At 70.0% G+C, this 55,796-nt stretch carries 52 protein-coding genes and 2 pseudogenes (1 of these 54 running past the window's edge); 27 read left to right on the forward strand and 27 right to left on the reverse strand.

Annotated features, from left to right (window positions below; all coding sequences use genetic code 11):
- Positions 1 to 329 (reverse strand): annotated as a pseudogene (locus AC5L3X_RS18145) (RNA-guided endonuclease TnpB family protein); the annotation flags it as partial.
- 82 nt (positions 330 to 411) lie between these two features.
- Here AC5L3X_RS18145 and tnpA point away from each other — a divergent pair.
- The 5 genes and pseudogenes from tnpA to tsaD all read left to right on the forward strand — a co-directional run.
- Positions 412 to 780, forward strand: a pseudogene (gene tnpA / locus AC5L3X_RS18150) (IS200/IS605 family transposase); the annotation flags it as partial.
- A gap of 142 nt (positions 781 to 922) precedes the next feature.
- The gene (locus tag AC5L3X_RS18155; protein ID WP_494858214.1) at positions 923 to 1,852 is read left to right on the forward strand and encodes an aminoglycoside phosphotransferase family protein; all 930 of its coding nucleotides are present in this window, start codon (positions 923 to 925) and stop codon (positions 1,850 to 1,852) included.
- Positions 1,853 to 1,879: 27 nt separating this feature from the next.
- Positions 1,880 to 2,524: a tRNA (adenosine(37)-N6)-threonylcarbamoyltransferase complex dimerization subunit type 1 TsaB gene (gene tsaB, locus AC5L3X_RS18160; RefSeq protein WP_494858216.1), complete on the forward strand. Its 645-nt coding sequence runs from the start codon at positions 1,880 to 1,882 to the stop codon at positions 2,522 to 2,524.
- An 11-nt stretch (positions 2,525 to 2,535) separates the two neighbouring features.
- Complete coding sequence (gene rimI, locus AC5L3X_RS18165) at positions 2,536 to 2,967, forward strand: ribosomal protein S18-alanine N-acetyltransferase (protein ID WP_229697658.1); 432 nt, start codon at positions 2,536 to 2,538, stop codon at positions 2,965 to 2,967.
- Complete coding sequence (gene tsaD, locus AC5L3X_RS18170; RefSeq protein WP_494858218.1) at positions 2,960 to 3,991, forward strand: tRNA (adenosine(37)-N6)-threonylcarbamoyltransferase complex transferase subunit TsaD; 1,032 nt, start codon at positions 2,960 to 2,962, stop codon at positions 3,989 to 3,991. The genes rimI and tsaD overlap by 8 nt, the downstream gene beginning before the upstream one ends.
- 52 nt (positions 3,992 to 4,043) lie before the next feature.
- On the opposite strand, the gene AC5L3X_RS18175 is transcribed toward tsaD, so the two are convergent.
- Together AC5L3X_RS18175 and AC5L3X_RS18180 are read right to left on the reverse strand one after the other, a co-directional pair.
- A complete protein-coding gene (locus AC5L3X_RS18175) occupies positions 4,044 to 6,077 on the reverse strand; it encodes an apolipoprotein A-IV repeat region-like domain-containing protein (protein WP_494858220.1) in 2,034 nt (677 codons plus the stop codon).
- A gap of 255 nt (positions 6,078 to 6,332) precedes the next feature.
- Complete coding sequence (locus tag AC5L3X_RS18180; RefSeq protein ID WP_494858222.1) at positions 6,333 to 7,586, reverse strand: class I SAM-dependent methyltransferase; 1,254 nt, start codon at positions 7,584 to 7,586, stop codon at positions 6,333 to 6,335.
- Between the two features lie 270 nt (positions 7,587 to 7,856).
- Here AC5L3X_RS18180 and groES point away from each other — a divergent pair, with 270 nt between their 5' ends.
- From groES to AC5L3X_RS18200, 4 genes are all read left to right on the forward strand, one after another.
- Positions 7,857 to 8,168: a co-chaperone GroES gene (groES, locus tag AC5L3X_RS18185; protein WP_043623565.1), complete on the forward strand. Its 312-nt coding sequence runs from the start codon at positions 7,857 to 7,859 to the stop codon at positions 8,166 to 8,168.
- Positions 8,169 to 8,255: 87 nt separating this feature from the next.
- A complete protein-coding gene (gene groL, locus AC5L3X_RS18190; RefSeq protein ID WP_494858225.1) occupies positions 8,256 to 9,875 on the forward strand; it encodes a chaperonin GroEL in 1,620 nt (539 codons plus the stop codon).
- 368 nt (positions 9,876 to 10,243) lie between these two features.
- Complete coding sequence (locus tag AC5L3X_RS18195; protein WP_189126343.1) at positions 10,244 to 10,879, forward strand: sigma-70 family RNA polymerase sigma factor; 636 nt, start codon at positions 10,244 to 10,246, stop codon at positions 10,877 to 10,879.
- Positions 10,876 to 11,064, forward strand: a complete 189-nt coding sequence (locus AC5L3X_RS18200) for a hypothetical protein (protein WP_189126342.1) — start codon at positions 10,876 to 10,878, stop codon at positions 11,062 to 11,064. The genes AC5L3X_RS18195 and AC5L3X_RS18200 overlap by 4 nt, the downstream gene beginning before the upstream one ends.
- Here the strand turns inward: AC5L3X_RS18200 and AC5L3X_RS18205 are convergent.
- Positions 11,025 to 11,402 carry a DUF5319 domain-containing protein gene (locus AC5L3X_RS18205; protein ID WP_189126341.1) on the reverse strand — a complete coding sequence of 126 codons (378 nt, stop codon included), beginning with the start codon at positions 11,400 to 11,402 and terminating at the stop codon, positions 11,025 to 11,027. The two genes, AC5L3X_RS18200 and AC5L3X_RS18205, sit on opposite strands and share 40 nt — an antisense overlap.
- A gap of 36 nt (positions 11,403 to 11,438) precedes the next feature.
- A complete protein-coding gene (locus AC5L3X_RS18210; protein ID WP_494858228.1) occupies positions 11,439 to 12,452 on the reverse strand; it encodes a helix-turn-helix transcriptional regulator in 1,014 nt (337 codons plus the stop codon).
- A 427-nt stretch (positions 12,453 to 12,879) separates the two neighbouring features.
- Here AC5L3X_RS18210 and guaB point away from each other — a divergent pair, with 427 nt between their 5' ends.
- On the forward strand, positions 12,880 to 14,361 hold the full coding sequence (guaB, locus tag AC5L3X_RS18215; RefSeq protein WP_494858230.1) for an IMP dehydrogenase: 1,482 nt from the start codon (positions 12,880 to 12,882) through the stop codon (positions 14,359 to 14,361).
- Positions 14,362 to 14,364: 3 nt separating this feature from the next.
- Positions 14,365 to 15,483 carry a GuaB3 family IMP dehydrogenase-related protein gene (locus tag AC5L3X_RS18220; protein ID WP_494858232.1) on the forward strand — a complete coding sequence of 373 codons (1,119 nt, stop codon included), beginning with the start codon at positions 14,365 to 14,367 and terminating at the stop codon, positions 15,481 to 15,483.
- Between the two features lie 141 nt (positions 15,484 to 15,624).
- Here AC5L3X_RS18220 and AC5L3X_RS18225 read toward each other — a convergent pair whose 3' ends face one another.
- Positions 15,625 to 16,194 carry a dihydrofolate reductase family protein gene (locus AC5L3X_RS18225; RefSeq protein WP_494858234.1) on the reverse strand — a complete coding sequence of 190 codons (570 nt, stop codon included), beginning with the start codon at positions 16,192 to 16,194 and terminating at the stop codon, positions 15,625 to 15,627.
- Positions 16,195 to 16,268: 74 nt separating this feature from the next.
- Here AC5L3X_RS18225 and AC5L3X_RS18230 point away from each other — a divergent pair, with 74 nt between their 5' ends.
- Positions 16,269 to 16,841 (forward strand): TetR/AcrR family transcriptional regulator, encoded by a 573-nt coding sequence (locus AC5L3X_RS18230; RefSeq protein WP_494858235.1) that lies wholly within the window; start codon positions 16,269 to 16,271, stop codon positions 16,839 to 16,841.
- Between the two features lie 77 nt (positions 16,842 to 16,918).
- The gene (locus tag AC5L3X_RS18235) at positions 16,919 to 17,353 is read left to right on the forward strand and encodes a GNAT family N-acetyltransferase (RefSeq protein ID WP_494858237.1); all 435 of its coding nucleotides are present in this window, start codon (positions 16,919 to 16,921) and stop codon (positions 17,351 to 17,353) included.
- Between the two features lie 94 nt (positions 17,354 to 17,447).
- Here AC5L3X_RS18235 and AC5L3X_RS18240 read toward each other — a convergent pair whose 3' ends face one another.
- The 4 genes from AC5L3X_RS18240 to AC5L3X_RS18255 are packed head-to-tail and all read right to left on the reverse strand — an operon-like array spanning position 17,448 to position 21,215.
- A complete protein-coding gene (locus AC5L3X_RS18240; protein WP_494858239.1) occupies positions 17,448 to 18,272 on the reverse strand; it encodes a class II fructose-bisphosphate aldolase in 825 nt (274 codons plus the stop codon).
- Positions 18,273 to 18,283: 11 nt separating this feature from the next.
- Positions 18,284 to 19,204: a 1-phosphofructokinase family hexose kinase gene (locus AC5L3X_RS18245; protein ID WP_494858241.1), complete on the reverse strand. Its 921-nt coding sequence runs from the start codon at positions 19,202 to 19,204 to the stop codon at positions 18,284 to 18,286.
- The gene (gene nagA, locus AC5L3X_RS18250; RefSeq protein ID WP_494858243.1) at positions 19,201 to 20,343 is read right to left on the reverse strand and encodes an N-acetylglucosamine-6-phosphate deacetylase; all 1,143 of its coding nucleotides are present in this window, start codon (positions 20,341 to 20,343) and stop codon (positions 19,201 to 19,203) included. Before nagA ends, AC5L3X_RS18245 begins: the two co-directional genes overlap by 4 nt.
- Positions 20,340 to 21,215 carry an SIS domain-containing protein gene (locus tag AC5L3X_RS18255; protein ID WP_494858245.1) on the reverse strand — a complete coding sequence of 292 codons (876 nt, stop codon included), beginning with the start codon at positions 21,213 to 21,215 and terminating at the stop codon, positions 20,340 to 20,342. The genes nagA and AC5L3X_RS18255 overlap by 4 nt, the downstream gene beginning before the upstream one ends.
- 122 nt (positions 21,216 to 21,337) lie before the next feature.
- Between AC5L3X_RS18255 and AC5L3X_RS18260 the strand changes: the two genes are divergently transcribed.
- From AC5L3X_RS18260 to AC5L3X_RS18270, 3 genes are all read left to right on the forward strand, one after another.
- On the forward strand, positions 21,338 to 22,108 hold the full coding sequence (locus AC5L3X_RS18260) for a DeoR/GlpR family DNA-binding transcription regulator (RefSeq protein ID WP_189126332.1): 771 nt from the start codon (positions 21,338 to 21,340) through the stop codon (positions 22,106 to 22,108).
- Between the two features lie 106 nt (positions 22,109 to 22,214).
- Positions 22,215 to 23,951 (forward strand): glycerol-3-phosphate dehydrogenase/oxidase, encoded by a 1,737-nt coding sequence (locus AC5L3X_RS18265; protein WP_494858247.1) that lies wholly within the window; start codon positions 22,215 to 22,217, stop codon positions 23,949 to 23,951.
- 68 nt (positions 23,952 to 24,019) lie between these two features.
- A complete protein-coding gene (locus AC5L3X_RS18270) occupies positions 24,020 to 24,742 on the forward strand; it encodes a hypothetical protein (RefSeq protein ID WP_494858249.1) in 723 nt (240 codons plus the stop codon).
- 254 nt (positions 24,743 to 24,996) lie between these two features.
- Here the strand turns inward: AC5L3X_RS18270 and AC5L3X_RS18275 are convergent, their stop codons facing one another.
- From AC5L3X_RS18275 to AC5L3X_RS18290, 4 genes are all read right to left on the reverse strand, one after another.
- Entirely contained in the window at positions 24,997 to 26,787 is a 1,791-nt protein-coding gene (locus AC5L3X_RS18275; protein WP_494858251.1) for a S8 family serine peptidase, read from the reverse strand.
- Between the two features lie 95 nt (positions 26,788 to 26,882).
- Positions 26,883 to 28,064 (reverse strand): helix-turn-helix transcriptional regulator, encoded by a 1,182-nt coding sequence (locus AC5L3X_RS18280; protein ID WP_494858252.1) that lies wholly within the window; start codon positions 28,062 to 28,064, stop codon positions 26,883 to 26,885.
- A 119-nt stretch (positions 28,065 to 28,183) separates the two neighbouring features.
- Positions 28,184 to 30,226: a beta-propeller domain-containing protein gene (locus tag AC5L3X_RS18285; protein WP_494858254.1), complete on the reverse strand. Its 2,043-nt coding sequence runs from the start codon at positions 30,224 to 30,226 to the stop codon at positions 28,184 to 28,186.
- Positions 30,227 to 30,258: 32 nt separating this feature from the next.
- Positions 30,259 to 32,415, reverse strand: a complete 2,157-nt coding sequence (locus AC5L3X_RS18290; protein WP_494858256.1) for a protein kinase domain-containing protein — start codon at positions 32,413 to 32,415, stop codon at positions 30,259 to 30,261.
- Positions 32,416 to 32,488: 73 nt separating this feature from the next.
- Here AC5L3X_RS18290 and AC5L3X_RS18295 point away from each other — a divergent pair, with 73 nt between their 5' ends.
- Entirely contained in the window at positions 32,489 to 33,994 is a 1,506-nt protein-coding gene (locus AC5L3X_RS18295; RefSeq protein ID WP_494858258.1) for a succinic semialdehyde dehydrogenase, read from the forward strand.
- Positions 33,991 to 35,670 (forward strand): FAD-dependent oxidoreductase, encoded by a 1,680-nt coding sequence (locus tag AC5L3X_RS18300; RefSeq protein ID WP_494858259.1) that lies wholly within the window; start codon positions 33,991 to 33,993, stop codon positions 35,668 to 35,670. Before AC5L3X_RS18295 ends, AC5L3X_RS18300 begins: the two co-directional genes overlap by 4 nt.
- A 102-nt stretch (positions 35,671 to 35,772) precedes the next feature.
- Here the strand turns inward: AC5L3X_RS18300 and tgmC are convergent, their stop codons facing one another.
- The 3 genes from tgmC to AC5L3X_RS18315 all read right to left on the reverse strand — a co-directional run bounded on the left by tgmC (position 35,773) and on the right by AC5L3X_RS18315 (position 38,132).
- Positions 35,773 to 36,918: an ATP-grasp peptide maturase system methyltransferase gene (tgmC, locus tag AC5L3X_RS18305; RefSeq protein WP_494858260.1), complete on the reverse strand. Its 1,146-nt coding sequence runs from the start codon at positions 36,916 to 36,918 to the stop codon at positions 35,773 to 35,775.
- A 68-nt stretch (positions 36,919 to 36,986) separates the two neighbouring features.
- Positions 36,987 to 37,370 (reverse strand): putative ATP-grasp-modified RiPP, encoded by a 384-nt coding sequence (gene tgmA / locus AC5L3X_RS18310; protein ID WP_494858261.1) that lies wholly within the window; start codon positions 37,368 to 37,370, stop codon positions 36,987 to 36,989.
- Between the two features lie 66 nt (positions 37,371 to 37,436).
- The gene (locus tag AC5L3X_RS18315; protein ID WP_494858263.1) at positions 37,437 to 38,132 is read right to left on the reverse strand and encodes a hypothetical protein; all 696 of its coding nucleotides are present in this window, start codon (positions 38,130 to 38,132) and stop codon (positions 37,437 to 37,439) included.
- Between the two features lie 88 nt (positions 38,133 to 38,220).
- Between AC5L3X_RS18315 and AC5L3X_RS18320 the strand changes: the two genes are divergently transcribed.
- Positions 38,221 to 39,258, forward strand: coding sequence for a PLP-dependent cysteine synthase family protein (locus tag AC5L3X_RS18320; RefSeq protein ID WP_494858265.1), 1,038 nt, complete (start codon positions 38,221 to 38,223; stop codon positions 39,256 to 39,258).
- A gap of 16 nt (positions 39,259 to 39,274) precedes the next feature.
- Here AC5L3X_RS18320 and AC5L3X_RS18325 read toward each other — a convergent pair whose 3' ends face one another.
- The 3 genes from AC5L3X_RS18325 to AC5L3X_RS18335 are packed head-to-tail and all read right to left on the reverse strand — an operon-like array spanning position 39,275 to position 41,420.
- Positions 39,275 to 40,138, reverse strand: a complete 864-nt coding sequence (locus AC5L3X_RS18325; protein WP_494858266.1) for an SDR family oxidoreductase — start codon at positions 40,136 to 40,138, stop codon at positions 39,275 to 39,277.
- Between the two features lie 50 nt (positions 40,139 to 40,188).
- Positions 40,189 to 40,932, reverse strand: coding sequence for an N-acetyltransferase (locus tag AC5L3X_RS18330; RefSeq protein ID WP_494858268.1), 744 nt, complete (start codon positions 40,930 to 40,932; stop codon positions 40,189 to 40,191).
- Between the two features lie 11 nt (positions 40,933 to 40,943).
- On the reverse strand, positions 40,944 to 41,420 hold the full coding sequence (locus tag AC5L3X_RS18335; protein WP_189126318.1) for an Lrp/AsnC family transcriptional regulator: 477 nt from the start codon (positions 41,418 to 41,420) through the stop codon (positions 40,944 to 40,946).
- A 61-nt stretch (positions 41,421 to 41,481) separates the two neighbouring features.
- Between AC5L3X_RS18335 and AC5L3X_RS18340 the strand changes: the two genes are divergently transcribed.
- From AC5L3X_RS18340 to guaA, 3 genes are all read left to right on the forward strand, one after another.
- On the forward strand, positions 41,482 to 42,840 hold the full coding sequence (locus AC5L3X_RS18340; protein WP_494858270.1) for a pyridoxal phosphate-dependent decarboxylase family protein: 1,359 nt from the start codon (positions 41,482 to 41,484) through the stop codon (positions 42,838 to 42,840).
- 75 nt (positions 42,841 to 42,915) lie between these two features.
- The gene (locus tag AC5L3X_RS18345) at positions 42,916 to 43,746 is read left to right on the forward strand and encodes an SDR family NAD(P)-dependent oxidoreductase (protein WP_189126316.1); all 831 of its coding nucleotides are present in this window, start codon (positions 42,916 to 42,918) and stop codon (positions 43,744 to 43,746) included.
- Positions 43,747 to 43,819: 73 nt separating this feature from the next.
- Positions 43,820 to 45,367 carry a glutamine-hydrolyzing GMP synthase gene (guaA, locus tag AC5L3X_RS18350; RefSeq protein WP_494858272.1) on the forward strand — a complete coding sequence of 516 codons (1,548 nt, stop codon included), beginning with the start codon at positions 43,820 to 43,822 and terminating at the stop codon, positions 45,365 to 45,367.
- A 140-nt stretch (positions 45,368 to 45,507) separates the two neighbouring features.
- Here guaA and AC5L3X_RS18355 read toward each other — a convergent pair whose 3' ends face one another.
- Both AC5L3X_RS18355 and AC5L3X_RS18360 read right to left on the reverse strand, forming a co-directional pair.
- A complete protein-coding gene (locus AC5L3X_RS18355; RefSeq protein ID WP_494858274.1) occupies positions 45,508 to 46,989 on the reverse strand; it encodes a serine/threonine-protein kinase in 1,482 nt (493 codons plus the stop codon).
- Between the two features lie 64 nt (positions 46,990 to 47,053).
- Complete coding sequence (locus AC5L3X_RS18360) at positions 47,054 to 48,229, reverse strand: DUF418 domain-containing protein (protein WP_494858275.1); 1,176 nt, start codon at positions 48,227 to 48,229, stop codon at positions 47,054 to 47,056.
- A 418-nt stretch (positions 48,230 to 48,647) separates the two neighbouring features.
- Between AC5L3X_RS18360 and AC5L3X_RS18365 the strand changes: the two genes are divergently transcribed.
- Positions 48,648 to 50,498, forward strand: coding sequence for a DNA/RNA helicase domain-containing protein (locus tag AC5L3X_RS18365; protein ID WP_494858276.1), 1,851 nt, complete (start codon positions 48,648 to 48,650; stop codon positions 50,496 to 50,498).
- A gap of 267 nt (positions 50,499 to 50,765) precedes the next feature.
- Here the strand turns inward: AC5L3X_RS18365 and AC5L3X_RS18370 are convergent, their stop codons facing one another.
- A complete protein-coding gene (locus AC5L3X_RS18370; protein ID WP_494858278.1) occupies positions 50,766 to 51,047 on the reverse strand; it encodes a DUF397 domain-containing protein in 282 nt (93 codons plus the stop codon).
- A complete protein-coding gene (locus AC5L3X_RS18375) occupies positions 51,044 to 51,901 on the reverse strand; it encodes a helix-turn-helix domain-containing protein (RefSeq protein ID WP_494858279.1) in 858 nt (285 codons plus the stop codon). The genes AC5L3X_RS18370 and AC5L3X_RS18375 overlap by 4 nt, the downstream gene beginning before the upstream one ends.
- A 258-nt stretch (positions 51,902 to 52,159) precedes the next feature.
- Between AC5L3X_RS18375 and AC5L3X_RS18380 the strand changes: the two genes are divergently transcribed.
- A complete protein-coding gene (locus AC5L3X_RS18380; RefSeq protein WP_494858281.1) occupies positions 52,160 to 52,465 on the forward strand; it encodes a hypothetical protein in 306 nt (101 codons plus the stop codon).
- 383 nt (positions 52,466 to 52,848) lie between these two features.
- Here AC5L3X_RS18380 and AC5L3X_RS18385 read toward each other — a convergent pair whose 3' ends face one another.
- Complete coding sequence (locus AC5L3X_RS18385) at positions 52,849 to 53,061, reverse strand: hypothetical protein (protein ID WP_494858282.1); 213 nt, start codon at positions 53,059 to 53,061, stop codon at positions 52,849 to 52,851.
- A gap of 631 nt (positions 53,062 to 53,692) precedes the next feature.
- Between AC5L3X_RS18385 and AC5L3X_RS18390 the strand changes: the two genes are divergently transcribed.
- Both AC5L3X_RS18390 and AC5L3X_RS18395 read left to right on the forward strand, forming a co-directional pair.
- Positions 53,693 to 53,911, forward strand: a complete 219-nt coding sequence (locus AC5L3X_RS18390) for a nucleotidyl transferase AbiEii/AbiGii toxin family protein (RefSeq protein ID WP_494858283.1) — start codon at positions 53,693 to 53,695, stop codon at positions 53,909 to 53,911.
- A 31-nt stretch (positions 53,912 to 53,942) separates the two neighbouring features.
- Positions 53,943 to 54,332 carry a nucleotidyl transferase AbiEii/AbiGii toxin family protein gene (locus tag AC5L3X_RS18395; RefSeq protein WP_494858285.1) on the forward strand — a complete coding sequence of 130 codons (390 nt, stop codon included), beginning with the start codon at positions 53,943 to 53,945 and terminating at the stop codon, positions 54,330 to 54,332.
- Here AC5L3X_RS18395 and AC5L3X_RS18400 read toward each other — a convergent pair.
- Positions 54,291 to 54,530, reverse strand: coding sequence for a hypothetical protein (locus tag AC5L3X_RS18400; RefSeq protein WP_494858287.1), 240 nt, complete (start codon positions 54,528 to 54,530; stop codon positions 54,291 to 54,293). The two genes, AC5L3X_RS18395 and AC5L3X_RS18400, sit on opposite strands and share 42 nt — an antisense overlap.
- A 185-nt stretch (positions 54,531 to 54,715) precedes the next feature.
- A complete protein-coding gene (locus AC5L3X_RS18405) occupies positions 54,716 to 55,189 on the reverse strand; it encodes a hypothetical protein (protein ID WP_494858289.1) in 474 nt (157 codons plus the stop codon).
- 278 nt (positions 55,190 to 55,467) lie between these two features.
- On the opposite strand from AC5L3X_RS18405, the gene AC5L3X_RS18410 reads away from it, so the two are divergent.
- On the forward strand, positions 55,468 to 55,796 hold the 5' portion of the coding sequence (locus AC5L3X_RS18410; protein ID WP_494858291.1) for a YybH family protein. Its footprint extends 112 nt past the window's final position; only the first 329 of its 441 coding nucleotides appear in the window; the start codon lies at positions 55,468 to 55,470; its stop codon lies off the right edge, out of view.

Genomic DNA, 55,796 nt, shown 5'->3' on the forward strand with positions numbered 1-55,796 from the left:
GGGCGAAAGACGATCGGCCGGGCCAGCACCCGCTCACGCCGGACGGAGCCGGGCCTGCCCAGATGGCCGTTGCGGACATGGGCGTGCAGGGTGGTGTAGGCGTCGGCGACCTTCTTGATGACGTGCTGCGCGGCCTGGGCCGCCAGCCCGTACCTGTCCTTGACCTGCCCGTAGACGTGCCTGCGCAGATCGTAGTTGCGAAACACCCGCCGGTCGTGGGCGAGCTGCGAGACCCAGGTGGCCGCGTCGTTGACCGCGCGCAACGTCGCCTCCAGCGCCGCCGCCTGCTCAGGCGTCGGCAGCAGCTTCACCCGCACCACCAGCTTCACCTCGAACACATTATCGCCAAGCCCACGCCACCGGGATGGAAACCGAACCCCGGCGTGAGAAGAGGGCGGACGCGTCGTCCGCGCGCTTCACGCGCATGTGATCTTCACCCCGAAGCATCGATCGGCGGAGGTGTTCACCGGCGAGATCCCGCGTCACCGCGAACATCATGATCGAGGTGTGCGACAGTCTCGGAAAGGGGGCCGACCCGAGTTCAACGGCGAGGAAGATCACCTGCACCCACTCGCGCACCACCTGCCCAAAGCCGCCCTCTCGACGCCGGTGAACAGCCGCAAAGGCGTGTCCGCCCGGCTCCTGCGCCATCCGGCACCTACCCGTAAGTACCTGCGCGGCGCGCATTTCTGCTCACGGTCGTCATTCGACACCTCCCGCGGCGGCGCACCCCCATCGATCGTCAACGAGTACATCAGCAACCAGAAATCCCCGGGCTGAGCCGCTCCACGGCCGACCGGTCACCGCACCGCTCGGGCCTTGGCGGCCCTCCCGCGCTGTCGTTTCCTCCCGGTCGTAAACGCCAGGGTTCCACGCCAGATCCCACTGAAATCCGGTTGCGGTCATCCGCAGGATGGTTGGCATGAGTGTCGACTCCCATCCACCCGCGTCCGGCGTGCGGGTGCCCTGGCAAGAGATCCATCCGGCCGTCCGCGAGGCGGTCGAGGAGTTCCTCGGCGGACCCGTGGCCGAGGCGGTCACCCAGACGGGCGGCTTCTCGCCCGCCGCGGCGGTGCGGGTGCGCACCGCCGGCGGGCGGCGCGCCTTCGTCAAGGCCGTCGGCCCCGAGCCCAACCCCGACAGCGTCCGCATCTACCGCTCCGAGGCCGAGATCGCCGCTGCCCTGCCGGCCTCCGTGCCGGCCCCGCGGCTGCTGACGAGCTTCGATCTCGACGGATGGGTGACCCTGGTCTTCGAGGACATCGACGGCCGCCACCCGGCCCTGCCGTGGCGGCGCGACGAGCTGGACCTGGTGCTCGGCGCCGTGGAGCGGATGTCCGCCGCGCTCACCCCGGCCCCGATCAGCGCGCCGACCATCGCGCGGCGCTACGCCGACGCCTTCCGCGGCTGGCGCGACCTGCTCACCGAGGACACCACCGGGCTCGACCCGTGGGCGCTGCGTCACCTCGCCGCCCTGGCCGACCTGGAGTCGGGCTGGCCGGAGGCGGCGACCGGCGACACCCTGGTCCACGCCGACCTGCGGGCCGACAACCTGCTGCTCACCGGCGACCGCGTCTACGTCGTCGACTGGCCGTGGGCGTGCGTGGGCGTGGCCTGGTTCGACCGGGTGGCCATGCTGCCGTCGGTCGGCATGCAGGGCGGCCCGCAGCCGCACGAGCTCATGCCCGACCCCGATCCCGCCGTCACCGCCGTGGTCGCCGCGATCGCGGGCTTCATGGTCCGCCACGGCCGCCTGCCCGATCCGCCGGGCCTGCCGACGGTCAGGGCGTTCCAGCGGGCTCAGGGCGTGGTGGCGCTCGAGTGGCTGAAACAGCGCACCGGCTGGGTGTGACCCGTCCGGCGGGTAGGCTAAACAGTCGTGCTGGTCCTGGCTTTTGATACCGCGACTCCCGCCGTCACCGCCGCGCTCCACGACGGCCGTCAGGTGCTCGCCGAGTCGACGACGATCGACGCTCGGCGCCACGGTGAGTTGCTCGCTCCCACCATCGAGATCGTCCTGCGCGAGGCCGGGGCCTCGCTCGGCGACGTCACGGCCATCGTCGCGGGCAGTGGCCCCGGTCCCTACACCGGCCTGCGCGTCGGGCTGATGACCGCCCAGGGGTTGGCCGTCACGGCGGGAGTCCCGGCCTACGGCGTCTGCACCCTCGACGCCGTCGCCTACGGCGGCGGGCTGACCGGGCCGTTCCTGGTCGCCACCGACGCGCGGCGCAAGGAGGTGTTCTGGGCCCGCTACTCCGACCTGCGCACGAGGGCCGACGGCCCGTTCGTCGACCGGCCCGCCGACGTCCCCGTGGCAGGCGCGCCGGTGGTGGGGGCCGGCGCCGACCTCTACCCGGACGTGCTGGGCGGGTCCAGCGGCCCGCCCTACCCCTACGCCGGTGCGCTGGCCGCGCTGGCGGCCGAACGCATCGAGGCGGGTGTCCCACTTGACCCGCCGCGCCCGATCTACCTGCGGCGGCCCGACGCGGTGGTGCCGGGCGCGCCCAAGCGGGTGACCGCGTGAGACTCCGGCAGATGACCGAGGCCGACCTGCCGACGGTCATGGCGATCGAGCGGGCCACGTTCCCGTTCGACGCGTGGAGCGAGGGCATGATGCGGGGCGAGCTGGGCGATCAGCCGCGCACCCGCCACTACGTGGTGGCCGTGGTCGACGACGTGATTGTCGGCTACGCGGGCCTGGCCGCCGCGGCCGACCAGGCCGACGTGCAGACCATCGCGGTGCTGGAGTCCCACCAGGGCACCGGCGTCGGCGGCGCCATGCTGGCCGAGCTGCTGGCCGAGGCCCGCAGGCGGGGAGCACGGGAGATCTTCCTGGAGGTCCGCTCCGACAACCCGCGGGCCCGCGGCGTGTACGAGCGCTTCGGGTTCGAGGAGATCGGCCTGCGCCGCCGCTACTACGACGACGGCACCGACGCGATCATGATGAGAAGGAAGCTGGATGGCTGACGCACCCCTGGTCCTCGGCATCGAGACCTCCTGCGACGAGACCGGCATCGGACTCGTCAGGGGCCACACCCTGCTGGCCGACACGATCGCGTCCAGCATGGACGAGCACGCCCGCTTCGGCGGCGTGGTGCCGGAGGTGGCCTCGCGGGCTCACCTGGAGGCGATGACGCCGACCGTCGAGGCGGCGCTGGCGAAGGCGGGAGTCGCCTTCTCCGACATCGACGCGATCGCCGTGACGGCAGGTCCGGGGCTCGCCGGGGCGCTGCTCGTCGGCGTGGCCGCGGCCAAGGCCTACGCGCTCGGGCTCGGGGTGCCGCTCTACGGCGTCAACCACCTGGCCGCCCACGTCGCCGTGGACCAGCTCGAACACGGCCCGCTGCCCAAGCCGTGCATCGCGATGCTGGTGTCCGGCGGCCACTCCTCGCTGCTGCTGGTGCCCGACGTGGCCCAGGACGTGATCTCCCTCGGCTCCACCGTCGACGACGCCGCCGGCGAGGCTTTCGACAAGGTCGCGCGGGTGCTCGGGCTGCCGTTCCCCGGCGGCCCGCACATCGACCGGGCCGCCACCTCGGGCTCCGGCACCGCCGTCGCCTTTCCCCGGGGCAAGCTCGACGACGGCACGCTCGACTTCTCCTTCTCCGGCCTCAAGACGGCCGTGGCCCGCTGGGTGGAGGCGCGTCAGGCGGCCGGCGAGACCATCCACGTGCCCGACGTGGCCGCGTCGTTCCAGGAGGCCGTGGTCGACGTCCTGACCCGCAAGGCGCTCCAGGCGTGCCGTAAGTACGACGTGCACGATTTGCTGATCGGCGGCGGCGTCGCGGCCAACTCGCGGCTGCGCGCCCTGGCCCGCGAACGATGTGACGCCGCGGGCGTGCGGCTGCGGGTGCCCCGGCCAGGGCTGTGCACCGACAACGGCGCCATGGTCGCCGCCCTGGGCTCCGACCTGGTGGCGGCCGGGGTCACACCGTCGACGCTGGGCATCCCGGCCGACTCCTCGATGCCCATCACGACCGTCCACGTGTGACCACCTGAAGGGGGGTGAGGTCCCGCTGTGCGGCGCGGGACCTCACGCGCGGTCACTCCTTGCGAGTCGGCCGGAGCAGAGCCTCGGCGAGCGCCAGCATGGTCTCCTCCAAGGCGCCGAGGCGCTTGGTGAGATCGGTGGTGGCCGGCTCGACGATGCCGGTGACGGTCTGAGCGAGCTCGTCACGGTCGGGACGGGTCTGGACGATCTCGGTGAGCGTCGCCGCCGCCACGGCGAGGCGCTCGACCTGGGCGGTCGCCTCGGTGGCGAGCAACTGGCTGATCCGGTCACCGATGTCGGACGTGCCGGGCAGCCGCTGCACCCGCTGGTTGATGGCCTCGACACGGTCGTCGACGGTCTCGAGCTGCTCTCCGGCCTGCTCGGCGCGGGCGGCGAGGTCGGTCAGGTGGACGTCGACGCCGTCGAAGCGCGCGTGCAGCCGGGTGTCGACGGCGTCGAGCCGGGTCGCGAGGTGGGTGTCGACCTTGTTGAGCCGGGCCGCCAGGTTGCCGTCGGCGGTGTCGAAACGGGCCGCCACGCTGTTGTCGACGGAGTCGATGCGGGTGGACAGGTGGGTGTCCACGGTGTCGAGGCGCGCGGCCACGTTGGTGTCGACCGTGTCGATGCGGGCCGCGAGGTCGGCGTCGACGCTGTCGAGGCGCGCGGTCAGCCTGGCGTCGACCGTGTCGAGCTGGGCGGTCACGGTGTCGATGCCGGCCGCCAGGTTGGTGTCGGCGGTGTCGAGCCGGGCCGCGACGTTGGTGTCGACCCTGTTGAGCCGGTTGGCCACGGTGTCGATGCGGGCGGCCAGGTCGGAGTCGACCGTGTCGAGCCGGGCGGCCAGCTTGGTGTCGACCATGTCGAGCCGGGCCGCGATGGTGGAGTCGACGGAGGCGATGCGGGCGGCCAGGCCGGTGTCGACGGCCTCGAAGCGGGCGGTCACCGTGCTGTCGACGCTCTCGAAACGACCGGCGACGCGCTCGAACCCGGCGGCCAGCTTGGCGTCGACCGTGTTGAAGCGGCCGGCGACGGCGCTGTCGACGCCGTCGAAGCGGGTCGTCACGTGCTCCTCGATCTCGTTGAGGCGCTCGTCGAGGGACTCGAGGTGGTTGTCGACGTGGTTGAAGCGGCCCTCGTTGCGCGTCGCGGTGTCGCTCAGGTGCTGGTCGACGGCGGCGACCCGGCCGTCGAGCGTGGTGACCAGGCCGGTGAGGGCGTCGAAGCGGCCGTCGTGCCGGCCCAGCCGGCCGTCGACCGCGGCCAGCCGCTCGCCGGTCGCGCCGAGCCGCCCCTCGACGCCGTCGAGGCGTACGGACAAGCGCTGCTCGCAGGCGTCGAGGTGGGTCGTGAGCTGTTGCCCGGTGTCTTCGAGGAGACCGGTGACGTGCTCCTCGACCGCCGCCAGGCGGCCGGACAGGTGCTGCTCGGAGGCGGCCAGCCGACCGGCGGCGACGTCGACCTGGGCGGCGAGAGGCTCGGCGACGGCGGCGAGCTTGTCGTCGAGGCCCTCGGACAGGCCGGTCACCGCGCCCTCGATGCGGTCGGTGCGCGCGGTCAACTCGGCGAGCGACTTGTCGAGCCGCGTGAAGCGGCTGGCGGCCATCTCCATGCTGGAGTTGAGCTGGCTCAGCTTGCCGGCGAAGTCGCCCATCCGGCTGACGATGCCATCGCCCCGGTCGAGCACCGACTGGAGCCGGTTGAGGGCCTCCTCGACCCCGATGCCGATGGTGCCGAGGTCGGCCCAGAGGCCGGGCAGGTCGCCCACCGGGGCGACGTGCCGGCTCACCGACTCGACCCGGGCGTCGACCGATCCCACCTGCTCGCCCACCGCGTCGACGTGGTCACGCACCGCCTCGACGTGCTGGGCGAGGCCCTCGGCCCACATCGGCGGCTTGGCGGTGATGTCGTCGAGCCGCCCGCTGACGGTCTCCAGGGTGCCGCTCAACCCGCCGAGCTCCCGCTCGCGCACCTCGCGCAGCAGCCATTCCATGCCTTCGAGCCGCTGGCGGATCTCGTCGAGCACCGCTCCCTGGGTGCGCTGTTCGTACACGTGATCCTGCGCGGCGCGGGCCAGAATGTCCCGCATTCTGTCGGGAATGGGGGTATGGCCGCCTGCCTGCAGAAGGGTGGTGTGGTTGGAATGATCCACCGAAAGCTCCTTCGCTCGCCGACGGTCTGCCGCGCAGCGGTGGGTAGGTCCGGTTTGCAGATGAAAGAAGGAGAACGCGGTAAACCGCTACAGGGGGAGAACTCCCGCCCGCCCACCTTAGTCTTTCGATCAAGGTCCGTCAGGAGCGAAGTGAAACGTCGTGGTTATCGGTTGAACGCCCTTGTTTGTCATTTACGCAGGTGGTGACGGGTGGCAAATCAGGACCGAAGGCTTATCCATGATTCGGGTCAGGATGATTACCGCTGACTTGTCTCCCGAAAGGCGCAAATCCGCCCGGAGGCGTTCGATATCGATGGCCGAAGCGCGCTTTTTGATCGTGACATTTCCGATCCGCCGCTCGCGAAAGGTGGAGCGGAGGCGTTTCAGGGAGAACGCCAGCACATCCTGGACCTCGTACCTCGCCGCCCATGGGGTGTCCATCGGCACGTCGCCCGTGATGTAGGCGATCATCGGGTCGGGCAGCCGCCCGGCGACCAGCTCCGCCACCTCGCCGACGAGGTGCGCGCGGATGGCCGCGCCGTCGGGCTCGTAGAGGTAGCGGCCGACGGGGCCGGTGAGGGCGCGCGCGCCGGTGGCGGTCAGGCTCTGCCCCCCGGGCAGCAGCGTGGCCCGCCGCACGCGCGGCCCCTCGGCCGGCCCCTCGGCCGGACCGCCCGCCGGGGCGGCCCCCGGCCCCGGCTGCTCGTCCTCGCCGCCGGGCCAGTGGGCGCCCGTCCAGAGCGAGACCTCCTTCACCTCGCCCTTGTACGACACCCACTCGGCCTCGGCGTCGGCCGGGATGAACGCGTAGGGGATGCCGGGCGCGACCTTGAGACAGGCACGGGGAGCCCTGGAGACGAGGTCGAGCACGACCGGCCACGGAGGGGAGTAGGCCATGGGGTCGAACGTGCGGCCACGGGAGGTGCGGCGGGCCGGGTCGGCGAACAGCACGTCGTAGCCCTCCGGCGACACCGTGGCGGCGTCGGCCGTCCTGACGGTCACCCGCTCGCCGAGCCCGAGCGCCTCGACGTTGGCCCTCGCCACGGCGGCGGTCAGGGGATCGGCGTCCACCGCGTCCACGTGGCAGCCGGCGCGGGCCAGCGCGATGGTGTCGCCCCCGATGCCGCAGCAGACGTCGAGCACCCGCGGCCGGTGGGGCTCGCACGCGGTGAGGCGGTGGGCGCGGTGGCGGGCGACCTGTTGGCGGGTGGACTGCTCCAGGCCGTGCGGTGTGAAATACATGACCCCGGCGTCGGGGCCGAACTTCTCCCTGGCCCGCTCCCGCAGCTCTGCCTGGGTGAGCGCGGCCGAGGTGAGCGCCGCGTCGTAGGACCTGCGCAGCCTCGTCGCCGCGGCCACCGGGCCGGCCGCCCGGAGCGCCTCAGCCTCGGCCAGCGCGCGGATGCCGCGAGGTGTCAGCAGCTCGTTGAAGGCGTCGAGGTCCACGTCTGACGACGTTAGCGCGTCGCCGCCGGGACCGGGACGGCGCGGGGCGCGACAGGTGACAGAGTGGGAGACGCGGACGTCAAGGTTTGCGCCTGATCGCTCTGAGCAGACGCGTTCGTGTTGACTGTCAAGCCCCTCTTGCATATGTTTCCCATTGGCACTCTCCCCTTGAGAGTGCCAATGTGCGACGAGGCAGGTCTGACACCCGCGACGGCAGGCCCCGCTGGTCGCCTCTTCTAGATCATTCAAATCTGAAGGGGAGGTCCGATCGTGACGACCGCCACCAAGGTTCCCGTTAAGCCGCTCGGCGACCGCATTGTGGTGCAGCCGCTTGAGGCCGAGCAGACCACCGCTTCCGGCCTGGTCATCCCTGACACCGCCAAGGAGAAGCCGCAGGAGGGCAAGGTCCTCGCGGTGGGCCCGGGCAACTGGGATGAGGACGGCGACAAGCGGATTCCGCTTGACGTCAGCGAGGGCGACATCGTCCTCTACAGCAAGTACGGCGGCACCGAGGTCAAGTACGGCGGCGAGGAGTACCTCGTGCTCTCCGCCCGCGACGTTCTCGCGATCATCGAGAAGTAAGCCGGTTGTGTCGGGCCCCGGACGCACGCTGTCGATCTGACAGGTGGCGGCCGGGGCCTTCGACACCAGGAGAGGACTTTCAGCAAAATGGCGAAGATCCTGGAGTTCGACGAGGACGCTCGGCGCGCGCTTGAGCGTGGCGTGAACGCCCTCGCGGATGCCGTGAAGGTTACCCTCGGCCCGCGTGGCCGCAACGTCGTCATCGACAAGAAGTTCGGTGCTCCGACGATCACGAACGACGGCGTGACCATCGCTCGTGAGATCGAGCTGGAGGAGCGCTACGAGAACCTCGGCGCCCAGCTCGCCAAGGAGGTGGCCACCAAGACCAACGACATCGCTGGTGACGGCACCACCACCGCGACCGTCCTGGCCCAGGCCATGGTCCGCGAGGGCCTGCGCAACGTGGCGGCCGGCGCCTCGCCGCTGTCGCTCAAGCGCGGCATCGACAAGGCGGCCAAGGCGGTCAGCGACAAGCTGCTCGCCAGCGCCCGTCCGGTCGAGGACAAGAAGGAGATCGCCAATGTGGCGACGATCTCCGCCCAGGACGCCAAGATCGGCGACCTGATCGCCGAGGCGTTCGACAAGGTGGGCAAGGACGGTGTCCTCACCGTCGAAGAGTCCAACGCCATGGGCATGGAGCTCGAGTTCACCGAGGGTCTGCAGTTCGACAAGGGCTACCTTTCGGCCTACATGGTGACCGACCCCGAGCGGATGGAGGCCGTCCTGGAGGACGCCTACATTCTGCTCACGCAGGGCAAGATCGCCTCGATCGCCGACTTCCTGCCGCTGCTCGAGAAGGTCGCGCAGACCAAGAAGCCGCTGCTCGTGGTCGCCGAGGACGTCGAGGGCGAGGCTCTGGCGGTGCTCGTCACCAACAAGATCCGCGGCACGTTCACCTCGGTCGCCGTCAAGGCGCCCGGCTTCGGTGACCGTCGCAAGGCGATGCTGCAGGACATGGCCATCCTCACCGGCGGCCAGGTCGTCAGCGAGGAGGTCGGCCTCAAGCTCGAGAACGTCGGTCTCGAGGTGCTCGGCCAGGCCCGCCGCATCGTGGTCACCAAGGACGCCACGACCGTCGTCGACGGCGCCGGTGACGCGCAGGCCATCGAGGACCGCGTCAAGGAGATCAAGATTGCCATCGAGCAGTCCGACTCCGACTGGGACCGCGAGAAGCTGCAGGAGCGTCTGGCCAAGCTCGCGGGCGGTGTGTGCGTGCTGCGCGTCGGCGCCGCCACCGAGGTGGAGCTCAAGGAGAAGAAGCACCGTCTCGAGGACGCGATCTCCGCTACGCGGGCCGCGATCGAGGAGGGCATCGTCTCCGGTGGTGGCTCCGCGCTGATCCACGTCGCCGCCGAGATCGACGACCTGGGTCTGACGGGCGACGAGGCCACGGGCGTCGGCGTCGTGCGCCGCGCGCTGGTCGAGCCGGCCCGCTGGATCGCCGAGAACGCCGGCCTCGAAGGCTACGTGGTCACCCACAAGGTCGCCGAGCTGCCGGCCGGTCACGGCCTCAACGCCGCGACGGGCGAATACACCGACCTGCTCGCGCAGGGCGTCATCGACCCGGTCAAGGTCACCCGCTCGGCGGTGCAGAACGCGGCCTCGATCGCGGGCATGCTCCTCACCACCGAGGTCCTCGTGGTGGACAAGCCCGAGGAAGAGGCCCCGGCCGCCGGTCAGGGCCACGGCCACGGCCACGGTCACTGACCCTTCCCGGCCACAGACGGCCCGCCCCCGCATCGCGGGGCGCGGGCCGTCTGTGTTTTCGCGCTCGCCCTGTTTCCAACGATCACGGGATGGCGTATATATGGCGTGTGACGTGGTACCTGATGAAACGCCGGGGAGATGGTGCTTTGGTCAGGTGATGTGGGAAAGTGACTTATTCGAGTAAACCCAACATGGGGACAAAGCGTCTGGGCCTCTGACGAATGTCGTGCATTCGGGTTATGGGATGAAATATTTCACCAGCTCGAAAGGCTCAGTGTCGCCAATTGATTACTAACGGTTATCGTCGCTTCAATGTGACCAATCCGTAGCCGTTCGCGATGACGACAGGCCCGATCAGGGCGGGCATCATGCCTATCGTGAGCGAGGGAAGCGTCGCCGACGCCAAAATTGGGGTAAGGCTCGCGTCGAGACTTCCGGCACGGACGGATGACTCCGACCTAAGGGAACTGACGAGCCTCGCCGTACAGGGAGATCGCGGTGCGATCGAATCCCTGCTCGGTGAGTTGCGTCCGAGAGTGGTGCGCTATTGCCGCGCCAGATTGGGCAGGGTGGCAGGGCAATATCACATTGCCGACGACGTCGCCCAAGAGGTGTGCATCGCGGTCCTGTCCGCGCTGCCCCGATACCGCGACATGGGTCGGCCGTTCGCGTCATTCGTCTTCGGGATCGCCTCGCACAAGGTGGCCGACGCGTTGCGGAGCTCGGTCCGCTCCGCCGTGCCGACCCAGGATCTGCCCGACGGGCCCGACGACGGGCCGGGGCCCGAGGAGACCGTCGTCCGCTACATCGAGGTCGAGTACGCCCGCCGGCTGCTCGCCCGGCTGCCCGACACGCAGCGCGAGTTGCTGCTGATGCGGGTGGTGTCCGGGCTGTCGGCCGAGGAGACCGGTAATGTACTCGGCATGTCACCAGGTGCGGTCAGGGTCGCCCAGCATCGGGCGCTGGCGAGGTTGCGGCAGATGGCTGAGCTGGAGTCGGCTTGACGCCGGAGGAAGAGAGCGACGCGCTACTCGACGCTCTCGCCCGCGGTGAGCCTCCCGGCTGCGGCGACCCCGCCGCCCGGCTGCTCGCCGTCCTGTTGGAGGACGTGACCGGGCTCGCGGAGCTCGCGGAGTTAGCGGAGCTCGGTCAGCGGCGTTCCTCGGTGTCGATGACGCCGTCGACGTAGCCCCTGGCGTACTCCCAGCTGACGTAGTCAGCGGGGTCGGGCTGGAAGGCCGGCTCGTGCACCTGCGGCCGGCCCTTATCGATCATCTGACGAAGGTTGCCGCGCAGCAGCTCCCAGTCGAAGAAGTGCTGCTCCCCGCATTCGGGGCAGTCGAGCACGAGACCGAGCACCCCCTGAGGTTCGAGCAGGGAGTGGAAGACCTCCACGTCGGCGAGGTCGGTGATGGCCTCGTCGCGCTCGGTCGCGGTCAGTGGCTCCGCGTCGTCGAGCTCGCCCAGCGCAGCGGAAGGATCATTCGGGTCGTCCGCGAACGGGTCGCGGGGAACGTCTTCCAGCACCTTCCCACCATATGACCGATGCGGCCTCAGCGGTGGCTATTGGCCCAGCCATCCACGGCGCGAGGCTTCCACCCCTGCGTGGAAGCGTGATTGGGCCCCCAACTCGCTCATGGCGTCGGCGAACCTGGCGCGCACCGTGCGCACCGACAGGCCGAGCTGACGGGCGATCGAGTCGTCGCACATGCCCTGCGCCGCCAGCCTGAGCACCTGCACCACGCCGTCGATCCCGCCGTCCCAGGGCAGCGGCACGGCTCTGGCCCAGAGCTCCTCGAAGAGCGAGCGCAGCAGGCCCACCACGATCGGTGTGCGGATCAGGTAGAAGTTGTACGCGTGGTCGGGCAGGTTGCCGCCCCACAGCGCGGGCAGCCCGGCGGCGTCGGGCCCCGCGGTCATGAACCAGCTGGGCACCCGATCGAGGGTGCGGACCTGGCCGCCGGCCTTCCGCAGCCGGGTGAGCTGCTCGCGTACGCCGGGCAGCGACAGCGTGGACACCGGGATGATCGCGTGCACGCGCAGCAGGTCGCGCTCCTGCGCGTCGATCCACGGATCGGCGAACTTACGCACGAAGTCGGCCATGGTGCGCTCGTCGGGAATCGCGGTCAGCAGCTGCATCGGCGGCGCCTGCACGGCCATGCCGACCACGCTCTCGTAGAGCACGTCCGCTCCGCTGGCCAGCTCGACCGGGAACGGCCCGCTCTGGTAGTCGCGTCCGGCGTCGTAGTCGTGGATCAGCCCCCGGATCGAGCCGAGCGCGGAGTCGATGCGCCGGCTCTCCTCGGCCAGCCGGTCGAGGCGCTCGGCGATCAACCGTCCGAGGGCGCCCGCGGGGTGCCGGGCGAGATACTCGCCCGACTGCTCGTCCACCACCCCCAGCCGGACCAGCTCGTCGAGCTGTCTGCTCACCTTGTCGATCGGACCGTCCATGGCCTGGGCCACCTCGGTCACCGTGGCCCGGTGCAGCCGTAACACCGCGGTGTAGAGGGCGGACTGGGCAGAGTCGAGCCCCAGCGTCTCCAGCGGGTCGGACGCTGCGGGCGATGCGTTGCGCATGACGGAGGGCTCCGTAGGGAGGACACGGGCGTGCCGCGAGGATAACCCGGCCCCAGGCCCCTGTCCGCTCCTTGCACCGACTACTCCCGGCTACTCCCGAGGCGTGCAGGTTCGTGCAATTGCACGTTTTCACGTTGCGATGTGCCGATGAGTGACGCAGGCTTAACCCACAGTCGGCAACCCACCGGGCGCAAGCGGTGCCAGTCATCAGGGCGCGGAGGGGGGTCCGGTGGCGCGTTGCGCGCTCCGCCCGGGTGCCGGTAGCTGGGGGATGGGGCGGATCACCGACCGGCCCATCCCCCTTTTTTCGATGCTTGCCGGGAGTACGACGGGCCGTGGGGGTCATCGTCCTCCCGGCAACCATGCTGTTTGGTCCCAGGCCCTAGACTTGGCAGCATCACGCGCAACGGCAGGAGGGGGCCGCAGCATGTCCAAGTTCACCGATACAGGTCTGACCTTCGACGACGTGTTGCTCGTGCCCGCCTACTCCGATCTGCAGCCCGGCGAGGCCGACACGCGGTCTCGCCTGTCGCGCGGCATCACCCTGTCCATCCCGCTGGTCTCCGCCGCGATGGACACGGTCACCGAGGCCCGCATGGCGGTGGCGATGGCCCGGCAGGGCGGCATCGGCGTGCTGCACCGCAACCTGTCGATCGAGGAGCAGGCCCAGCAGGTCGACCTGGTCAAGCGGTCGGAGGCCGGCATGGTCACCAACCCGGTGACCTGCACCCCCGACGACACGCTGGCCGACGTCGAGCGGCTGTGCGCCACCTACCGGATCTCCGGGGTCCCGGTGACCGACGCCGACGGCATCCTCGTCGGCATTGTGACCAACCGCGACATGCGCTTCGAGACCGACCAGTCGCGCCGGGTGCGCGAGGTCATGACGTCGATGCCGCTGGTCACCGCCCCGGTCGGCGTCTCGCGTGACGACGCGTTCACGCTGCTCAGGAAGAGCAAGATCGAGAAGCTGCCGCTGGTCGACCCCGACGGCAGGCTGCGCGGCCTGATCACGGTCAAAGACTTCACCAAGAGCGAGCAATATCCGCTTTCCACCAAGGACTCCGACGGCCGCCTGGTGGTGGGGGCCGCGGTGGGCGTCGGCGGCGACGCCGAGCTGCGCGCCAAGGCGCTGATCGAGGCGGGCGTCGACGTGGTGGTCGTGGACGTGGCCCACGGTCACTCCCGAGGGCTGGCCGACATGATCGCCAAGGTCAAGGCCAACAGCAAGGTCGACGTCATCGGCGGCAACATCGCGACCAGGGCCGGCGCCCAGATGCTGGTCGACGCGGGCGCCGACGCGGTCAAGGTGGGCGTGGGCCCTGGCTCGATCTGCACCACCCGGGTGGTGGCCGGGGTGGGCGCGCCGCAGGTGACCGCCATCTACGAGGCGTCGCTGGCGTGCGGGCCCGCGGGAGTGCCGGTCATCGGCGACGGCGGCCTGCAGTATTCGGGTGACATCGTCAAGGCCATCGCCGCGGGCGCCGACACGGTCATGCTCGGCTCGTTGCTGGCGGGCTGCGAGGAGTCGCCGGGCGAGCTGATCTTCATCAACGGCAAGCAGTTCAAGTCCTACCGGGGCATGGGCTCGCTCGGCGCGGTGCGCAACCGCGAGCGCGGCGGCACCTCGTTCAGCAAGGACCGCTACGCGCAGGGCGACGTCGGCGGCGAGGACAAGTACATCCCCGAGGGCATCGAGGGGCAGGTCCCCTACCGCGGCCCGGTCGCGGCGGTCGCCCACCAGCTGGTCGGCGGGCTGCGCCAGGGCATGTGGTACTCCGGCTGCCGGACGATCCCGCAGATGCACTCCGACTGCGAGCTGATGCCGATCACGTCGGCGGGCCTCACGGAGAGCCACCCCCACGACATCCAGATGACCGTGGAAGCTCCGAACTATCACAGAAGGTAATTCATGACTCAGCAGGTGGAGATCGGCCGGGGCAAGACGGGCCGGCGTGCCTACTCGCTCGACGAGATCGGCCTTGTGCCCTCTCGGCGCACCCGCGACCCCGAAGAGGTCTCGATCGCCTGGCAGATCGACGCCTACCGGTTCGAGCTGCCCGTGGTGGTCGCTCCCATGGACAGCGTGGTGTCGCCCGCCACCGCGATCGAGATCGGCCGCCTCGGCGGGCTGGCCCCTCTCGACCTCGAAGGGCTGTGGACCCGTTACGAGGACCCCTCGCCGCTGCTGGAGGAGTGCGCCTCGCTCGACGCCGAGGCCGCGACCAGGAGGCTGCAGGAGATCTACACGGCGCCGATCAAGGAAGATCTGATCGGCCGCCGCATCGAGGAGATCCGCGCCTCCGGCGTGACCACCGCGGTCCGCCTGTCGCCGCAGCGCACGGTCCAGTACCACAAGACGGTCATCGACGCGGGCGTCGACATCTTCGTCATCCGGGGCACCACGGTCTCGGCCGAGCACGTGTCGGGCCGGGCCGAGCCGCTCAACCTCAAGCAGTTCATCTACGAGCTCGACGTGCCGGTCATCGTGGGCGGCTGTGCCACCCACACGGCCGCGCTGCACCTGATGCGCACCGGCGCCGCCGGCGTGCTGGTCGGCTTCGGCGGCGGGGCCTCCCACACCACGCGCAACGTCCTGGGCGTGGCGGTGCCGATGGCCACCGCGATCTCCGACGTGGCCGCGGCCCGCCGCGACTACATGGACGAGTCCGGCGGCCGCTACGTGCACGTGATCGCCGACGGCGGCATGGGCACCTCTGGCGACATCGCCAAGGCCATCGCCTGCGGGGCCGACGCCGTCATGGTCGGCTCGCCGCTGGCCCGCGCCTCCGAGGCGCCGGGACACGGTTTCCACTGGGGCTCCGAGGCCCACCACCCCGACCTGCCGCGCGGCCGCCGCGTCGAGTTCGGCACGGTTGGCTCGCTGGCGCAGATCCTGCACGGCCCGTCGAGCGTCGCCAACGGCTCGATGAACCTGATGGGCGCGCTCAAGCGCACCATGGCCTCCACCGGCTACTCCGACATCAAGGAGTTCCAGCGCGTCGAGGTGGTAGTGGCTCCACCTCAGTGATCACCATCCTTTACGGCACAGCCAAGGAGGGGCCACCCGCCGCACGTGGCTGAGGGCCTCCAGGAAGACGGCCTCTGACCCGCACGTGGCCGGCCGTCGTGACGACGTCCTGTCGGCCATCTGGGTGGCTCCGAACCACGGTCAGCTTCGGTGGTAGGTGTTGACCAGGGCGCCGTTGCCGAACGTGCGGGTGCCGGTGAGGGTGAAGGCGGTCGGGCGGAACTCTCCGTCGAAGACCGGCACTCCGGCGCCCGCGACGACCGGGTAGCTCTTGACGACCAGTTCGTCGATCTCGGGGAGCACGGAGCCGGCCAGCTTGCCGCCGCCGCAGAGCCAGATGTCCAGGCCGTCCTCCTGCTTGAGTCGGCGGACCAGGCCGAGCGGGTCGCCGGAGACCAGCTCGACCGCCGGGTCGGCGATCTCCGGGATGCCGCTGGAGATCACGAACTGGCGCAGATGGGCGTAGGGGCTGGTGACTCCCATGTCCAGAGCGGGCTGGTAGGTGCCGCGGCCCATGATCACGGTGTCGAAGCGCTTGTTGGGCACGTCGAGGCCGAGTTGCCGGCGGAGGTGGGTCGGGATCGTCTCAGGGTGCTGCTGGTTGAGGAACTCCGCCATCTCCTCGCTCAGCGGGTAGAAGTCGAACTCCCCGCCGGGGCCGGCGATGTAGCCGTCGATGGAGACTGCGACGTAGTAGGTGAGCTTTCGCAAGGCTCGATCACTCCATTTGTAGTACTCTGCCTGTAGTGCTTTGAACGTAGTACTACGAATGGAGTGGTGTCAACGTGGCGCGACAGAACCTGGCCAGGCGGGCGGCGCTCGTCGACGCGGCGATCGAGGTGCTCGCCGAGGAGGGCGCGCGCGGGCTGACGTTCAGGGCCGTGGACGCGCGGGCCGGAGTGCCGACGGGCACGGCGTCCAACTACTTCGCCAACCGCGACGACCTGCTGACCCAGGCCGGCGGCCGGATCTACGAGCGGCTCCAGCCCGACGCGGCCACGATGACGCTGCTGCAGGAGGGGGCCCGCGACCGCGAGCGGGTGCTGACGCTCATGCGCGCGCTGGTGGACCGGATCTCCGCCTTCCGCTCGGGCTACCTGGCCTTGCTGGAGCTCCGGCTGGAGGCCACCCGGCGGCCCGCGCTGCGCGCCGTGCTGACCGCGCGGATCCGGGCCGACATCGACGCCAACGTCAGCGGTCACCTCGACTCGGGCCTGCCCGGCGACACCACGAGCGTGCTCCTGCTCTACCTCGCCCTGAACTGGCTGATCGTCGAGCGGCTCACCCTTCCCGACGTGTTCACCGAGGAGGAGATGCACGGACTGGTGGCCGCCGCCGTGGAACGTGTGATCCCCTGACGTTCATGACCCGGTGTGAGCGACAAAGCGGGGACGTTCAGGCGGCAGGTGGAGCGGGTGCTGCGAAGATCGTCCGCATGAGGAAGGCCGTGACCGCCGATCTGGCGGCCGTCGAGAGACTTGTGCACGACGCTTACGAGCCGTGGGTGGAGGTCGTCGGCATGCGCCCGCTGCCCATGGAGGCCGACTACGGCGCGCTCATCGACGCCGGTCGCGTGCACGTGACCGCCCAGCTCGACGGGCTCGTCGTGCTGGTGCCCGAGGACGGCGTGCTGCTGGTCGAGAACGTCGCCGTGTCACCCGAGCGGCAGGGCAGGGGCGTCGGCAGGAGACTGCTGGCCTTCGCGGAGGAGGAGGCGCGGCGGCTTGGGCTGCCCGCGCTGCGCCTCTACACCAACGCGAAGATGGCCTCCAACATCGCCTTGTACGAGTCGCTGGGGTACGTCCTGACCGGCCGTCAGGGGATCGAGGGGCGGTCGGCCGTGCTCATGCGCAAGGAGCTTCCACGATAGGAGCTCACGCGATAGGAGCTCACGCGATAGGAGTTCATGCGATAGGAGTTCATGTGCAAGGAGCTTCCGCGTCAGGAGCCTACGGGTGGGGAGATCACGCCGTGAGGACGCTGAGGAGGTGGGTGACCTCGCGGGTCACCGCGTCGCGGCCCGCCCTCAGATACTTGCGCGAGTCGACCACCCTCTCGTCGCCGCTCAGGTAGTCGCGGATGGCGCCGGTGAACGCCTTGTTCAGGTGGGTGGCGATGTTGATCTTCTTCATGCCGTGCCGTACGGCGTGGCGGAGGGTGTCGTCGGGCACCCCCGAGGAGCCGTGCAGGACCAGCGGCACCGGCACGGCGGCGCGCAGTTCGGCGATCAGCTCCAGGTCGAGCACGGCGTCCTTGGTGGTCATCGCGTGCGAGCTGCCCACGGCGACGGCCAGGGCGTCGACGCCGGTGCGCGTCACGTAGTCGACGGCCTCGTGCGGCTTGGTGCGCGCGCCCGGAGCGTGCACGCCGTCCTTGCCGCCGACCTCGCCCAGCTCGGCCTCCACCCACACGCCGCGCTCGTGGCACCAGGCGGCCACGGCGGCGGTGGTGACGACGTTCTCCTCGTCGGGCAGCGCCGACGCGTCGAACATCACCGACCCGAGGCCCAGCAGCACGGCCTCCTCGACCAGCGCGCGGTTGGTGGCGTGGTCGAGGTGGACCGCGACGGGCACGGCGGCCCGCCGGGCGACGGCGAGCGAGGCCAGCGCGATCGGCTCCAGCGCGCCGTGGTAGCGCACGCAGTTCTCGCTGATCTGCAGCACGACCGGCAGCCCCAGCGCCTCGGCGCCGGCCACGATCGCGGTGGCGTGCTCCAGTTGGATCACGTTGAACGCGCCCACCCCCGCGGGGGACGCGTGGACGATGTCGCCGATGGCGGCAAGGGGCATGACGGGGCTCCTCAGGTGATGACGATCTGGGCGTGCGTGTCGGCGTAGACGTCTCGGTCGAAGTCGCCGGCCACCGGCGCGGCGACGGCGGCCGCGCCCAGCGCCGCCGCCCGCCGCAGCCGGTCGGGCCATGCGGCGCTCTCCACCAGGCCCAGTGCCAGCCCCGCCACCAGCGAGTCGCCGGCGCCCGTGGGGTTGCCGTCCACCCGGTACGGCATGCGGGCCCGGAACGTGCCCTCGGGCGTGACGGCGAGCAGCCCCTCGGCGCCCAGGGAGACGACCACGGAGCCGGCGCCCTGGGCCCTCAACCGCTCGGCGCCTTCGGCGGGGGTGCCGCCCGGCACCGCGCGGGCCAGCTCGTCGGCGTTGGGCTTGACGATCGCGGGGCGGCCCCGGGGGGCATGGCGCAGCGGCTCGCCGTCGGCGTCGACGATCGCGGGCACGCGGTGCTCGGCGGCGATGGCGGCCAGGGTGGCGTAGGTGTCGCTGGGCAGGCGCCTGGGGAGGCTGCCGGAGAGCACGACCACTTGGGCCTGGGCCAGCAGGGCTTCGTACTTTTTCGTGAAATTTCGGAGCTCTTGCTCTGTGACCTCGGGGCCGGGCTCGTTGAACAGGGCCGCGCGGCGGGTGCCGTCGTCGTTGGAGGTCTCGGAGACGACGAGCGTCGTGCGGGCGTCGGCGGCGACTTCGACCAGCGCGCTGGGCAGGCCGGCCGCGCGCAGATCGGCCTCGATGGCCTGGCCGGTGGGCCCGCCCGCGAGGCCGGTGACCAGCACCTCCTGGCCGAGGGCCTGGAGCACGCGGGCCACGTTGACGCCCTTGCCGCCGGCCCGCCGGTGCACGGCCGAGACCCGGTTGACGCCGTCCCAGTCGACGTCGGGCACCTGGTAGGTGACGTCGAGGGCGGCGTTGAGCGTCACGGTGAGGATCATGCGGGCTCCGCTGGGCGAATCCAGGCGCCCCGCCGCATCACCCCGGCCACCTCCAGCTCGTCGGTGAGCACCACCAGGTCGGCGGACTTGCCCACGGCGATCGAGCCGACGCGGTCAGCGATGCCCAGCACGCGGGCGGGCGTGCGCGAGGCGATCTCCACGGCCTCGGGCAGCGACAACCCGACCTCCTGGACGGCCCGCCGGAAGGCGACGTCCATGGTGAGCGTGCTGCCCGCGATCGAGCCGCCCTCGGCCAGCCGGGCGACGCCGCCGGCCACGTTGACCCGCATGGACCCCAGGACGTAGTCGCCGTCGCCCATGCCGGTGGCGGCCATCGCGTCGGTGACCAGCGCGGTGCGGGCGGGCCCCGCCACGTCGTAGGCCAGGCGCAGCATCGCCGGGTGAACGTGCACGCCGTCGTTGATCAGCTCGACCGTGACCCGTTCGTCCTGCAGCAGGGCGGCGATCGGCCCGGGATCGCGGTGGCCGAGCGGCACCATCGCGTTGTAGAGGTGAGTGGCGACCGTGGCGCCGGCCTCGATGCCCGCCAGGGTCTGCTCGTAGGTGGCGCTGGTGTGGCCGAGCGCGGCGATCACCCCCTCCGCCGTGGCCGCGCGGATCGTGTCGAGGGCGCCCGGCAGCTCGGGGGCCAGCGTGAGCATGCGGACGTGCCCGCGCCCCGCCTTGACCAGCCGGGCGAACTCTCCCGGCGACGGCTCACGCAGCAGCGCCGGGTTGTGGGCGCCGCAGCGGGCCGCGGCGATGTAGGGGCCCTCGAAGTGCAGGCCCGCGAACAGCCCCTCGTCGCACAGCTCGGCGAGCGAGGCCGCCGCCGTGGTCAGCTCGTCGATCGCGCCGGTGACCAGGCTCGCCATCATCGTCGTGGTGCCGTGGCGTTCGTGCAGCGCCACCGCGGCACGAGCCCCGTCGTGATCGCCGGTCGGGAAGGATCCGCCCGCTCCACCGTGGTTGTGCAGGTCGACGAAGCCGGGCACCACGTGCCGGCCGCCCAGGCTGTGGCCCGCGCGGGGGGCGGAGCCGCGGCCGACGTGCGTGATGCGGCCGTCTTCGATGGTCAGCCACCCGTCGTGAACTCCCTCGGGAGTCACGATCCGGGCGTCGGCGAGTGTGAGGCTCATGATGAAAGAATCACAGATCGGGTGAGGTGCAGCGGCTCGTCGGGGTTGAGGCCGCGGGCGAACGCCCTGGCGACCGCGACCCGCTGGGCCGTGATCAGCTCGGCCATCGGGTCGAGCCCGCTCTGCAGGAAGGTGCCACCGGTCACCTCGACCTGCTCGCGCAGACCCTCCGGGGCCTCGCCGAGCATCCAGGTGACGCGGCCGGGGCCGGCGATGCTGATCGGGCCGTGGCGGTATTCCATCGCCGGGTAGGCCTCGGTCCATGACCGCGACGCCTCGCGCATCTTCAGCGCGGCCTCCTGGGCGAGGCCCACGGACCAGCCGGAGCCGAGGAAGCTGAACTGCTCGGCCTCGACCAGCCCGTCGGCGAGCGGCGCCGAGACGGCCCGCTCGGCGTCGGCGATCGCCTGGGTCAGGTCCTCGCCGAGGCTGGCGCGCAGCATGGCCAGCTGGGTGGTGGCGAACCTGGTCTGCACCACCGACCGCTCGTCGGCGTAGTCGAGGACGATCAGCTGGTCCGCGACGTTCATGATCGGGGTGTCGGGGTCGGCGGTGATGGCCGTGGTGGCGCACTCGGTGCCGGCCAGCAGCTTCAGCACCTCGGTCGTGGTGCCTGAACGGCTGAGCGCCAGCACGCGGTCGTAGCGGCGGCCCATCGGCGCCTCCGAGGCGGCGAACGCGTCCGTCTCGCCCAGCCCGGCCCGCTCGCGCAGGGCGGCGTAGGCCATCGCGATGAACCACGAGGTGCCGCAGCCGACGACGGCGACCCGCTCGCCCGGGCGCGGCAGCGCGTCGACAGGCACCTCAGCGACGGCGCGGCGCCAGCAGTCCGGCTGAGAGGCGATCTCGGCCTCGGTGTGGGTGGCCACCATTACCTCCAGTGCGTGATTGTTTCTGCTCTGTTTATATCAACAAACTGCAAGATTGTGCAGTGGTGGCCCTGGTCTCGGGCGTGTGCCACGCTTGCACGTGTTGGATCGCCAAGGAGGCATTCGTGTCCCGATATGACCGGTGGAATGCGATTCTGGAGCTGCTCGCTCAAGAGGGTCGCCTGTCCGTCGAGGAGGCCGCCCAGGCGCTCGACGTCTCCACCGCGACGATCCGCCGTGACTTCGACCAGCTCGCCCAGCAGCAGATGCTCATGCGCACCCGGGGTGGCGCGGTCGCCCAGAGCGTCAGCTACGACCTGCCGCTCCGCTACAAGACCGCCCGGCACGCCGACGAGAAGCACCGCATCGCCGCCGCCGCGGTGGAGCTGCTCACCCCCGGCGTGGTCGTCGGGCTCAACGGCGGCACCACCACCTCGGAGCTGGCCCGTGCCCTGGCCACCTGCTCGACGCTGGAGTCGGGTTTCACGGTCGTCACCAACGCCCTCAACATCGCCGCGGAGCTCACGGTCCGGCAGCACGTCAAGATCGTCGTCACGGGTGGGGTGGCCCGCCCGCAGTCCTACGAGCTGATCGGGCCGCTGGCCTCGGGGGTGCTGGAGCAGGTGACGCTGGACGTGGCCTTCCTCGGGGTCGACGGGCTCGACGTCGAGCTCGGGGCCTCCGCGCACCACGAGGGCGAGGCCGACGTCAACCATCTGCTGATCCGCCGGGCCGCGCAGGTGGTGGTGGTGGCCGACGCCTCCAAGATCGGCAGACGGGCGTTCTCCCGGATCTGCCCGATCGGGGAGATCGACACTCTGGTGACCGACGCCCGGCTCTCCGACGAGCTCGCCGGCCGCCTGACCGACGCCGGGGTGAAGGTGATCAGAGCCTGATGGGGCACGATGGTCTCGGGTCGACTCGGGGCAAGCGTTACATCGCGCTGTCCGAGCGGGTAGGTATGGAGCGCAAGGCGACATAGCCGTATATCAGGGGGCGTTTATGACGGCGGGAAGGGGCGTGGCGCGGCTCGGGCCCGTTGAGCGGGCGGCGGCACTGACCAGGATGGGCGCCCAGGAGCTGGACGTGGTCGTGGTCGGTGGCGGGGTGGTGGGCGCGGGCATCGCGCTCGACGCCGCCACGCGCGGGCTGGACGTGGGCCTGGTCGAGGCGCGTGACTTCGCGTCCGGCACGTCGTCGCGGTCGTCGAAGCTGATCCACGGCGGTCTGCGCTATCTCGAACAGCTCAACTTCGAGCTCGTGCGGGAGGCGCTCCAGGAGCGGGCCCTGCTCCTGCAGCGGATCGCGCCGCATCTGGTGCGGCCGGTGCCTTTCCTGTTCCCGATGACGCACTTCGGGTGGGAACGCCCCTACGTGGGGGCCGGCGTGGCGCTCTACGACACGCTCGGGATCGCGACCGGCGTGGCGCGTGGGGTGCCGGGGCATCGGCACCTGTCGCGGAGCCGGGCGCTGCGGCTGGCTCCGGCGCTGAAGAAGTCGGCGTTCACCGGGGCCGTCCAATACTGGGACGCCCAGGTGGACGACGCCCGATATGTGATGACCATGCTGCGCACCGCCGCCACCTACGGGGCGGCGATCGCGCCTCGGGCCCAGGTCGTGGGGTTCCTGCGCGAAGGGGAGCGGGTCACCGGGGTACGCGTGCGCGACCTGGAGAGCGGCGGCGAGCTGGAGGTCCGGGCGCAGCAGGTGGTCAACGCCACCGGGGTGTGGACCGACGACATCCAGGAGCTCGTGGGCGGTCGCGGCCAGATCCATGTCCGGGCGTCCAAGGGGATCCATCTGCTGGTGCCCCGGGATCGGATTCACTCCCTCACCGGGATCATCCTTCGTACCGAAAAATCGGTTCTTTTCGTGATCCCGTGGGGTCGGCACTGGATCATCGGCACCACCGACACCGAATGGACGCTCGACAAGGCGCATCCCGCCGCCTCCCGGGCCGACATCGACTACCTGCTCGACCACGTCAACGCCGTGCTGTCGGTGCCGCTGACGCGCGACGACGTCGAAGGCGTCTACGCCGGGCTGCGGCCGTTGTTGTCGGGGGAGTCCGACGAGACGTCGAAGCTGTCGCGCGAACACGTGGTGGCGCATCCGGTGCCGGGGCTGGTCATGATCGCGGGCGGAAAGTACACGACCTACCGGGTCATGGCCAAGGACGCGGTCGACGCCGTGGCCCACGGGCTCGACCAGCGGGTGCCGCGCTCGTGCACCGACCGGATCCCGCTGGTCGGCGCCGAGGGCTACCAGGCGTTGTGGAACTCCAGATACCGCCTCGCGCACACCTCCGGGCTGCACGTCGCCCGGATCGAGCACCTGCTGCAGAGGTACGGCTCGATGATCGACGAGGTGCTGGAGCTGATCGACCGTGATCCGTCGCTGGCCAGGCCGCTCAGTGGGGCCGACGACTACCTGCGCGCCGAGGTCGTCTACGCCGCCACCCACGAGGGGGCCCGGCACCTGAACGACGTGCTGACCCGCCGGACGCACATCTCGATCGAGACCTTCCACCGCGGCCTGGCCGTGGCGCAGGAGGCCGCCGAGCTGATGGCCGAGCCGCTCGACTGGGACACCGAGCAGGTCAAGCGGGAGGTCGAGTACTTCACCAAGCGGGTGGAGGCCGAGCGGCTCTCCCAGGAGCAGGACTCCGACCAGGACGCCGACGCGATCAGGCTCGGCGCCCCCGAGATCGTGCCGGTCGCGATCCCCGAACACACCTGAGGCGGCCCGCCGATGGCGGTCATACGGGTCATAGGCAGTGGGCCTTCCGCGCGCCGATGAGGGGCCTTATGAGCCGATCGAGGATGTGGACCACCGGGGCCGCGCTGACGTCGGCGCTCGCGCTGTTCGGCGCCGCCTGCACGGCGGCCGGGGAACCGCGCACGGCGAGCCCGCTCGCCTTCTCGCCCACTCCGGGCAAGGACTCGTCGTTCGGTTCGGCCGACGCCTCGTCGCAGGCGCCCACGGGGCTGGCCACACCGCGCGACTACGCGCAGTCCTGCCGGCGGCAGGCGCAGATCTGCCAGGTCCAGGACGGCGCGGTGCCCGCGGAGCTGTGGCGGTCCATGCGCTTTCCCAAGCCCGGCGGCAGGTGCCCGGCCACCGTCGGCAAGCGCCTCCCCGCCGGCCTTCCGTTCGGCGGGACGGCGTTCGGCGACGGCCCGGTCCGCCTGGTGCTGGTGGGCGCGGAGCAGAAGGCGAGGACCGAACTCGACGCGCTGCGCGACGGGTGGCGCGGCAAGAAGTCGCTGTGGTTCGCCGACCCTTCCTACCAGGGACCGGTGCTGCTGCGCGGGATGCGGCTGGACGCCCCGGGCGACGTGGCCTTCGGCGAAAGCCCGGACTCCCTGGCCGTGCAGATCCCGCCCGGGCCCGGCGTCAACGTCAGCGACGGCTACCGGCACTGGCCAGGCAGCACGTGGGTACGAGAACCCGGCTGTTACGGGCTGCGGGCCGACGGGCTGGACTTCTCCGTCTCCGTGGTCGTCGACCTGCGCCCTGCCGATGGGTGAGAGCCCGCCACACCATCGTCTGCGGCGGGAGCGGCATCACACCATCATGACGAGCGCGCCCGCCGCGCTGTCCCAGGCCGGAGCAGGAGACCCAGTTACCGCCGCTGTAGGGGCAGTTGCCGGAGCAGCGGTGGCCGGGCGAGCGCCGACAGGCGCGATCAGGCTCGGCGCCCCGAGACCGTGCCCGTCGCGCCCCCTCAACACTCCTGACAGGCGGCCCGCGCCACCGGCACGGGCCGCCCGATCCGCGAAGGTCAGGGAACCGTCACGGTCTTGGTGATCGTGCCGGTGGCGCCCAGGTTGTCCGTCACGGTGAGGGTGACGGTCTTCGCGCCGGCCGAGCTGTAGAAGTGCTGGTTGGTCGCGCCGGTGCCGGTGGAGCCGTCGCCGAAGTTCCAGGCGTACGACGCGATCGTGCCGTCGGCGTCCGACGAGGACGAGCCGTTGAAGTTGCAGTAACGCCAGAACAGGATCGCCTGGCAGGTCTGCGTGAAGTTGGCCACCGGTGGCTGGTTGGCCGGGGTGCCCGCCGTGACCTGCCTGGTGGTGGAGGCGGTGGCGCCCGCGTTGTCGGTCACGGTGAGGGTGACCGTGTAGGTGCCCGCGGTGCCGTACGTGTGGGTCGCCGTGGCGCCGGTGCCGGTGGAGCCGTCGCCGAAGTTCCACGCGTACGAGGCGATCGTGCCGTCAGGGTCGCTGGAGCCGGAGCCGTTGAAGGAGCAGGCCAGCTGGGTGCACGACGAGGTGAACGACGCCGTCGGCGGCCGGTTGCCGCCGGTCGTCGGCGGGAAGCGGGTCGCGTCGTGCACGTCGAGCAGCGGTTCCTTGACGCCGTCGGTGGAGTCGTCGGTCCAGTTGGAGTTGCCGGTGGCGATCAGCTCGGTCCGTACGGCCAGCGAGCCGGCCCTGGTCGTCGGCTTGTTGGCGCCCGAGGTGAGGATGCCAGCGGCGCCCGCGACGTGCGGGCTGGCCATCGAGGTGCCGCTGATGGTGTTGTAGCCGCCGTTCATCCAGGTGGAGTAGATGCAGGTGCCGGGAGCGGTGATCTCCACGGTGGTGCCGTAGTTGGAGTAGAACGCCAGCGTGTCGTCCTGGTCGGTCTCGGTGCGGCACGACAGCGTGCTGCCGCCCTGGCCGCCGGGCAGGCCGTCGTTGTCGGTCATCGCCGAGACGGTGATCACGTCGGCGTGGTTGGCCGGGAAGAACGACGACGCGTTCGCGCTGCTGTTGCCCGCCGCGACGACGACGACCACGCCGGCGTTGACGGCGTTCGTGATGGCCGTGCTGATCGCGCTGCTGGAGCAGCCGCTGCAGCCGAGGCTGAGGTTGATGACCTCGATGGTCGAGGCGCGGGCGACCACCCAGTCGATTCCGGCGGCGATGGCCGCGAGGGTGCCGGAACCGGCCGAGTTGAGCACCTTGACGCCGTGGATGCGCGCGCCGGGCGCGACGCCCACCGGGCCGATCGTGTTGTCGATGGCGCCGACGGTGCCCGCGACGTGCGAGCCGTGACCGTTGTCGTCGTCACCGGAGTTGTTCACGCACGAGCCGGTCGTGCAGTTGGCCCTGGCGACCACGTTCAGGTCGGGGTGGTCGAAGTCCACCCCGGTGTCGACGACGGCCACGTCCACGTCGATGCGGACGTCGTCCACGCCGTCGATGTCCAGGTTGGGGTTGCTCGGGCCGAAGATCCGCCGCACGCCCGTCGGCGTGGTCTGCGGGAACGCCACGACCTCGGCGTCAGGCTCGACGGTGAGCACGTTCGGGTTCTTCCGGAGCGCCTCGGCGGCGGCCGGGGTGAGGCGGGCGGTGTAGCCCTTGAAGGCGTGCTCGTAGACGCCGACGAGTGTGCCGTCCAGCTGGTTCACCTGGTCCTCGGCGGTCGCTCGTGGCGCCGCCCGCAGCTTGCCCGGGTTGAGCTGGACGATGTACGAGCCCTCCTCGGCCGAGGCTGAGGCCGAGACGGAGGCGTGGATCGGGGTCGGCGTCATGAGTAACGCCAGCGCGCTGACGAGTAACGCGAGCAGGGGGGTGCGTCGTCGCATGGCAGCGTGAGCCCTTCCTGGGGTGGCGGATGGGGACCACTGAAACATGAGCCCAAATCAGGCTCCCGGCCATACGTAAAGCACACGTATTGCGACTACGTAGTGCGTAGTTGCCTGCGTGAGCTCAGGCCGAGTTTGCGCAGCGCGTTGGCCACGTGCACCTCGACCGTCCGGGGTGACAGGAACAGGTCCTCGGCGATCTCCCGGTTCGTCAGCCCGTCGGCGGCCAGCCTGACGACCTGCTCCTCCCGGGGCGACAGGGTGCCTTGCGGCTGGGCCGGGCCGTCGATCCGGCGGTTCAGCCGGCGCCGCGCCGCAGGGGTGATCGAGTCGCACAGGGCCTGCCGGGTCAGCGGCTGGCGCAGGCCGTACCTGCCGGGGGGCGACTCCCACAGCAGGCCGCGCCGTACGGCTTCGGCCAGGCCACGTTCGCCCTGTTCGGGCGGCACCCCCGCGACGGCGGTCAGTGTCCGTTGACCGGTCGGCTCCGGCAGCACGGCCGCAGCCTGCACGAGCCGGCGGGCCGCGAGCGGCAGCGAGCCGAGCTTGAGGAGTACGGCGTCGCGCAGCGCGGGCGGCGTGCCCGGCTCCCGGCCCTCGGCGAGCATCCGGGCCAGTTCCTCGACCGCGAACGGCACGCCCCGGGTGAGCGGCCACAGGTCACGCGGCTCGGGGAGCAGATGCCCGGCCAGCAGCGCGGTCTCCCCGGCGTCGAGCGGTGCCAGCGCGAGCTCGGCGTGGTCGATGTGCGGCGGCAGGTGGGCGAGCAGCTCGGCCACCGGATGCGCGAGGTCCTCGGCCCGGTAGGTGACCACCAGGTTGACCGCCTCGGGCAGGCAGCGGGCCAGGAAGGCGAGCAGTTGCCTGGTGCCGGGGTCCACCCAGTGCGCGTCCTCGACCACCAGCGTGATCGGCTGCAGCGAGCCGAGCAGCGACAGCACGGCCCTGAACAGACGATGCCGCTCGACCTGCGGATCCGGGAGAGGAGGCGGCGCGGGCGGCAGCAGCTGGGCGAACTCGGGTAAGAAAGGGCGTAACGCGCCGGTGACCGGGTTGAGGTCGGCGGGTGGGCAGGTGTCCCGCAGCGCCTCGACGATCGGGCCGTACGGGAAGCGCATCGGGTGGCAGCGGCCGATCAGCATGGGGTGTCCGGCCAGCTCGTGCAGGAGGCGGGTCTTGCCGACGCCCGCCTCGCCCTCGATCAGGATGACGACGGGCGGGCGGCTGAGAGCCGCCGTCAACTGGCGCAGCTCGCGCTGCCGTCCCACGAAAGGCATGCCGCACCGCCCGGCCCGAACTACAAAGTGTCAGTGGATTTTTCATTATTTGTGGGACTGTGTCCATATGAAAGGGCGCCGCCCCTGGGGAACGGCGCACTTCCAGATCGGGAGATGTGTCAGTTCATCGGGATCCACGCCTGCCGGGCCAGCGAGGTGGCGTCGTTCACCTGGACGCCGCTCTGGGAGACGGTCCAGATGGAGTCGCCGATGACCATCGAGCGCTCGATGCCGGGCTGGTAGCCGTTCCTGCGATCCAGGGGATGCTCGATCAGGCCGAGCTTGGTGACCGCGGAGTCGTCGATCTTCAGCGCCATGGCGCCCTGGCGGCCGGTGTGGTCGCTGAGCGGGATGACCGACAGGCCCGTCTTCGGCCAGTACAGGAACGCGTGCGGGTTCCACTCGGCCTCGGAACCCGAGTCCTTCTGGAACAGCTGCGAGAGCCGGCGCGGGCCGGCCGGGTCGCTCACGTCGAACAGCGACACCTGCGTGCCGAGCGTCCGGCCCTGCTCGCTGGCCTCCTGGCCGATGCCGATCAGCCGCCCGTCGCCCGCAGGGTGCAGGTAGGCGGAGTAGCCGGTGATCTTCAGCTCGCCCGTCACGCGGGGTTCGGCCGGGTCGCGCAGGTCGATCGTGTAGAGCGGGTCCACCTGCTTGAACGTGACGCAGTAGCCGACCGGGCCGATGAAGCGGACCGAGTAGATCTGCTCGCCCTTGCCGAGCCCGCCGACCTCGCCCACCCTGCGCATGCCGGCGGCCTCCAGCACGTAGACGCTGCTGGAGCTGGGCCGCTGGTCGGTGGAGGTGAGGGTGGTGGCGATGCGGAGGTGACCGTCGTGCTCCGACAGGGAGTACTGGTTCAGCAGCCGGCCGGGCACCTTGCCGGAGGCCACGTAGGAGGGGGCGCCGGGCTTGCCCAGGTCGAACCGGTGCACCTCGGTCTCCTCCGGCGGTTCCGTGGGAGTCGGCGCCAGAGTGGGCTTGATCTTGCCCTCGGCCGGCGCGGACTCGGTGGGCGAAGTGGCCGAGGTGGCCGAGGTGGCCGAGCTGGACGTGCTGGCCGAGGTGCCCGAGGTGGGCGTGCTGGCCGAGGTGGACGTGGTGCGCGGGCTGGGCTCCGAGGGGGTCGGCTCGGTGATCGGGGCGTCCTCCACGACCATCGGCTGCATGGGCCGCCACCAGTGCGGATTGCTGGCCACGTACAGGCTCTGGCCGGTGCCGTAGACGATGTCACCGTCGGCCGCCAGGCTGATCGGGTCGGTGCCGGCCGCCGTGACGCCCTGGGCCAGGTCGATCGTGTGCAGGGTGAGCAGCGAGGCGCCGGTGTAGTCGGCCGGGTGGCTGACCCGCTCGCAGGGCACCGAGTCCTTCCTGGTGGCGCCGGACGCGTCGGTGATCTCGACCTCGGGCAGCCACGCGTCCAGCGGCGCCTGCCGTACCGCGGCCTGGTTGAGCTTCGTGCGCTCGGCCTCCGAGGTGGCGTCGGGGGGCCGGGGGAACGTGATGGCAGGCTGGCTCCGGGTGACCAGCCGCACGGTCGAGCCGACCATCCGGGCGTCGACGTACTCGCCGTCCGGCTTGATCGTGGCGAGCACCTTGGGCTGCCCGGACAGGTCCACGAGCAGGTATCTGGTCTCGCCCATCGGCACGACGGCGTCGAACACCATGCCGCCGCCCCGCATCAGCACCAGCGCCCGATCGCCCGAGACGAGCAGGTCGGCGGGCTGGTAGGTCGGCTCCTTGCCGCCGTTCAGGTCCAGCGAGGCGGTGACCTTCCTGGTCGCCGTGTCGATGACGCGCAGTACGCCGTTGCCGGCCGTGATGACCCGGTCCCCGTCGGTCTTGACCAGGTCGGGCTCGTCCACGCCCGCCTCGTGCACGTTCGTCGTGGAATGCTCGGGGGTGAGCGAGACCTTGGCCTCGGGCACGGCCATCGCGGTGTCACGCGCCAGATACTTCACCTGGGGCCCGCCGAAGCCCCACGCGCCTACGCTCTTCGCCGCGCGCTCGCGCAGCCCGGCCAGCAGCTCGTCGCAGTCGCTGTAGGAGACGAGACGTACGGCCTCCAGCCGCTGCTTCGGGAGCGGCGGGGTGGCGGAGGTGCAGGCGGCGGCGGTCGCGAGGACTGTGGCGACCAGTGCCGTACGGATCGGCGGCTTCATGACCACATTGACGGATCCCGCGGCCGGGTGGTTCAGGAGCCCCGGGCCGGGTTGACGGTGAAGACGGGACTCAGCTCCAGCTCGTCGGGGATCTCCAGCAGTTTGCGCACCAGCTCGCCGTCGAAGCCGACGACCTGGACCTCGTCGTTGGTGGCGTCGCTCTGCTCCCAGCAGAACAGGTGGGTCTCGTCGTACCAGCCGAGGATCTTGTCGCAGTCGGAGGAGAACGCCCGGACCCGGTCGCCGGTGGCTGAGTCCCAGAGGCAGTGGTCGCGGCCGACGCCCTCGGGGCAGTTGGTCACGAACAGCTTGCCGGAGGGGGAGAAGAGGTCCTGCGTGCCCGAGGCCAGCGTGCCGACGGCGGGCGCGTCGCGGACCGCCTTGCCCGCGGCGTCGAAGAAGCGCAGCCCCTCGTCCTTGCCGTAGACGTTGACCACGCCCTTCTCCTCGCCGTCCCAGCCGAAGGAGGAGCCGCGGATCGCGCTGTCGGCCACGTTGACCACGGTGGCCTTGGCCTCGGCCACGTCGACGAGGACGAAGCCCAGGTAGAGCCAGTCGTCGCCCTTCTTCCGCTCGATGTTGAGCAGGAGCGTCGAGCCGTCCTTGGACCAGGAACGCAGGCTGCTGATCAGCGGCTCGCGCACGGTCTTGACGGTGGACCTGGCGCCCGAGCGCCGGTCGGTGATGACGATCGAGTCGTAGTCGTCGGAGGTGTAGGTGCGGCCCCTGCTGGCCAGGCGGTGACCGTCGGGCGAGACGAGTGACTCCCAGTTGTCGGCGTACTTGACGAACGTGCCGCGCAGTGACTTCCTGGCGTAGTCCTGCCACTCCTCGGACTTCTTGTCGTAGATCTCGTACGAGGTGAGGGTGATGGCGTCAGCCGGGTGCTCGTAGAGCGTGATCGCGCCGCCGGGCAGTTTGCGCCTGACCGGGTCGGCCGGCACCGCCGTGGGGGTCTGGCGCTGCTGCGTCGTCGTCGTTCGCGGCGTGGCCGAGAGGGCCGCGACCGGGGTCCGCTGCCGCGAGACGACCACCGCCACGGCCGCCAGCATGAGCACCGCGACGGCCACCGTCACACCGATGATGATCGGGCCCTTGCCCCTGCGGGGTGGCGGGAACCCCGGCCGGTGGTGCGTGGGAAAGGACGTCGAAGACCCGGGAAACGCTCCGGGCGGCATCGAGGACCTCGCGGGCGCCGGGAATGCCGCCGGCGTGGACCCCATCGGCGACCCGGAGGCCATCGGGTGCCGAGACGGCGCCGGATGCGCCGGGTGCGGTGCCGGGTGCGCTGCCGGGGGCGTCGGGTGCGGGGGCGCCGGCGGGTGCGGCGCCGAGGGGGTCGCGGCGGCGGCCGCCTGGGCGAGGATGCCCGGGTTGGGCGCGGCACGCTGCAGTAAGCGCATGATCACCTGCTCGGCCGTCGGCCGGCGGGCAGGGTCCTTGGCCAGGCAGTCGAGCACCACGTCGCGCAGCGGCCCGTCGAGCACGCCCACGTCGGGATCCTGGTTGAGCACCCGGTTGAGCACGGCGGGCATGGTGTCGCTGCCGAACGGCGCCCGGCTGGATGCGGCGAACACCATCGTCCCGGCCCACGAGAACAGGTCGGCGGCCGGCCCGACGGTGTGTCCCATGATCTGCTCGGGCGGCATGTACGAAGGGGTGCCGACCGGCATGCCGCTGATCGTCGAGGTGGCGTCGAGCGCCCTCGCGATGCCGAAGTCGATCACCCGCGGCCCGTCGGTGCCGAGGATCACGTTGGCCGGCTTGAAGTCGCGGTGCACGATGCCGGCCTGGTGGATCGCGGCCAGCGCGGTGGCCGTGCCGACGGCCAGGCGGTGCAGCGAGGAGCCGGTGCGCGGCCCCTCCCGCTGCACGACCTGCTGCAGCGACGGCCCCTCGATGAACTCACTGACGATGTAGGGCCGCTGGTGTTCGATGCCGGTGCCCAGAACGGCCGCCGTGCAGAACGGCGCCACCCGCTGAGCCACCTGCACCTCGCGCAGGAACCGTTCGACGCTCACCTCGTCGGCCGCCTGGTCAGCCCGCAGCCACTTGACGGCGACGTGCTCGCCGGAGGGGTCCTTGGCCAGGTAGACGACCCCTTGCCCGCCCTCGCCGAGCCTGCCGAGGAGATCGAGGCCGGCCAGGCGTGGCGGATCTCCGGGTCTGAGCGGCGCGAAGGAAGGCATGAGGGGATTCTCACCCCATGCCGCGCCCGGCGAAAACTACCCGCGAGTAGCATGTCCGGAATATCCTTCTGCCATGCACGTGACGTCCAGCGGCACGACCCAGCAGATCACCGTGCCGTTCACCGGCGAACCCCTCGCCCAACTGCCCCTCTCCACCGCCGACGACGTCAGCGTGGCCTACCGGAAGGCACGGGCCGCGCAGGAGGAATGGGCCGCCCGGCCGGTCGCCGAACGGGTGCGGCCGTTCCTCCTCCTCCACGACGCGCTGCTCGACCGGCGCGACGAGATCCTCGACATCGTCCAGAACGAGACCGGCAAGGCCCGCAAGCACGCCTTCGAGGAGGTGCTGGACGTCGCCGGGGGCGGCCTCTACTACGCCCGCCGCGCCCCCGGCCTGCTCGCCCCGCGCAGACGCCAGGGCATCCTTCCGGTGGCCACCCGGGTGAGCGAACTGCGCCGGCCCAAGGGCGTGGTCGCGCTCATCTCGCCGTGGAACTACCCGCTCTCCCTCGGGATCACCGACGCCGTCCCCGCGCTCCTGGCCGGCAACGCGATCGTCCACAAACCCGACACGCAGACCGCCCTGTCCACGCTGTGGACGATCGACCTGCTGGCCGAGCTGGGCATGCCGCGCGAGATCTGGCAGGTGGTGCTGGGCGAGCCCGCCGAACTCGGCGACGCGCTGCTCGACGGGGCCGACTACGTGGCCTTCACCGGCTCCACCCGCAGCGGCCGGAAGATCGCCGAGGAGGCGGCCAAGCGGCTCATCGGCTGCTCCCTGGAGCTCGGCGGCAAGAACCCGATGGTGGTGCTCGACGACGCCGACCTCGACCTCGCCGTCCAGGGCGCCCTCCGGGCCTGCTTCACCAACGCCGGCCAGCTCTGCCTGTCGATCGAGCGCCTGTACGTGCACGCGAGCGTGTTCGACGCCTTCGCCGAGCGCTTCACCCGGCAGGTGCGCAACCTGCGGCTGGGCGCGGGCCACGACTGGTCGGTGCAGATGGGCTCGCTCACCTCCCAGCGCCAGCTCGACGCCGTCAGCGCGCACGTCGACGACGCGCTGGACAAGGGCGCCACGCTGCTGACCGGCGGCAAGGCCAGGCCCGACCTCGGGCCGCTGTTCTACGAGCCCACGGTCCTCACCGGCGTCACCGAGGACATGGAGCTGTGCCGCAACGAGACGTTCGGCCCGGTGGTCGCGCTGTACCCGTTCGGCACCGACGACGAGGCCGTCGCCCTGGCCAACGACACCGTCTACGGGCTCAACGCCTCCGTCTGGACCACCGATCTCGCCCGCGGCCGCGCGTTCGCCGCCCGCGTCAAGGCCGGCACGGTCAACATCAACGAGGGGTACGGCTCCGCCTACGCCTCCTACGACGCCCCGATGGGCGGCATGAAGGCGTCCGGCATCGGCCGCAGGCACGGCGCGGAGGGCCTGCTCCGCTACACCGAGTCGCAGACCGTGGCCTCCCAGGCGAGCTGGCTGGGGTTCGAGCCGCCGTTCGACCTGTCGTACGAGACGTGGGCCGAGGTTCTGAGCGTCACGCTCAAGACGATGAGGAGGCTCCGGCTCAAGTGAGCGACTTCGACGTGCTCGTCATCGGGTCCGGGTTCGGCGGCAGCGTCTCGGCGCTCCGGCTGACCGAGAAGGGGTACAGGGTCGGCGTGCTGGAGGCGGGCCGGCGCTTCGACGAATCCACTCTGCCCGCCACCTCCTGGCACGCGCGCGACTTCCTGTGGGCGCCCTGGCTCGGGCTGAAGGGCATCCAGCGCATCCACGTGCTGCGCGGCGAGCGTGGCAGCAAGGTCATGGTGCTGGCCGGGGCCGGGGTGGGCGGCGGATCGCTCAACTACGCCAACACCCTGTACGAGCCGCTCGACCCGTTCTTCCAGGACCCGCAATGGGCGTCCATCACCGACTGGAAGGCCGAGCTGGCTCCCCACTACGACCAGGCCAGACGCATGCTGGGCGTGGTGACCAACCCCACGGTGACCCGGGCCGACGAGATCATGCGCAAGGTCGCCGATCGGATGGGCGTGGCGGACACCTTCCGCCTCGCGCCCGTCGGCGTCTACTTCGGCGAGGACGGCGTCGACCCCTACTTCGGCGGCGCCGGCCCCGAGCGGCGCGGGTGCACGCAGTGCGGCCAGTGCATGACCGGCTGCCGTCACGGCGCCAAGAACATGCTCACCAAGAACTACCTCTACCTGGCCGAACGGGCGGGCGCCCGGATCTACGCCGAGTGCACCGTCACCTCGGTGCGTCCGCTGCCCTCCGGCGGCTACCGGGTGCACGTCCGTAGGACGGGGTCCGCGCGGCTGCGCCGTACGTTCACCGCGAAACAGGTCGTCTTCGCGGCCGGCACGTACGGCACCCAGCGGTTGCTGCACCGGCTGCGCGCCGACGGCACGCTGCCCCGCGTCTCCGCCCGGTTGGGCACGCTGACCAGGACCAACTCCGAGGCACTGCTGGGCTTCGAACGGCTCTCGGCCGACGGCGAGAAGCTCAACTCCGGCGTCGCCATCACCTCCTCCATCCACCCCGACGCCCAGACGCACATCGAGCCGGTCCGCTACGGCGACGGCTCCAACGCGATGGGCCTGCTGCGCACCCTGCTCATCGACGGCGGCCAGTCCCGGTGGCGCGCCTTCGCCCGCGAGGTGGCGGCGCACCCGCTGCGGGCGCTGCGCCTGCTCAACCTGCGGCGCTGGTCGGAGCGGACCATCATCGCGCTGGTCATGCAGGCCAAGGACAACTCGATCACGGTACGCGGCACCCGCTGGGGCCTGCGCGCGTCGCGCGGCCACGGCGAGCCCAATCCCACCTGGATCCCGGCCGGTCACGACGCGGTACGGCACGCGGCCGAGGAGGTCGGCGGGCTGCCGGGCGGGTCGTGGCTGGACCTGTTCGACATCCCGGCGACGGCGCACTTCCTCGGCGGCTGCGCGATCGGCGACTCCCCGGACACCGGCGTGATCGACCCCTACCACCGGCTCTACGGCCACGAGGGGCTGCACGTCGTCGACGGTTCGGCCGTCTCGGCCAACCTCGGCGTCAACCCGTCGCTGACCATCACCGCGCAGGCCGAGCGGGCCATGTCGTTCTGGCCGAACGCGGGCGAGGCGGATCCGCGTCCGCCTCTCGGCTCGGCCTACGACCGGCTCTCGCCGGTCGCGCCGCGCGACCCGGTGGTCCCCGCCGCCGCCCCCGGCGCCCTCCGGCTGACCCTCACGCCACGTACGACGCCGGCCTGACGTGTACGACGCGGAGACCTGACCGCGTACGGCGTCGAGATCCGACCGGGCGCGCGGGCCCGCCGGGGCGGATCCCGCGCGCGGGACACCGCCGTGGATCGGTCAGACAGGGAGATTCCAGCTCGGCCCGTCCGGGTCGCCGAGCCAGACCCGCTGCCGCCCGTCGCGCGTCACGGTGAGACCGAAGGCCGACTGGTGGGGAGATCCCGCTCGCTGCCAGGTCAGGATGGCGTCCTCGACGGCGTCCCACAGCCGGAGCGGCCCGTGCTGGTGCACGCTCCAGCCACCGTCCGGGGCCGGCTCGGTGGTGGCCTGGGACCCGGTGGCCACGTCGATCAGGAACACCTCGTCCCCGTCACCGATCTTCTCGGCCGAAGGCGCGGCGAGCTGGGCGACGAACACGCCGGTCGAGTCGTCGAGCAGCTTCGGATCGATCCGGCTCGCGCGCGCCTCCCCGAGGCCCGTCAGGTAGAACGGCGAGCGCGGCGGGGGCTGATGCGGGCGGGCGGGCATGAACGAGATGTCCTCGGCGCGGAACCGGCCGGAGGCGGTGCCGTCGTCGCCGAGCCTGAGATGCGCGAACGCCGACCCGTGCATCCAGCCCGTCAGCGGAGCGGTGATGGTGCCGCCGTCACGCACCTGCCACATCCAGGGCGCGGGGATGTAGCGCACCGAACAGGTGGCGATCAGGTGGTCGTACTCGGCGTTCTCCGGATGGCCGCCGAGGCCGTCACCCACGACGAGGGTGGGGGCGTAGCCCTGCCGCGAGAGGCCGGCCCGCGCGCCGGCGGCCACGGCCCGATCGTACTCGACCGAGGTCACGCGAGCCTCGCCGAGCCGGTGGCACATGAGAGCGGTGGAGTAGCCCGTCCCCGTGCCGATCTCCAGCACCGAGTCGGTGTCCACGATCTCGGCGACCTCCAGCATCCGCACCACCAGGCTGGGCATCGTGGAGGAGCACGTCGGGCTCCCGCCCATCGTGTCGGTCGCGGCCGCGGCCATGACACCGTCCACTTGGGTGACCCAGGATTCGTCGGAGTCGGCCATCCGCAGCCACTCCTCATCGCCCACGTCCTGGCGACGCACCGGCTCCCACAGCGTGCCGTACGAACCGTTCACCCGCCGGAAGACCGCGTCTCCGAGAAAGAACTCGCGGGAAACGTGCTCGACCGCGGCCCGCCATTGCGGATCGTGTAGGTGACCACCCGAGATGAGTCGCTCGGCCAGTCCAGCGCTCCGATCGGTCATGTACGTCCTTTCCCCAGAGAGGTTGGCGAGAGCGCACGCTGTTGATCACCAGAACGGAACATCCGTCATCAACAGTCGTCGGCGTAGTCGATGGTGTTCTCGTGGTCTTTAGCAGGCCTCGTACTGTCAGAGCAGCTGGTCGTCGTGTTCTTGTTGGTCTCCTTGTTGGTGCCGTGCCTGCCCGCCTCGATCGGCTGGCCGGACGGATCGAAGTAGCGACCGGTCTGTGTCACGGGGTCGAGTTCGACGCGGGGCACTTCCACGCGAGCGGACGGGTTGAATGCGGTCACGCGGGTGACTCCCCACGGTTCGGCTGTCATGGTTTTCATGGCCTGGTGTTTCCTTCTTTCTTCGGTTGACGGACAGGATGGGCCACTGGTTGACCTGGCCGCCGGGGAATCGGAAGGCGAGCTGGCGAGTTGCCGGGCTTGCGTGGAAAAGGGGCCGGCCATGAATTGGCCGGCCCCCGGGTGTGTCCGGTCGGGCCCCGTTCGACCGGATTCACCACTGGTACGCGCTCAGGCGGCGCGGGTGATGGTCTCGCAGTCGGCGTGGACCGTATCCACGGCGACTCGGTCGGCGATCGCCCTGTCGGCGGTGCCGCCGTCGCAGCGGACGGAGTTCTCGGCCTGGCCGTCCTGGACGTCGATCACGTCGTTGCCGGCGCCGCCCGACACGGTGTCCCGGCCACGGCCAGGAGTGATCGTGTTGCCCAGGGCGTCGCCGGTCAGCGTGTCGCCGAACGAGCTGCCGATGATGTTCTCCGTCTGGATGTTGTCCTGGTCGGCCGGCCGGGTGCCCTCGGCGGGGCGGCCGTCGTTGAACGCGAAGTCCAGTCGCACGGTCACCCCGGCCGCGGCCGAGGACAGGGCGTAGGAGGTGGTGTCCTCGCCGTTGTGGCCGGCGTACAGGATGCGGCTGGCCGTGGTGCCCGCGGCCTCGCCGACGAGGAAGGTGTCGTCGCCGTCGTCCCCCTCGACCGACCCGGCGAACGGGACGAGCGTGTGGAAGGTGTCGCGGCCGTTGCCCAGCCTCGCCAGGATCTTCGGGATGCCGGCCGAGCACCGGACCGTGGTGGGATCACCGGCGACCGCCAGGCAGCCGGCTCCCGGAACGATCGTCACCGAGTCGGACACCCGGATCGCACCCCCGCTCTCGACCTCTCCATGGTCGAGCAGAAGATTGTTCTGCTCTGCTGAGAAATGCACACTCATGACGGCCTATTTCCAGCAAAAGTACGCACACCTAGTGCTCCTGGCCTCGTTGAGCGCGGGCACCTCAAGGGCGTGAAAGGGTGATCGGATGGGCTGGGATGTGCATGCGCTGGACCTGCTAGAGGCGGGGGCGCCGACGCCTCTGGTCGAGTTTCCCGTGGCGGCGCCCGGCGTCAGGCTGCTGCTGAAGGACGAGTCGGCGCATCCGACCGGGAGCCTGCGGCACCGGCATGCCAGGGCGTTGTTCCGGCGGGCCGTCCTCGACGGGCTGGTGACCGAGGGGACGACCGTGGTGGAGGCCACCGGGGGCAACGCCGCCGTGGCGCAGGCGTGGTTCGCCAGGCGGCTCGGCCTGCCGTACATCGTGGTCATGCCCGGCGTGCGCGGTGAGGAGCGGGCGCGGCCGGTGGAGGAGCTGGGCGGCGAGTGCCGGTTCGTGACCCCGCCATTGGCGATCTACGACGCGGCGCGGCAGATCGCAGGGCACTTCCTCGACCAGTTCGGTCGAGCGGTCGAGCACGACCTGGCCGACGAGCTGTTCGCCCAGGTACGCCCGGACTGGGTGGTGGTGGGGGTCGGCACCGGAGCCACCTCGGCGACCCTGGGCCGCCGGGCCCAGGCCCTCGTCGCCTCTCCGGGTGCGGGCCCAGAGCAACTCCCCACGCTTGCGGGCCCAGAGCCGGGCAGTGTGGACCGGACACGGGTGGCGGTGGCCGATCCCGAGAACTCGGCGTACTTCCCCGGGTGGACCCTGGACGTGTCCGACTACGCGACGGGCATGCCGTCACGCATCGAGGGGATCGGCAGGCCGCGCGTGGAGCCCGGTTTCCGCCCGGACCTGGTCGACCTGGTGATACCGGTGCCCGACGCGGCCTCCGTGGCCGCCGCCCGGCGCGTTCGCGAGGTCACCGGGCTGCCCGTGGGCGGTTCGTCGGGCACCGCGCTCTGGGCCGCGCTGGAGCTGGTCGAACGGATGCGCGCCAAGGGCCGTCACGGCACGGTGGTGTCCGTGATCGGCGACGCGCATCCACGACATCTGGCGACTTATCACGATGACGCGTGGGCCACCGCGAAAGGGCTCGACGTGCGGGCCCACGAGCAGGAGCTGCTCCGCCGTACGAGCTGATCAGCCGGAGCGGCGTTCACCCCGGAAGGGTCTCGCCGCCGATGGGGGCGAGGACCTCGCCGGTGTAGTACGACGACAGCCGCTCGGCGGCGAAGAAGACGTACGACGGCGCGATCTCGTCAGGGTCGGCGGCCCGCTTCATCGGCACCTGCTCGCCGAACTTCTCGACCTTCTCCTCGGGGAACGTCGCCGGGATCAGCGGCGTCCAGACCGGCCCAGGGGCCACCGCGTTGACCCGGATGCCCTTTTCGACGAGGTTCTGTGCCATCGCGTAGGTGAATGCGTTGATCGCGCCCTTGGTGGCGGAGTAGTCGATCAGCGTCTTGTTGCCGCGCAGCCCGTTCACGGACGAGGTGTTGATGATCGCGCTGCCCTCCCGCAGGTACGGCAGGGCGGCCTTGGTGACCCGGTAGTAGCTGTGGATGTTCACCGCGAACGTGTGCTCCCACTGCTCGTCGGTCAGCTCCTCCAGGGAGTTGACCGGCTCCTGGTAGGCCACGTTGTTGACCACGACGTCGAGGCCGCCGAGCTCGCCGACCGCCTGCTCGACGACCGACGCGCAGTGGTCGCGGTCGCCCAGGTCACCCGGGAGCAGCACACAGCGCCGATCGGCCTGCTGCACGAGCTTCTTGGTGTGGTTGGCGTCCTCGTGCTCGCTGAGGTAGGCGATCGCGACGTCGGCCCCCTCCTTGGCGAAGGCGATGGCGACCGCCCGGCCGATGCCGGAGTCACCGCCGGTGATCAACGCCCGCTTGCCCGCCAGCAGGCCCCTGCCCTCGTAGTCGCGCATCTCATCGCGGGGTTCGGGCGCCATCTCGCCGCTGCGTCCTGGGTACGGCTGGCTCTGACCGGGCGGTGTGGTGTTCGCTTCTTCAGGCATACGGGGACGCGTGCCCGCAGGTCGGCACGCCTAACGTGCCCTGCGCCCGGTCAGCGCAGCGGGTGGCTGACCCAGACGTTCGGCTCGACGTAGACCGCGTGGTCGTGCGCCACGTCGCAGTGCACCGGGCTGAGCGCTCCCGGCACCTCGATCGTGCCGGTGCGGTCGAAGGGCAGATCGGTCCACGCGCGCCACTCGTCGAGCGTGCCCGCGACCACCATCGACCGGGGCGCCACCTTGACGATCTTCCCGCCGGCCCGTACGTGCACGCGCAGCCAGGCGTCGTGCGGCAGCCCGTCCGCACGCGTGCGGAAGGCGTACTCGGTCATGGGGGTGTGCGGTTCGAGGTGCTTCTGGTTGGGCCGGACGGGCGCCACCAGCTCGGCGAACCCCATCGCGGCCGCGTGGTCGCGCATCGCGCTCACCATGCGAGGCGACACCCCCGACCCCAGCAGGTCGCGCCGGACGGTGATCTCCAGGGCGGAGATGGCGGAGGTCTCGGTGGAGGTCTCGCGGGCCAGCCAGCCCCGGCGGATCACCGCGTCCCAGCCGTCGTCGGGCAGCTCGGACCCCTTCGGCGCGTACGGGATCATGCAGGCGCGCGCCACCAGCCGCCCAGGCTCGGCGTCGTCGTCGGCCACCAGCACGTAGCCGGTGTAGGCCGAGTCGGCGATCTCGTAGAAGAGGTCGGCGATGGGGTCCTTGAGCATGAACTCGGGCCACGCGCTGTCCATCGTCCAGAGCGAGGCGGCGAGTTCGGGACGTTCGGCGAGCGTCGTGATCCGGAGGGACATGTGGATCATTGTTACATTTCGGATGGCCGCTGGACCGGCTGGTGCTCGGTCCTGAAGATCAGCGTGGTCTGCAGATGGACGATCTCCGGCCGGACCAGGAACTTCTCCAGCGCCAGCCGGTGCAGGTGGTCGGCGTCGGTCACGGCCACGTGCACCAGGAAGTCCTCGGTCCCGGCGACGTGGAACAGGGTGATTGTCTCCGGCAGGCCGAGCACGAACGTCCGCAGCGGGTCCACGAGCTGGCTGGTGTGGGGGCGTACGCGAAGGGCGAGCAGCGCCTGCAGCGGCCGGCCCAGCTTGGCCGGCTCGACCCACGCGCGGAACCCGGTGATGACGCCCCGGCGGCGCAGCGAGCGGACGCGTTCCAGGGCCGTCGAGGGTGCCACGCCGAGGCGGTCGGCGAGATCCTTGTTGGGCAGCCGGGCGTCGTTCTGCAGCTCGGCCAGAATGGCCAGGTCGATCGAATCCAGTTCGGTGTTATGCGGCATTGTCACCCTTTCCTTCGGTGACGCTAGCCGGGCCTCGATGAAGTGACCACTATTTCGGAGTATGTGGAACATCGAGGAGTTCACCGAGGCGGCGGGCATCACGGTCCGCGAGCTGGCGGCGTACGTGGACGAGAGCCAGCGGGGCGCCGTGCCCGTGATCAGACGCGAGCCGCCCCGGGAGCTGGCCGAGCGGCTCGGGCTGCGGGACCTGATCCGGGACGGCGGGATGATCCCGGGGACGTACCAGGAGTTTCTGCGGACGTTCCTCGCGGAGGGCACCAGGCTCCACCATCCCGCCTACCTGGGACACCAGAGCGCGTCGCCGGACTTCCCGGCGGCACTGGCCGATTTCATCCACGGCGCCACGAACAACCCGATGGCCGTCTACGAGATGGGCGCGGCGGCGGCCACGGTCGAGTTCGAGGTGCTCAGGTGGATGCTGGCCAAGGTGGGCCTTCCGGCCGGCGGCGGCGTGCTGACGCACGGCGGGTCACTGGCGAACCTGACGGCGCTGCTGGCCGCGCGGGCACGGGTGGCGCCCGACGCGTGGGAGAACGGCGTGCCGGGCGACCTGGTGATCCTCGCGCCGCCCTCGGCGCACTACTCGGTGTCACGCGCCGCGTCGATCCTGGGGCTGGGGCAGCGTTCGCTGGTGCCGCTGGAGACGGACGCGCTCGGCCGGATCGACGTCAGCCGCCTACCCGACATTTCCGGAAAAAGGGTGATGGCGCTGGTCGCGTCCGCCTGCGCCACGGGCACCGGGCTCCACGACGACCTGCGCACCCTCGGCGCGTGGTGCCGCGAACGCGGCGTCTGGTTCCACGTGGACGGCGCGCACGGAGCCTCGGCCCTGCTCAGCGACCGGCACCGGCACCTGCTCGACGGCATCGACCAGGCCGACTCGGTCATCTGGGACGCCCACAAGATGCTCCGCACCTCCTCCCTCGCCGCCGCCGTGCTCGTCCGCGAGGAGGGCGACCTGGACGCCGCCTTCCGGCAGCAGGCCAGCTACCTCTTCTACGGCGACCAGGGCTTCGACCTGATCGGCCGCACCGTCGAGTGCACCAAGGCCGAGCTGGGCCTCAAGATCTTCCTGAACCTCGCCTGGCGCGGCGAGCGCGGCCTCGGCGACTACGTGGCCCGCCAGTACGCCACGGCCCACCGCTTCTGGGAGCTCGCCGCCCAGCGACCCGCCTTCGATCTGCCGTACGAGCCCGAGAGCAACATCGTCTGTTTCAGGTACGGCGACGCGGACCAGGCCACGATCCGCGAGCGCCTGCTGCTCGACGGCTCCTTCCACCTCACCTCCACCGAGCTGGGCGGCGCCCGCCACCTGCGGGTCACGGTCATGGCCCCCGCGACGGACGACAAGATTCTGGAGGCGCTGCTCGACGAGATCGCCGCCGTCGCGACGTACTGAATCCGGATTTGCCGACCTTCTGGACGGATCCGCCCGATCCTGTACGTTCGAGTCGAGCGCTAGGGGAGGGTTCCGGTGCGAGAACTGTTCGGCAAGGTCGCGGTGGTGACGGGGGCGGCGAGCGGCATCGGGAGGGCGTTATCCGTGCGCCTCGCCGCCGAGGGCATGTCGCTGATGCTCGCCGACGTCGATCCGGGTGGGCTGGCCGAGACCGCCGAACTGGCGGGCAACGGCAAGGCCCTCACCCAGATCACCGACGTGTCCGACGAGGCGTCCGTGCACCACCTGGCCGACCGGGCCTTCGGTGAGCTCGGCGCGGTCCACCTGCTCTGCAACAACGCGGGCGTCTTCCAGCGCGGGCACATGTGGACCCGCACCCCCGAGGACTTCAGCTGGCTGCTGGGCGTCAACCTGTGGGGCGTGCTCCACGGCATCCAGGCGTTCGTCCCGCGCATGATCGAGCAGGACACCGAAGGCCACATCGTCAACACCGTGTCCGTGGCCGGCCTGCTCGGCGCCCCGTCGGCGGGCGGATACGCGGTCAGCAAGTACGCGGCGTACGCGGCCACACAGTCGCTCGCCCAGGATCTGGCCGCCGTTGGGTCCAGGCTGCGCGTCACCGCCCTGTGCCCGGGCGGGGTGCGGACCAGGATCAACCACTCCGAACAGGTCCGCCCAGCGGGACTGTCCCTCGCTCGCGGCTCCGACGACCCGGAGGCGCAGGAACGGCTCGACGCCGCCGTCGAGCGCGGCATCGAGCCGGAACGGGTCGCCGACCTGGTCGTCGAGGCGATCCACGAGGAACGCTTCCTGGTGCTGACCCACCCCGACTACGGCATGGGCCTGCGCAGGCAGACCGACGCCCTGCTCACGGGCGGGATCCCCCCACTGCCCGCGTACGAATGACACCTGGCCAGGCAGGACGGGTGCTGCCGATACACTGGAGACACCGCATTCGCCTTCATGGGGGTATCTCTCGGTGTCTGATTTCGACACAGTGCTCGTGGTCGACTTCGGCGCGCAGTACGCGCAGTTGATCGCCAGGCGGGTGCGCGAGTGCCACGTCTACTCCGAGATCGTGCCCTCGACGATGCCGGTCGAGGAGATGCTGGCCAAGCGGCCCAAGGCGATCATCCTGTCCGGCGGCCCCTCCTCGGTCTACGCCGACAACGCCCCGGCCGTCCCCGTGGGTCTGTTCGAGACCGGAGTGCCCACGTTCGGCATCTGCTACGGCTTCCAGGCGATGGCCCAGGCGCTGGGCGGCGAGGTGGCCCGCACCGGCGTCGCCGAATACGGCGGCACCGAGCTCGACGTGCTCCAGGAGGGCGTGATCTTCGCCGGGCTGCCCGCGGCGCAGAAGGTCTGGATGTCCCACGGCGACAGCGTCGCCGCCGCCCCCGAGGGGTTCGCGGTGACCGCCTCCACTCGCGAGACTCCGGTCGCCGCCTTCGAGCACCCCCAGCGGGGCCTCTACGGCGTGCAGTTCCACCCCGAGGTGCTCCACTCCGAGCACGGCCAGGCGGTGCTCAGGCACTTCCTCGACGCGGCGGGCTGCCGCCCCTCCTGGACCATGCTCAACATCGTCGAAGAGTCCGTCGAGGCGGTCCGCCGCCAGGTCGGCGACGGCCGGGCGATCTGCGCGCTGTCCGGCGGCGTCGACTCCGCCGTGGCCGCCGCGATCGTGCAGCGCGCCATCGGCGACCGGCTGACCTGCGTCTTCGTCGACCACGGGCTGCTGCGCAAGGGCGAGGCCGAGCAGGTCGAACGCGACTTCGTGGCCGCCACCGGCGTCAAGCTCCGGGTCGTCGACGCCGCCGACCGCTTCCTGAAGGCGCTCGACGGCGTGACCGACCCGGAGGAGAAGCGCAAGATCATCGGACGCGAGTTCATCCGCGTCTTCGAGGACGAGCAGCGCGCGATCATGGCCGACGGCCCGGTCGACTTCCTCGTCCAGGGCACCCTCTACCCCGACGTGGTCGAGTCGGGCGGCGGCACCGGCACCGCCAACATCAAGTCCCACCACAACGTCGGCGGCCTGCCCGAAGACCTCCAGTTCACCCTGGTCGAGCCGCTGCGCACGCTGTTCAAGGACGAGGTGCGGCGGGCCGGTGAGGAGCTCGGGCTGCCGTCGGCCATGGTGTGGCGTCAGCCGTTCCCCGGTCCCGGCCTCGGCATCCGCATCATCGGCGAGGTCACCCGCGAGCGGCTCGACCTGCTGCGCGAGGCCGACGCCATCGCCCGGGAGGAGCTGTCGCGGGCGGGGCTCGACCGTGAGATCTGGCAGTGCCCGGTGGTGCTGCTCGCCGACGTCCGCTCCGTCGGCGTCCAGGGCGACGGTCGCACCTATGGTCATCCGGTGGTGCTGCGCCCGGTGTCGTCCGAGGACGCCATGACGGCCGACTGGTCCCGGGTGCCGTACGACGTGCTCTCCCGCATCTCCACCCGCATCACCAACGAGGTCCGCGACGTCAACCGCGTCGTCCTCGACGTCACCAGCAAGCCCCCGGGCACCATCGAGTGGGAATGATCGCCGCACGCGGCTGACCCTTTTCATCCTGTACGGCACAGCCAACGGCACGCCAAACGCCGCACGAGGCCGGGCTCTGTCCAGGGAGACGCCCGCTGACCGGTCAGTGGCGGGCCGCCGCTACGGCGTCTGCTTCACCGTCAGCTCTCCGTGATGACCACGTTCTTGAAGATGCCAAGATCTTTGAGATCGACGTCGACGGCCTTGGCAGTCTTGGGAACCTTGCCGAAGGCCGCGTAGGCCCGAGCGGTTCTTCCCTCATGCAGGATTGCGCCGGGCGGCCATTGTGTGCATGCGCACCTGCTGTTCTCGAACATGGGAGTGACAGGAAACAGCTCGTCGGGAACGATCAACTCGATCCCCTCGGTGCCCTGCTTGCCCGACTGAATCAGACCGAACAGGCTGATGAACGTCCCTCCGCCGTCGTTCCTGATCGTGTATCGCAGCATGACCTTGTCGCCTTGCCAGGTCAGGGAGTCGATCTGAACGTGGCCGCGGGCCTTCACGCCGCGTACGTCAGTGTGGGCGAAAGTACGCCCCGCGGATTCGCTGCCCGGTGTGACGATCCCCGTTGCGAGGGGCGTGCCGGCGGGCTTGGGCGTGGTGGCGGTCGCGGTCTTGGTCGTCGGGGATGGGGTGGCAGTCGTGTCCTGCTGCCACGGGCGGAACAGGCCCAACCAGGCGCCGGTGCTGATCAAGGTGGCCAGGGCGGCAGCGACCGCGGGTGCCATCCAGCGGCTGGATGATCGAGGGCGGGACGGTGAGGGCTCCTCCGGCGTGAGCAGTGGCGTCCAAGCGTCACTGACGGCCCGCGTCGCGGCGTTCACGGTTGCGCGTTCGCGGCCCAGAAGGTGGTCCAGCAAGTGCTGGGTGGTGGGGCGGCGAGCGGGATCCTTCTGCAGGGCTTGCTCCACCAGCGGGCGCAGCCGCTCGTCCAGGCCATCCAGGGTGGGGACGTGGTGCGCGACCCGGAACAGCACCTCGGGCATCTCGCCGGTGCCGAACGGCGGCCGGCCGGTGCCCGCGTAGGTGACGACGCCGCCCCAGGCGAACACATCGCTGGCGGGCGTGAGCAAGCCTCCGTTGGCCTGCTCTGGAGCCATATAGGCGGGGGTGCCGGCCACGGTGACCGATTGGGTGGCCTCGGGGTCGGCCAGGCGGGCGATGCCGAAGTCGATGACACGCGGCCCGACGGCGCTCAGCAGGATGTTGGACGGTTTGAGGTCGCTGTGCACGACACCGGCCTGGTGAATGGCGGCCAGCGCGGTGGCGACCCCGACGGCCAGGGCCTCCAGATTGGCGCCGTGCATCGGCCCCTGCCGCTCGATCATGGTGGACAGATCCGGGCCCTCGACGTATTCGGTGACGAGGAAGGCCGTCTCCCCGTCGATCCCGGCGTCGAGCACAGGCGCCGTGCAGAACCGGGCCACCTGCCGGGCCGCTTCGGCCTCCCGGGTGAAGCGCCGCCTGAAGTCCTCACGTCCAGCCAGTTCAGGCCGCAGCACCTTGAGCGCGACGAGCCGGAACTCGGGGTCCTGGGCGAGGTAGACGATGCCCATGCCCCCTTCGCCCAGCTTGCGGATGAGCGTGTATCGGCCGATTCGCCGGGTCTGCTCGGTCACGTACGCATTCTGGCGATCACATCAGTGCTTGTGAACCTCCGTGTCAGGGCGGCACCGCACTCGATCAAGCCCGTCGTTGACGGTAGGCGAGGCGGCGCAGCAGGATCTCCGCCGGGCCACGGTGACCGAAGCGCCGCATCAGATCGGCGATCACGAGTGACAGCAGCCACGTCGCCGCTGCCACCCCCGTGGCGCCCGCGAGCCCGAGATCGCCCTGCAGCCCGAGTCCGTACGGACCGAAGACCACCACGAACACGACCGACTGGAACAGATACAGGCTCATCGAGCGCTGACCGAGCGCTTCGACGGCGACGGTCAGGCGACCGCGCCGCCGCGCGGCCACGAGAGCGATCAACCCGAACGCCCCGGCCATCCCGATGCCGCTCAGGTATCCGGTGAGCGGCTGGGCGAGCGCCACGATCCACAGCGCGGCCTGCGACGGCTCGGCCCACACCCCTGCCTGGATGAGCCCGGCGGGAACGGCGCCGGCGAGAGACACGACCATGGTGATCACCGTGGCGCGCACCAGGAACGTCCGGCGCCGCTCGGGCTCGTCCAGGACGCGCCGCCGCGCCGCCCACATACCGAGGATCACCCCGGGAACGACCATGATGACGCCCGTGACCAGGCTGAACGGCCAGATCGCCAGCCTGCCGACGAACATCTCCCACAGACCGCTCGTACCCGCGGCTACGCTGCCCGCGGCGTACGTCGAGATGCCCTGCGACAGCGGATACCACATCCCCGCCCCCACCAGCAGGGTGGCGGGCACCAGGGTCAGCCCTGCCGTCCACAGCAGCGTCGCGTCCCTGGCCCGCAGCAGGCCGACGAGCAGGACGGCGCTGAGCCCGTACACGGCGAGAATGTCGATGGGCACCAGCACCGCCACATGCACGAAGCCGATCACCACCAGCCACCATCCCCGGCGGCGCAGCAGCTTGCGGACGGCCGGCCAGTCATCGCCCCGCCGCGTCTGCCGGCGCAGTAGTTGCACCAGCGCGTAGCCGAACAGGAAGGCGAACATCGGCCGCGCGTGGTTGTTGACGAAGAGCAGGTGGAAGAAACCGGCGATCTCATTGGCCCAAGCCGGGCCCCGGTCGACGGCGACCACGAACAGCGGCGCGTGCGCGAACGCGATGGCCAGCAGCATCCCGCCCCGAGCGAGGTCAGGGGCGAGCGCTCGCGCGGCGGTGCCCGGCCGGCCGGACGGCGAAGCGGGCTCCTGGATCGACGTGCTCAAGGCTCATTCCTCCGGAAGGCCCGTCTCGTGACCGGCTGCGAAGAGCGGCTCCGGGAACGTGTCATGCGTCTCTCCTCCTCCGCCACCCCCCGTATGCCGGGGTGCCCCTGATCAACGGGAGGGATCGTGGACTTCGAACGCTACGGACGAGATCCCGCACCCGGAATGAACTCAGCTGCAGACCGGGGTGTACCTGGACACAGCGTCACCGCCGGCCCGCAACGAGGATCCGAAAGCTGGTAATCGGGGACCGGGGCGAGGGGAGATCCCGGTAATCTTCTGGACGTATCGGTGATGCGGCCCGACGGGCTTCCGCTGTGATGGCGGACATGCCCCCATACCGCACGAGTCTTTCGTGCTGCCTGGGGGTACGTCCGTGGCCGTTTTCCGGCATTCGGCGGAAAGCCTGGTCCAGTTGGTGTCCGAGTCGGTGCCCGAGCGCGTCCTCAGTGATGTGATCGCCGACTACCTGCTTGCTACCCAGGGCATCAATCCCGGCAAGGGTGAACGCAGGTCGTGGGACCGGAGCATCCCGATTCTGGCCCGGGATCTGGTCGAAGCCGGACTTGGTGGCGTCGAGATGCTCATCGAGTATCAGCTCCCGTTGACCAGCAAGCGGGCCGACGTCATTCTCGCCGGACGCGACCGGCGCACGGGTGCCGACTCCTATCTGATCGTCGAGCTCAAGCAGTGGAGCCAGGCGGAACTGTACGAGGACGACGCCGATCTGGTCCTGGTGCCCGGGATGGGTGATCGGCCCAAGCTTCACCCGGTGGTGCAGGTGCGCGGCTACTGCGAATATCTGGCCGATTTCGTCGGTGCCCTGGACCAGCACCGGAACGCGGTGCGCGGAGTGGCCTACCTGCACAACGCCAGCGACCCGGACATCCACGATCTCTACGACCATGTCGAGGACGAGCGGACCCGGCTGTTCAGCAAGACGCGCCGGGGCCAGTTCGTCGACTATCTCAGAGGGCAGTTCGCCGCCGAGCCTGGGGCCGCGGCGGCGGATCGCCTGCTGTCCAGCGCCATCCGGCCGTCCAAGCAACTGCTGAAGGCCGCCGCCGGTGAGATCAAGAATCGCGATCAGTTCGTCTTGCTGGCCGAGCAGCGGCTGGCCTACGGGATCGTGCTGCATGCGGTGGAGAAGGCTCGGGCGGGGGACTCGAAGCAGGTTGTGATCATCACGGGAGGGCCGGGCTCCGGCAAGAGCGTCATCGCGCTGTCCCTGCTGGGTGAGCTCTCCGACCGTGGCTACTCGGCACTGCACGCCACCGGTTCGCGGTCCTTCACCGAGACGATGAGGCGTGTTGTCGCCAAGGGGTCGACCCGGATGAAGGCGATGTTCAAGTACTTCAACAACTTCATGATGGCCAAGCCCAACGATCTGGACGTGCTGATCTGCGACGAGGCCCACCGCATTCGCGAGACCTCGGCCAACCGGTTCACCAGATCGGCCCAGCGAACGGGCCGGCCACAACTGGACGAGTTGATCGCCGCGGCGAGGGTGCCGGTCTTCCTGCTGGATGAGCATCAGGTGGTGCGGCCGGGTGAGATGGGGCGGGTCGGCGACATCACCGCCTACGCCCACTCTCTCGGCCTTGCCGTGCACCAGGTCGATCTGGACGCGCAGTTCCGCTGTGGCGGGAGCCGCAAGTACGAGGAGTGGGTGCTGCGCCTGTTAGGTCTGGACGGCGACGCTCCGGAGGCGTGGACGGGGGACGATCATTTCGCGGTTTCCCTCACCGAGTCGCCCTACGAACTGGAGGCCCTGCTGCGGGACAGGCTGGAGGCGAGCTACTCGGCGCGGATGACGGCCGGGTTCTGCTGGCCCTGGAGCTCCCCGAACGGAGATGACAGCCTGGTCGCGGACGTGCGGGTCGGTGACTGGGCGCGACCGTGGAACGTCAAGGGCGACAGGGCTGTGGGGAACGCTCCGGCCAGTGCCTTCTGGGCCACGGCGCCGGGCGGATTCGAGCAGGTGGGGTGCGTCTACACCGCACAGGGCTTCGAGTACGACTGGAACGGCGTGATCTTCGGCCCGGATCTCGTCTATCGCGATGGCAAGCTGGTCACCGTCCGCAGCGCCAGCAAGGACCCGGCGCTGATGCGGAAGGGGGTCAGTGACGAGCAGGCGGACCGGCTGATCCGCAACACCTACAAGGTGCTGTTGACTCGAGGCATGATGGGCACCGCCGTGTACTCGGTCGATCCAGCGACGCAGGAGTTCCTCGCCAAGCTACTGGAGTCACGTGCGACCGCGCGCTGACGCGTCCTCACCCAGGGGCCTCTTGATGGGAGCGCGCACTCCGGCGACGTTGTTGCGCGGCAGCCGCTCGGCCAAGCCAAGGCCACCGACGCCCCCCGCGGCGAGCCCTACGAACACGAGTAAAGGCGGCAGAACTCCATCATGTGATCGGAGATCGTGAGGTGTGGGTCACAAAGGGCCAGCGGAACGAGGCTCGCGTCCGCGCGGTTCACTGTCTGCTGCACCGGCTGAGATGGAGTTGGCAGGTGCCGGCATGTTGGCCTATCTCTATGAGAGGTCGTCGAACTCTCCTGCGACGAGCCCATGTCGAAAAGCCGCGAACTCGCTACGAGTGAAGTACAGCCGGGGACCGTCGGGGTCTTTGGAATCACGTAGTGCGATCAGGGGCCCATCGTCGGCCTTGTGCGCGGCTCCCACTGCCCGAGTGTCGAGGTCGCCGTCCAGCAGGGCCACCTCGACACAATTTCCACCCGTTCCGTTGGAGAGGCTGGACTTCCGCCATGCCACGTGATCAGTCTGCTCGTGGGTCTCATCTCGCCTGCTGTTCACGATGTACCTCCTGATGCCTGTTCGATCAGGCTTCGGGTCGCATCGGGTCCCAGTGCTCGTGCCCGTAGGTGATCGAAAAGCCGATTGTAAGCATTTACGTCATTAGGGGCTTCCAGGTAGATACTTCCCCTCCAATACTCGACGTACACGACATCTGGATCGGACGGCTTGGGGAACTTGAGGATGCTGAACCCGCCGTTCATAGCTGGATGGGCGCCGCTGTCGAAGACGAGGACTTGGATGTTGATGGGGTTCTGTTGCGACAGGTGAAGAAGGTGGCGCAATTGACGCTGCATGACGTCTTTTCCTCCCACTTCGCGTCGAATGACCGCTTCGTTTAGTACCATCCACATCTCGGGTGGCGTTGCTGACGTCAGCAGCTCTTGGCGCTTCATGCGAATCGAGAGGCTTTGGGTGAGTTCCTCATCCGGAGCGAGAGTCGGCTCCGCGCCCATGACGGCTCGCGCGTACTCCTCCGTCTGGAAGAGGCCAGGCACGTACTCGGTCTCGTAGCCGCAGATGGACGAGGCGTCCTCTTCGAGACCCACATAGCTCTGGAAGTACTCGGGAATCGTGTCGGACATTTTGTCCCACCAGCCGCGTTTCCGTGCGTCGCGGGCGAGTTGGAGCAGGACTTCCCTGGTGTGTGCCGGCACCTCGTAGATCTCCAGCAACATGGTCACATCGGAGATGCGGGCACCTACCAGGGCCGCCTCGATGCGGGTGACGGTCGGTGCCGAACATCCCAGGCGCTCGGCGACCGCATCGCGGGACAGGCCCTTCTCTTTGCGTAGGCTGCGCAGGATGGCGGCCAGGCGACGCTGGCGTGCTGATGGACTGCGCCGAGCTGTCATGTCGCCTCCGGTGCGGGGATGCTGGCCGATCTTGGATGCAGAACTGAACAAAGTGCATTCTGTAAACTCTCTTGCACTAAGAGTAGTCGTCGAGGCACACTCTGTGAGGGGTAATGCTCGAACCGGCATGGCTTTCTCCGGTCGGCTCAGCACGCTGCGAGGGTGCAGACGGATTGTTGATCCGCACCACGTGCAGTGTGCGTTGGTGCAGCTCCCTGGCCTGCTGATCGGCTCCGCACGTAAAGGGTGGCTGGATCGATGCGACGCACGCGACGGCAGGACAACCGGCAACAGGGGCCGACCTCGCCGACTCCCGAACAGGTGCAGTTCCTCTACCTGTCCCAGCTCGCCTGGGCGCTGAAGAGGCGTGGCCTGGCGGTCTCGGTGCAGTTGCCGCGACGCGACGAGCCGTGCGTCTCGATCCAGCGGGCGGCGGGGCCGTTGCTCGTACGGGCCTCGCTGCGTGGCGAGCGGTGGGTGTTCACGTGGGGGCGGGGTCGGGACCGGCGGGTGGACGCCCTTGACGAGTGCGCGTTCGAGCGGGTGTGGGAGGTGGCGCAGTGAGTGGTCAGGTTCTGGTCGAGCTGACGTTTCCGGGCCTGGCGGCCTGGGTGCCGCTGGCCCGGTGCTGGGTCGCGGACGCCCTGACGACCGCGGGGCATCGCGACATGGACGATGCCCGGCTTATCACCAGCGAGCTGGTGGGCAACGCCGTGTTGCACACCGGTTCGGGCCGGCCGGGCGGCCTGGTCATGGTGCGGGTCTCGGAGGTCGGTGACGCGGTGGCCAGGATCGAGGTGATCGATGCGGGCGCGAAGACTACGAGTTCTGCGCGGCCGGTGGGCTGGCGTGGGTGCGCAGGACAGATCGGCTTGCGGCCGGGCCGACCGTCAAGGAGAGCCATCCAGGCTCGTACGGTGCGGTCGAAGAGCTGTGGGAGAGGCTCCTCACAGGCGAGGCCCGATCATCGACGGCCCGCTATCGCAGGGTGAAGCGGTGGCGCATGCCCGGAACGCGACCCGCGCCGAAGGGGTGCTCAGGAGTAGCGCGGTGAGCCCCAGGCAAGCCACGGCCATGAACAGCCACGGGTCCTTGGTCTCCAGCACCTGGAGTAGGGCGAGACCGATGCCGGTGAGCACCGTGACGAGCGTGAACACCACGACGGTGCTGTTGACGTGCCGGCTCTCGTCGTCACGGGCGAGCCGGTTGAAGTCGCTGATCTCGGTGAGGATCTGCTCGCAGCGTTCCCGAAGTGCGTGCTGCCGCTACCCGCCTGCACAGTTACGCCCTGCTACGGCAGCAGTCAATCCTGCTCTTCTGAATGAACTGACCACATATGGTTACCACCGAATCTGTGCCAGAGCTGAGGCTGGACTTCCCTGTGGGCGAACTGTTCGATTCTCGGATGAGCAACACCGTTAGCAAGGTCGTCCTGCATGATCAGGACTGAATCGGTCACACTGGAAGCATGGACGTTAGGGGATACGGAGCACTTCGGCCTTACGCGGTGCCAGCGACGCTGGAAGAGCTCACCGGGCCCATCAGAGGTGTCGTCTCACTTCCCCACCACCTCGACTGGGGGCCAAAGCGCAGCTACGACCTGGAACAGATTGCTGACGCGCGGCTGATGTATATGCGCGTGATCCGGGAAAGCGCCACGCCTGACGACCTGCGACGCTTCCTTAATGTGTCGCTCCTGCGGAGGCTTTGGCCCGAGTTGATCTTGCCGCCCCGGGTTCGGGCCTTGTGGCTAGAGCGATTCCCCGAACTCCAGCACCAAGCTGCCGCCTAATGGACGAATTCCACCATCGCCTGGCGCGTATCGCACTCGCAGCAGCTGCGGACCACGGATTCGCCCTGGCAGGCGGCTATGCGGTGCAGGCCTATGGCGTACTCCAGCGGCCCAGCGAAGACATCGACCTGTTCACATCGAGCCTCCGCGACGACTTCGCCGGGTGTCAGCAAGATCTGTGCCGCCTACACCGCCCAAGGCCTTACCGTCAAAGTTGATCTCGACAGCCCTCACTTCGTCCGACTCGGTGTGTCCGACCCTGCGATCAGTCGGACCAGCAAGGTGGAGCTAGCCACCGATTTGCGGGCTCACCCACCGGTCACCATGGAGATCGGTCCGGTTGTCCACCTCGAAGACGTCGCGGGCGGCAAGGTCGAGGCCCTGTTCACGCGAGCAGAAGTTCGCGACTTCATCGACGTCGACGCGTTTCTCACCAGTGGTCGGTTTACCCGTGACCAACTGCTTGACCTCGCTGCATCCCGCGATCTGGGCTTTGACCGCGCCGTGTTCGCACAGATGCTCTCCGCTCTGGAGCTCTATCCGGATAGCGAGTTCCTTGCCTATGGCCTGACAGAACCTGGAGTGCATGAGCTGCGCTCACGGTTCAACACGTGGCGTACAGATCTGGCTCAGGCATGAGAGCCCGCTGACAAAGGGTTTGGTCGCTGAGGTCGGGACCAGGGAAGGCCTGGGGCCAATCGCGCTGGCCGGGGTGAGGATCTCGCGCGGGGCATGGGAGCCGTTCCGCATCACCAGGCGGCGTCCGTTGGTATCGCGCTCCTCGGCGAAGGCGGCGATGTAGGCGTCCACCTCGGACTGCAGTGCGGCGGCGAGCATCGTGCGGGCACCCTCGCGGACGATGTGATCGATTAGTGAGGAAGATCCGGCACAGACGGGCTCGCGGTCGTCAGCCGGCAATTCGGGCACTACGGCACGGGTGTGCCTTCCCGACCAACGTTGGCGCGTTGGCCGGACTCAGTCTCGGTGATCTCTGGGGCGTCGATGACCTGGCCGTGATCGCCTCAGCAGGGCCAGGTGGACGCACTCACCTCGAAGGTGTCCTCCGGCTCCGGGGCGAACCAGAGATTGAGGCTGACCTCTGCACCCTCGACCTCCTTGACCATGCACCTCGGCTCGTCAGCGGAGCCCTCGATGGGAAGGAGCGTCCAGTCGTTGCGCAGGGCGAGGGCTTGATAGAAGGACTCAATATTCTTGGATGAGCCATGCTGCCCCGGAAGGCGATAGGAGCGGCTGATGGTGGCATGGTGGTCGTCGGTGTCGGTGCACCCGCGGTCGCGCTCTCCGGTCGGGGCTGCGCCGGTCGGGGCGGCGTCCAGGACGTCGAACGACGCCAAGGCGGCCTCGACGCTGTCGTAGTTCTTGCCGCAGACCCTCCGGTGCTCCCAGACCTCGGAGATCAGGGGGCCAGCGGCGAGACCGGCCACCACCAGTAAACTCGCGACCGCCATCACCGAACAGCCGAGCACCCTTTTCACGACCGCGACCATAGCGGCCTCAGCGCTGTTGCCAGCCGCTTGGGAACAATGCGGACGAATCGAGTGGTGTGACCCGGTGCCGCGTTTCGATCGAGTCCGGTCCTGCGGCACACCTGCGAGTGCAGGGCGCGTCTACGAGTTCTGTGCGGCTGGCGGGCTGGCATGGGTGCGCAGGACCGCGGTCCGGGGGTTTCATCGGGCCTGACATCCCGGGGTGCTGTGTCGTCGGTTTGGTGGAAAGCCCGAGATTTCACACCGATGGGAAGTGATGGGTAGCGATGCCTGCGCAGCGCGAGGTAGACGAAGCCAAGATCAAGCAGCAGGTGGAGAAGATCGTCGAAGGAATCCGCGCCAAGGACCTCGACGGCCTGAGGCAGCTTTACGCGACAGACGTCGTCTCCTTCGACGTCGAGCCGCCGCTGCAGCACGTGGGGATAGCGGCGAAGATGGAGAACTGGACGAGGGCGTTCACGCTCTTCCAGGATGTGAATTATGAGCTTCGCGACCTGACCTTCACCGTGGGCGGTGACGTGGCGTTCGGCCACGGTTTCGGTCGGCTCAGCGGCACGCTGCAGAACGGGACGGCGACGAGTGGCATGTGGGTCCG

The sequence above is a fragment of the Nonomuraea sp. CX421 genome, from assembly GCF_059358955.1.

What these genes read in the sequence shown, in the direction of transcription:
- AC5L3X_RS18155 (WP_494858214.1), top strand. Translation starts at nt 923, where the DNA reads ATGAGTGTCGACTCCCATCCACCCGCGTCCGGCGTGCGGGTGCCCTGG.
- rimI (WP_229697658.1), top strand. Translation starts at nt 2,536, where the DNA reads ATGACCGAGGCCGACCTGCCGACGGTCATGGCGATCGAGCGGGCCACG.
- tsaD (WP_494858218.1), top strand. Translation starts at nt 2,960, where the DNA reads ATGGCTGACGCACCCCTGGTCCTCGGCATCGAGACCTCCTGCGACGAG.
- AC5L3X_RS18175 (WP_494858220.1), bottom strand. Translation starts at nt 6,077, where the DNA reads ATGCGGGACATTCTGGCCCGCGCCGCGCAGGATCACGTGTACGAACAG.
- groL (WP_494858225.1), top strand. Translation starts at nt 8,256, where the DNA reads ATGGCGAAGATCCTGGAGTTCGACGAGGACGCTCGGCGCGCGCTTGAG.
- AC5L3X_RS18195 (WP_189126343.1), top strand. Translation starts at nt 10,244, where the DNA reads ATGCCTATCGTGAGCGAGGGAAGCGTCGCCGACGCCAAAATTGGGGTA.
- AC5L3X_RS18210 (WP_494858228.1), bottom strand. Translation starts at nt 12,452, where the DNA reads ATGCGCAACGCATCGCCCGCAGCGTCCGACCCGCTGGAGACGCTGGGG.
- guaB (WP_494858230.1), top strand. Translation starts at nt 12,880, where the DNA reads ATGTCCAAGTTCACCGATACAGGTCTGACCTTCGACGACGTGTTGCTC.
- AC5L3X_RS18220 (WP_494858232.1), top strand. Translation starts at nt 14,365, where the DNA reads ATGACTCAGCAGGTGGAGATCGGCCGGGGCAAGACGGGCCGGCGTGCC.
- AC5L3X_RS18235 (WP_494858237.1), top strand. Translation starts at nt 16,919, where the DNA reads ATGAGGAAGGCCGTGACCGCCGATCTGGCGGCCGTCGAGAGACTTGTG.
- AC5L3X_RS18240 (WP_494858239.1), bottom strand. Translation starts at nt 18,272, where the DNA reads ATGCCCCTTGCCGCCATCGGCGACATCGTCCACGCGTCCCCCGCGGGG.
- AC5L3X_RS18245 (WP_494858241.1), bottom strand. Translation starts at nt 19,204, where the DNA reads ATGATCCTCACCGTGACGCTCAACGCCGCCCTCGACGTCACCTACCAG.
- nagA (WP_494858243.1), bottom strand. Translation starts at nt 20,343, where the DNA reads ATGAGCCTCACACTCGCCGACGCCCGGATCGTGACTCCCGAGGGAGTT.
- AC5L3X_RS18255 (WP_494858245.1), bottom strand. Translation starts at nt 21,215, where the DNA reads ATGGTGGCCACCCACACCGAGGCCGAGATCGCCTCTCAGCCGGACTGC.
- AC5L3X_RS18265 (WP_494858247.1), top strand. Translation starts at nt 22,215, where the DNA reads ATGACGGCGGGAAGGGGCGTGGCGCGGCTCGGGCCCGTTGAGCGGGCG.
- AC5L3X_RS18270 (WP_494858249.1), top strand. Translation starts at nt 24,020, where the DNA reads ATGAGCCGATCGAGGATGTGGACCACCGGGGCCGCGCTGACGTCGGCG.
- AC5L3X_RS18275 (WP_494858251.1), bottom strand. Translation starts at nt 26,787, where the DNA reads ATGCGACGACGCACCCCCCTGCTCGCGTTACTCGTCAGCGCGCTGGCG.
- AC5L3X_RS18280 (WP_494858252.1), bottom strand. Translation starts at nt 28,064, where the DNA reads ATGCCTTTCGTGGGACGGCAGCGCGAGCTGCGCCAGTTGACGGCGGCT.
- AC5L3X_RS18285 (WP_494858254.1), bottom strand. Translation starts at nt 30,226, where the DNA reads ATGAAGCCGCCGATCCGTACGGCACTGGTCGCCACAGTCCTCGCGACC.
- AC5L3X_RS18290 (WP_494858256.1), bottom strand. Translation starts at nt 32,415, where the DNA reads ATGCCTTCCTTCGCGCCGCTCAGACCCGGAGATCCGCCACGCCTGGCC.
- AC5L3X_RS18295 (WP_494858258.1), top strand. Translation starts at nt 32,489, where the DNA reads ATGCACGTGACGTCCAGCGGCACGACCCAGCAGATCACCGTGCCGTTC.
- tgmC (WP_494858260.1), bottom strand. Translation starts at nt 36,918, where the DNA reads ATGACCGATCGGAGCGCTGGACTGGCCGAGCGACTCATCTCGGGTGGT.
- tgmA (WP_494858261.1), bottom strand. Translation starts at nt 37,370, where the DNA reads ATGGCCGGCCCCTTTTCCACGCAAGCCCGGCAACTCGCCAGCTCGCCT.
- AC5L3X_RS18315 (WP_494858263.1), bottom strand. Translation starts at nt 38,132, where the DNA reads ATGAGTGTGCATTTCTCAGCAGAGCAGAACAATCTTCTGCTCGACCAT.
- AC5L3X_RS18320 (WP_494858265.1), top strand. Translation starts at nt 38,221, where the DNA reads ATGGGCTGGGATGTGCATGCGCTGGACCTGCTAGAGGCGGGGGCGCCG.
- AC5L3X_RS18325 (WP_494858266.1), bottom strand. Translation starts at nt 40,138, where the DNA reads ATGCCTGAAGAAGCGAACACCACACCGCCCGGTCAGAGCCAGCCGTAC.
- AC5L3X_RS18330 (WP_494858268.1), bottom strand. Translation starts at nt 40,932, where the DNA reads ATGTCCCTCCGGATCACGACGCTCGCCGAACGTCCCGAACTCGCCGCC.
- AC5L3X_RS18335 (WP_189126318.1), bottom strand. Translation starts at nt 41,420, where the DNA reads ATGCCGCATAACACCGAACTGGATTCGATCGACCTGGCCATTCTGGCC.
- AC5L3X_RS18340 (WP_494858270.1), top strand. Translation starts at nt 41,482, where the DNA reads ATGTGGAACATCGAGGAGTTCACCGAGGCGGCGGGCATCACGGTCCGC.
- AC5L3X_RS18375 (WP_494858279.1), bottom strand. Translation starts at nt 51,901, where the DNA reads ATGACAGCTCGGCGCAGTCCATCAGCACGCCAGCGTCGCCTGGCCGCC.
- AC5L3X_RS18380 (WP_494858281.1), top strand. Translation starts at nt 52,160, where the DNA reads ATGCGACGCACGCGACGGCAGGACAACCGGCAACAGGGGCCGACCTCG.
- AC5L3X_RS18390 (WP_494858283.1), top strand. Translation starts at nt 53,693, where the DNA reads ATGGACGAATTCCACCATCGCCTGGCGCGTATCGCACTCGCAGCAGCT.
- AC5L3X_RS18400 (WP_494858287.1), bottom strand. Translation starts at nt 54,530, where the DNA reads ATGCTCGCCGCCGCACTGCAGTCCGAGGTGGACGCCTACATCGCCGCC.